The following is a 56,348-nucleotide window of genomic DNA, read 5'->3' as shown; positions in this document are numbered from 1 at the left end:
CAGGGCTTCGGCGTCCGCGAAGTCGTCCTCGTAGTCCTCGCTGGGGATCACCACGGTGAGGTCCGCGCCGCACTCCAGGGCGATGCCGGCGAAGAGTTGGTCCGCGCCCTCCGCGAGGCTGGAGAACACCTCCAACGGTCCCTCGCGGCCGCACAGGACGCCCCGCAGGCCCTGCCTGACGTCGGCGAGCGCCTCGACGGGAATCGACCGGTGCCCGGTCACCCCGATGCGTTTCATACGGAAACCTGCCTCCCCCCGGAAACACGCACGCCCTGGACATCCTCCCAGAAGGCGGGAGGACGTCCAGGGGTACGAAGGGCGCGGGTGGCTCAGTACACGCTGACGCCGTAGGCGTTGAGGGCTTCCACGACCGGCTGGAAGAAGGTGGTCCCGCCGGAGGAACAGTTGCCGCTGCCGCCGGAGGTGAGGCCGACCGCGCGGCTGCCGGAGTAGAGCGGGCCGCCGCTGTCGCCGGGCTCCGCGCAGACGTTGGTCTTGATCATGCCGTAGACGATGTCGCCGTTGCCGTAGTTGACGGTGGCGTTGAGGCCGGTGACCGTGCCGCCGTGGACGCCGGTGGTGGAGCCGCGACGGGTGACGGACATGCCGGTGGTGGCGTCGACGGCGCTGGTGATGTCCTGGCTGCCGACGGTGCCGGGCGGGGTGGGCGAGTTGCTCGCGTACTTGATCAGGCCGTAGTCATTGGTGGGGAAACTGGAACCGACGGTGGTTCCGATGGTGCTGCTGTGGGAGGAGTTGGTCCACCAGGTGCCCGCGCCGTCGGTGCAGTGCCCGGCGGTGAGGATGTAGTAGTTGGACCCGCTCCTGACGTTGAAGCCGAGGGAGCAGCGCCAGCTCGACGCGTAGATGGCGTCGCCGCCGGAGAGCAGCTTGCGCAGTTTGCCGGAGGTGCGCTCGATCCGCAGGGCCGGGGCGTCGGCCCCGGCCTCGCGGCGGATCCTGGCGATGTCGGCGGCCGTGACGGTGGAGTCGGCGGTGACCACGAGGGTCCCGGTGGCGGGGTCGGTGTTCCAGGCGGTGCCGGCGACGTCGGCCCGCAGGACCGAGGCTTCGGCCGAGGCCAGCCGGGCGGCGCTGAAGCCGCTGTCCTTGGTGTCCGCGCTGGCGGCCGTGGGCAGCGCGAGCGCGGCGACGGCAGCCGCGCCGACGGCGGCCGCGAGCAGCCTGGTACGGGTGATCTTGGTCCTCACTTCGTCCTCCCGGTAAGGGATCGGGGCCCGGCGGCTGTGGGGGTGCCGGTGCCTGTGAGGGAGCGGCCGGGGGCACGGCGGACGCTTCAACGTTCGCCGTGCCCCTGACAAGTCCCTGGAGAGACGCTGACGGGAGTGTCCTGGCGTCAGATTGTTGGAACAAGGGCGCGTTTCAGCCTTCGCTCACCCGCCACCACCGCGAACGGCAGGGTGTTGCCGGGCGGCGGGAAGGGGCAGATGAAGTGATCGGCGAAGGCGCAGGGCGGCAGCAGCGCCCGGTTGAAGTCGACGGTGACGGAGCGGTCCGCGGCGGGGGTACCGGGCCGCAGGAAACGGAAACGGTAACTGGTCGTGCCGCTGGTGGCGTCGGCGAAGACGGCCCAGAGGCTGCCGTCCACGCCGTCCACCGCGACCTGGAGGGTGTGCTCCACGCCTCCGTGGACGAAGGACAGCTCACCGCCGAGACCCAGCCCCCGGACCCGCCCGTCGACGTTCTCGACCTGGACGGTCTGGTCCTCGCCGTAGGGGCGGAAGTGGCCCGCGAGCACGAAGTCGGGATCGTAGGGGCCCGCCTCGATACCGCCGAAGGCGCGCCGCGCCCCGGCGGCCGGGTCGAAGACGCGGACCGCCCAATCCCCTTCGCGCAGGATGACCACGAGGCGTACGTCCCCGACCGCGACCCGCGCGCGCGAGGCCGGACCTTCGTCGGCGGCGAGTACGGCGTCCCCCGTGAAGGGCTCGCCGTCGAGGCTGAGGCCGTCCTCGGGTCCGGCCCTCAGGGCCACCCCGCCGTCGGCGACGCGCCAGCGCCCCGGAACGGCCGGAATTCGACCGTCCGGGAAGTCGGCGAGCCAGTGGGTGCCGGTCAGCGAGAGGGGTCCGTAAGGGGCGGACACGGTGGCCAGCCGGCGCTCGTGCCACTGCTTCCAGGCGGTGTCCGGGTCGTCCGCCGCGTGACCGCCCGCTTCGTGATCGCTCATGGCCCTCAGCCCTTCCACACGGGCGGTGGGGGGAACCGCCCGGTACTCCGTCCGGGCGCTCGGGTCACCTGACAGGAGGTCAGCAGCCGTCGCAGGGACAGCAGCAGTCGCACCCGTCACAACCGCCGCAGTCACAACCACCACAGTCGCCGCAGTCGCAGTCGTCGCACCACGCGTCCCGCTTCTTGCGCGACCACGGGCCCTCGTGGTCGGTACAGCACAGTCGGCACGTGCAGAACAGCCCCACGGCGACCGCGCAGCCCGCGAGCAACCCGCGGCGCGGCTTCTGCGGGGGCAGTCCGCCCCCACCGCCCCCACGGCCCCAGCCGGGCCCGCCGGGCCCCCCGGGGCCACCCGGACCCATCGGCGGGGCCGCACCCGGCCCGCCCGGCGGGTACGGGGCGTACGCGCCGCCGCTCCCGTACGGGCCGCCGCTCCCGTACGGGGTTCCGCCCGCGCCCGGGGCCCCGTAACCCTGCGGGGGCGCCCCGAAGCCGCCCTGCCCGGCGGAGTTCATCCCGGCATGGCGGCAACCACCGGTTCCGAAGGCGCGGTCCACGGAGGTGCGCAGCTCGTGCACCAGCAGCCGGTGGGCGAGGCCCGCGTCGGCGAACTCCACCTCGCGCAGGGCGAGCCGGATGCCGTGGAGGGCGTCGTCGCACAGCCGCCGGGCCTCGGCGAGAGGGGTGCCGGTGGCCGTGAGGGGGTTCCAGGCGCCCGCCGCGGCGTCGGCGGCCCGGTCCTCCACGGCGTCCAGCAGGTGCGCCAGCCGCCCGAAGTAGCGGCCCGCCTCGGCGAGCGCGGCGGCGTTGCCGGGCCGTCCGGCGAGGACCGCGGTATGGGCGAAGGCGGCCGCCGTCGCGGTCTCCGTCGGCTCGGTGACCACCAGCACCGGCGTGCCCGGACCGGCCAGGGCCTCGATGCCGCCCTGCCGGTCGACGGCGTCCACGAGCACGGCCGTGTCAAAGCCGAGCGAGGCCCCGGTACGGGCACCGGCCCGGTCCCAGCCCCGGGCGACCTTGCGCGCGGCGGCCGCGATCGGGGCGCGCGCCAACAACCCGTCCCGGTCGGCCACGTGGTCCCGGACCTTCGCGGAGGCCAGTACCAGGGAGACGGCGGCGGCGAGGCGGGCACCCTGCCCGTCGGCCACCGCGGCCGTCCGCATCCCGCGCAGCGGGCACGGCCCGGCGGTGCGCCGCGAGCCGGGGGCGGGCCCCGACTGAGCGTCCGTCAGAACGGAGACCAGCAGCCCGTCATAATTGGTGACGATCCTGGCGAGCTGACCGTGGTCGCCTCGAAGTGCCAGGCACAGCCCGCACAGATGGGCCATCCACTCGGTCTTGAACCGCTCCCCCAGCCGGTGCGTGCAAGGTCTGACGATGCCGAACAAGTGCGCTTCCCCCGTGTCATACGTGTGCCAGGCGGGCATGGTATCGAGCCCACTCGTTCACCCGTACGCCCGCAGGGCTCACCCGGACGGCGCCCGCAGTCGTATTTTCACTCAGTCAGCAGCGGCAGGCGCTCGGAAGCTTGACGGTGCAACGGATGTTCTGCACCAGTACCGTCACGAAACCCGTGCGTGCCGACTATCCACTTGGCGCGTTGTCAGCATCATGGACGACCATAGGGGCAGCGGAAGAGAAGACAACTGACCGCGGTGAAAGGAGGCGTCCATGGGTTCGGTGCGCAAGGCGAGTGCCTGGTTGGGTCTCGTGGAGGACAACGACGACGAGCGGTACTACGACGACGACTACGCGGAGGCCGTGGAGCGGCAGCACGGCGGTTCGGTGTCCGGCCCCGGGGACCAGTGGGTCACCGACCCGCGCGTCAAGGTGGCCTCCGAGTCCGCGGTCGAGCAGGGCCGGCGGATCGCGACCGTGACGCCCGACGGTTTCCGTGACGCGCGGGGGATCGGCGAGCTGTTCCGCGAGGGCGTCCCGGTGATCGTGAACCTGTCGTCCATGGAACCGGCCGACGCGAAGCGCGTGGTCGACTTCGCCGCCGGTCTGACCTTCGGACTCCGCGGCTCGATCGAGCGGGTGGCGACCAGGGTCTTCCTGCTGACCCCGGCCGACACCCAGATCGTCAGCGGCGAGGCGGGCGGCCGTGCCCGCGACTTCTTCAACCAGAGCTGAGCAGGGCCATCACCGGCCCACGGCCTACCGGAAGGCGTCGAGCCCGGTGAGCGCCTTGCCCAGCACCAACTGGTGCATTTCGACGGTTCCCTCGTAGGTGAGGACCGATTCGAGGTTGGTGGCGTGCCGCATGACGGGGTATTCGAGCGAGATCCCGTTGGCACCCAGGATGGTCCGCGCGGTGCGGCAGATGTCGATGGCCTCGCGGACGTTGTTGAGTTTGCCGAAACTGATCTGCTCCGGCCGCAGGGTCCCCGCGTCCATGCGTCGGCCCAGGTGGTGGGCGAGCAGGATGCCCTTGTGGAGTTCCAGTGCCATGTCCGCGAGCTTGGCCTGGGTGAGCTGGAAGCCTCCGATCGGCTTGCCGAACTGCTCCCGCGTCTTCGCGTAGTCGAGCGCGGCCTCGAAACTGGCGCGGGCCGCGCCCATGGCACCCCAGATGATCCCGTACCGCGCGTGGCTGAGGCAGCCCAGCGGTCCCTTGAGCCCGGTGACGCCCGCAAGCACCGCGTCCGCGGGCAGCCGTACGTCGTCCATCACCAGCTCGCTCGTCACCGACGCGCGCAGCGACCACTTGTGCTTGATCTCCGGCGCGGAGAAACCGGCGCTGTCGGTGGGGACGGCGAAGCCGCGGATCCCCTCGTCGGTCTGTGCCCAGACCACGGCGACGGACGCGACGCTGCCGTTGGTGATCCACATCTTGCGGCCGTTCAGCACCCAGTCGGTGCCGTCGCGCTTGGCGTACGTGCGCATCGCGGCCGGGTCCGAGCCGACGTCAGGCTCGGTCAGCCCGAAGCAGCCGATCAGCTCGCCGGCCGCCATGCCGGGGAGCCAGCGCTGCTTCTGCTCCTCGGAGCCGTACTTCCAGATCGCGTACATCGCAAGCGAGCCCTGTACGGACACCAGCGACCGGATGCCGGAGTCGGCGGCCTCCAGCTCCAGGCAGGCCAACCCGTACTGCACGGCACTGGCCCCCGCGCACCCGTAGCCCCGGAGGGACATCCCGAGCGCCCCGATCGCGCCGAGTTCGCGGGCCAGCTCCCGGATCCCGGGCAGCTCCCCGCGCTCGTACCAGTCGGCGATCTCCGGCAGCACCCGGTCCGCGGCCCAGCCGCGCACGGTGTCACGGACGGCGCGGTCCTCGGGGCTCAGCAGATCGTCGAGCCCGAGCGGATCGGTGGGTACGAAGGACACGTGGCCTCCCGGCGGCCTGGAAGAAACCTAGCGCCGCAAGTTTCTCCCCCAACCGCCCTCTTTTCCAGCCCCCACCAGCCGGGGGCGCCGGCGCGGGCCGGGTCAGCCCCGCCGCACCACCGCGTCACGCTCCGCCTGCGCACGACCCGACCGCCCCTGCGCCGGCACCGGCATCCGGCCGGCCTCCGACGCGTCCCCCACCGCGTCCCCGCACTCCATCGCCCTCGGCAGCCTCAACGCCATCACCGCCCCCGCGAACAACAGCCCCGCGCTCACCACCAGTGTCACGTGCAACCCGTGCACGAACGCGTGCCGCGCCGCAGCGTGGAGCGACTCGCCCGCCGGCCCGCCCAGCCGCGCCGCGATCTGGTACGCCTCGCCCAGCGAATGCGCCGCCTTCCCCGAGTCGGTCGCCGACACGCCCGGAACGCGCTCCAGCCCAGGCGCGTAGGCCGCGTTCATCACGCTCCCCAGCAGCGCGATGCCCATGCCCGCCCCGAGCTGGTACGAGGTCTCCCCCATCGAGGCCGCCCCGCCCGCCTTGGTCGCCGGCACCTCGCTCAGCATGGACTCGTACGCCGCGAACAGCGTCGTCTGCAGCCCGAAGCCGAGCAGCACGAATCCGACGGTCAGCAGCACCGGCCGGTCCTGCTGTCCCATCAGCGTCAGCAGCAGCACCGCGCAGGCGGTCAGCACGAAGCCCAGCGAGACCATCGTGCGCGGCCCGACCCGCTGGAGGGTGTACGAGCCGGTGGCGCCCGCGGCCATCGCCGCGAAGGTCAGCGGCAGCAGCCGCAACCCCGTCTGGAGCGGGGTGAGGTGCAGCACCAGTTGGAGGTACTGGACGGCGATCAGCTCCAGCCCGACCAGCGCCAGCATGGCGAGCACGATGCAGCCGACGGACGTCGAGAAGGCGGCGCGGGAGAACATCCGCATGTCGATCAGCGGATGTGTCCGCCGCTTCTGGCGCCGCACGAACAGCACGAGCAGCGCCACGCCGAGCGCCAGCGGCAGCAGCGCCTGCGCGTCGGCGAGCTGCCGCTCCGCGCCGAACCGCTTGACCCCGAGCACCGCCCCCAGCACCCCGCCGGCCGCCATCAGCGCGCCGAGTACGTCCCAGGGTCCGTCGGCGGAACCTTTCGACTCGGGCAGCAGCCGGCGGCCGACGGGAAGGATCAGTGCCATCAGCGGGATGTTGATGAGGAAGACCGAACCCCACCAGAAGTGCTGGACGAGGAACCCGCCGAGCACCGGACCGCTCGCCGCGCCGACCGCGGCGACCGCGGTCCATATCCCGATGGCGAGCGCCCGCTCGCGCCTGTCGGGGAAGACCTGGCGCAGGATCGACAGCGTGGCGGGCATGATCATCGCGCCGCCCACGCCGAGCAGGGCGCGCGCGGCGATCAGGACCTGCGCGTTGTCGGCGAGGGCGGCGATCGCGGAGGCGATGCCGAAGAGTCCGTAGCCGAGCAGGAGTATCCGGCGGCGCCCGACCCGGTCGCCGAGGGTGCCGAAGAGGATCAGCAGCGCCGCGCACACCAGGGGGTAGGCGTCGACGATCCACAGGAGTTCCACCGCGCCGGGGCGCAGGTCCTCGGTGACGGAGGGGACGGCGACGTGCAGGATCGTCGCGTCGAGCGCGACCAGGACGAGGCTCACGCAGAGCACGCCCAGCGCCGGCCAGCGGTTGGTGCCGCCGGAGCCGGCGCTGATCCGTTGCCGGGGAGACGTGGGGGGAACCGGAGAGCGCTCACCGTCGCCGGTCGTGTTCGTCCCCGACATGCATGTACCTCCCAGGTGTTCCCTCGCACTCGGCGGACCAGCGTCTTGCGGAGCCGCGGAGGGTGGTGCGCTTGCGGCGTCCTGCGGGGTCCGGCATCGACTCGCGCGAGTGAAGGGTCAGCGTACGCGAGTTCGTCTGCCCGACACGTGGCCAAGCTCTCATCGCGGTGACGGCCCCCGTGTGGTGTGCGCCACTCCCCTTTCCACCTCACCGCGCGTGCGCCCGCCGCCGGTGGTTCCGGTCCGTGGCCGGGGGTCGGCGGCGTCGATAATCGTGCCCGTGAACCATCTCGTACTGCGGCGGGTCGCGCCCGCGCTGACCGCCTTCGCGGCGATACGCCTGCTCGGGCTGGCCGCGCTCGCCGTGTGGGGGGCGGCGGTCGGAAGCAGCCCGCACACCTTGCTCTCGGCCCGCTGGGATTCCCTCTGGTACGCCCGGATCGCCGCAGAGGGGTACGGGTACGAGGTGGTCCTGCCGAACGGCGGCGTTCACTCGAACCTGGCGTTCTTCCCGCTGCTGCCCTGGCTGGAGCGGCTCGTCGCCGCGCCCACCGGTTTGTCGTACGGCTCCGCGGGCCTGGTGGTGTCGCTGGTGGCGGGGTTCGCGGCGGCCTGGGGGATCTTCGCCGTCGCCGCCCTCCTCTACGGTCGCCGGGCCGGGGTGATCGCCGTGGCGCTGTGGGCGGCGCTGCCCGTGGCCGTCGTGCAGTCCATGGCGTACAGCGAGTCGCTGTTCACCGCGCTGGCCGCCTGGGCCCTGTACGCGGTACTGCGCGGGCGGTGGCTGACGGCCGGGCTGCTCGCGGCGGGGGCGGGGCTGACCCGCCCGGTCGGGGCCGCGGTGGTCGCGGCGGTGTGGGTGACGGCCGTACTGGCCCTGCGGCGCGGCGAGCGGTCGTGGGGGATGGCGGCCGGGGCGCTGCTGGCGCCGATGGGCGCGGCGGCGTACGTCCTGTGGGTCGGCGCGCGCACGGGAACCGGGCTGCTCGGCTACCTGGACGTGCAGGCCGGCTGGGGCAACGGCTTCGACGGCGGCTTGGCCTTCGCCCGGTTCATCGGGGGCCGGCTGGCGTCTTCGGCGTTCGCGGCCGGGCTGGGGCTGATCGCCGGGGTGCTGCTGGTGCTGTGGCTGTACGGGCTGTGCGTGCGGCAGCGACAGCCCGCGGCGCTGTTGGTGTACTGCGGGATCGTGGTGGCGCTGGCCCTGTGCGCGTCCGGGTACTTCGGCTCGAAGCCGCGGCTGCTGCTGCCCGCGTTCCCCCTGCTGCTGCCCGTGGCGGTGGCGCTGGCCAAGTGGCGGACGGGCCGGGCGGCCGGCGTCCTCGGAGCTCTGGTCCTGGTGTCGGCGGTGTACGGGGCCTTCTGGCTGAACGGGTCGGGGCCCCCGTAAGAGCCGCCGGCCGACGGGCGATCACGGAGACGGGGTGATCACGGAATGGATCATTCCGATCCATGTTTGAGCAAAGTGATTGAGCCGCGGCGATAAACGACGAGTAAGTGTGCGGATAATCGCCGCGCGAGAGTTCCAACCGCAGCCTGAATAGCGGTAATTAAGCCCGCGTGAGACCAACTCCACATCACATGGTCATCACAAAGCCCGCGATTCGCCCGGGCCGCCCTTCGACGCGCGGTAACGTCGATTGAGTGCGTACCGACCAAATCCTGACCCGTCTGGAGCGGGTCTTCGCCCGGCTGGACCGGGAACCAGAGCGACCGGCCCATCTGCAAACTCCGCGGATGAGCCGGCATCGCGTCGTGCTCCTCGCGTCGACCCTCGCCTTCTACATCGCGATCGTGGTGGCGGTACTCACCACGTCCTGGCTGGTCCGGCTCGACTGGCAGATCATGTTCTTCCGGCCCTACGAGCAGTGGCCGCAGCTGCACGCCTTCCTCGACTACCTCGTGGTCCTGGGCCAGCGCGGACCCACCGCCGTCATGGTGGCGGCCTGGCTCGGTTGGCGGTCCTGGCGCCAGCACACGCTCCGCCCGCTGATCACGCTCGGCGTGGCACTGCTGCTGTTGAACGTCACCGTGGGCTCCGTGAAGCTCGGCCTCGGGCGGCTCGGTCCGCACTACGCCACCCAGATCGGCTCCGCCGAGCTCTTCGCCGGCGGCGATATATTCCCTTCCGGCCACACCGCCAACGCCGTCGTGACCTGGGGAATCCTGGCCTACCTGGCCTCCACCGTGGTCACCCGCCGGGTGCTGTCGCTGGTGTCGGCGATCGTCTCGCTGAGCGTCGGCGCCACCACCGTGTACCTCGGCACCCACTGGGTCAGCGACGTCCTGCTCGGTTGGACCGCCGGCCTGCTGGTGCTGCTGGGCCTGCCGTGGTTCGAGCCGTTGATCGCCCGGTCCGAGGCGTACGTCTTCGAGGTGCGGGAGCGGCTGCGCAGCCGCCTGGAGGAGGGGCGGGTCGCCGAGCCGGTCGCCGCCGCGCTCGTCCCCCTGGTCTCCGCGGGCGGCAAGTGGCGGCTGCGGCGCGCCGAGGACGTGCCGGCCCCGGCCGGGGCGTCCGCCGGCCACGCCCCCGCGTCGCGGCCCGTCGTTTCGCACGGCGCCGCCCGGCCGCACGTCATACGGTCCGAGCGCACCCCGGTCACCCCGGTCGGCAGCCGCCGTCCGGCGCACACCGAACGGACTGCCGCCCGGAGCACGGCGGCCCGACCGGTCGCGGGCGGCTGAGCCACCCGGTCCCGCGGGACGGTACGCACCGCCACCCCGCGCCACGACTCCGCGACGGCGGGCCGGTTCACCGAACCGGCCCGCCGTTGTCGTTGATATGCCCAGCCCGTCAGCCCGACGCCGGGACGTTCCTCCGTACCGGGTCACGCTTGGGTCACGAATTGTCGACAGTTCCTCGCCGAAGCCGTTCGCCGCGGCATCGCGACCGGGCCCGGAAAAGGAGCGGCGCGGAGGACGATTCCCACGGGTTCGGAAGGCGCCTTCGGCAATTCCTTCCGCCGCCCCCCGAACCGGTCTATTCCGCAGGGGGGAATTGCGCCGCGCGTCGCCGGCTGAGCCCCCCTCAGTTTCCTTACAACTCCTTCACCGATCGGTCGAGAAGGTCCCGTAGACCCCGGATCCGCCCGGTCAGCTCCACCGGCTCGACCACCTCGAACTCACAGCCGAGCATCATGAGGTGAATCACCAGGACATCGAGGTTCACCGCCCCCGTGCGCAGCAGACAGCTCCGCGCGTCGACCGGCTCCAGGGTCCCGTCGCTCGGCCCCACGGTCCGGGCGGCCTCCTCCGCCGACACTTTGAGCCGCACCAGCGCCCGCGCGGCGTACGCGCGCTGGGACACGCCCTGGGAGACGTACACGGCGAGATCCGCGGCCGGGGGCGGACGGGGGGTGAAGCGGGGGCCGTGCGGGGGCCGGGGCTCGATCCGGTCGGCGCGGAAGGTCCGCCAGTCCTCCCGGTCGAGGTCCCAGGCGACGAGGTACCAACGCCGCTCGGTGCAGACCAGCCGGTGCGGTTCGACGGTGCGGCGGGTGGCCGCGCCGTCGTGGTCGCGGTAGTCGAAGCGCAGCCGTTCGCTGTCCCGGCAGGCGGCGGCGAGCACGGTGAGCACGGCGGGGTCGACGGTGGGTCCCTGCGGGCCCCGCAGCATGGGGACCGTGAACTCGTTGAGCGCCGAGACCCTCCGGCGCAGCCGGGACGGCAACACCTGCTCCAGCTTGGCGAGGGCCCGTACGGATGCCTCCCCGATCCCCTCTACGCCGTTCCCGGCGGCGGTACGCAGGCCCACGGCCACCGCGACGGCCTCGTCGTCGTCGAGCAACAGCGGCGGCAGCTCCGCCCCGGCCCCCAACTGGTAGCCCCCGCCCGTGCCGGGGCTGGCGTTGACGGGATACCCCAGCTCCCGCAGCCGGTCCACGTCCCGCCGCACGGTCCTCGGTGTCACCCCGAGCCGCTCGGCCAACGCGGGCCCGGTCCACTCCCGATGGGCCTGCAACAACGACAACAGACGCAACAACCGCGCGGAGGTCTCAAGCATCCCCGAAGTCTGCCGTCAGCCTGGCCGCCACGTGAGCGCCGGGGCCGGCCCCGGAACCCCAGCCCTGTCCCGGCCGCACCATCCAGCCCCGCCGCACACTCCAGCCTGGCCGCACACTCCAGCCTCGCCGGCGTTTGAGGCGCGGGCCCGGTCGGGCCCGGTCGGGGCGTCAGCGCGGGGCCGCCCCCGCCGGTACCGCCCCACTCGCCGAAGGTACCGGCCCCGGCACCGGCACCGGCCCCGGCGAAGCCACCCCCGGCCCAACCGGCGGAGCCACCGGTGGAGCAACCGGCAACACCAGCATCGTCCCCACCGCCACCGCCTCCGGCTTCCCCCCGATCACCCCCCGGTTGGCCTCGTACAGCACCCTCCAACCCCCCGCCACCTTCCGCCGTCGCGCGATCGAGTCCAACGACTCCCCCTCCCGCACCACGTGCATCCGCCCCGCCAACCCGTACCGCTTCGAGCACACCGGCCACGCCTCCCACCCCTGCGTGCCCAGCACTTCCTCCCCCACCCTGATCTGCTGCTCCCGGCGCGCCAGATCGGCCCGCGGCGCGAAGACCAGGCCGCCGTACTCCTCCCAGGTCGGCTGCCGGAACTGCAGCCCCCCGTAGAACCCGTTGCCGGTGTTGACCGCCCAGCGCCCGCTGCTCTCGCAGTCGGCCACGCAGTCCCAGGGCCACTCCCCGCCCGGCCCGCAGTCCCCCGGCCCCTGCCCGATCACCCCGGGCGACCCGGGCTGCGCCGCCCCCGCGGGCCCGGGCGCCGGCGGCGGCGGGGCCGAGGTCGCGCGGGAGGGGAGTACGAACACCAGCGCGGCGGCGGTCACGGCCGCCGACGCGGCCAACCGGGTGCGGAGGTCGGGCATCGGGTCACGCTACGCACGCCCCCGCCCCGGCCCCGCCCCGCCACGCGGCACGCGTCCGCGCCCCACCCGGACGGCCGACCCGCCACCCGCCTCGCGAAACGGCCGGCTTCGACCACCAACTGGACGCAACCGGGCGACAGTTGCCCCAAATCCGAAGCGCTCGCGGGGCCGTTCACCCTCCCGGGTGGCCGGTTCGATTCCGTTCCCTCAAACGGCGTGACCCCGCGCACCGCTCCCGCGTTGTGCCCGGCGAGCCGGGAACCCCCGGCGCCCGCTCGCCTAGTCCGAGGAGCCACCCCGTGCCGCGCATGCTCGACGTCAGTGATGAGGTACGCGCCGAAATCGGTGACGAAGAAGCCGACAGGCTGCTCGTCGGCGACGACGCGCCGGGCAGTTACGACTGCACCTCCTGCCGCACGCCCGGCGACCCCGAGCGCGAACCCACCAGCACCGTGCTGTTCGTCGGCGAGGAGACCGCCGTCCTCGCCTTCGCGCACGCCAACTGCATCCCCTCGCAGGTCGTCTCCGTCTCCGAGGAACAGCTCCAGGGCGCCGTCCGTTCCATCACGGGCGACAGCCCGGCGCCGGCGGCCGCGGCCGCGGCCGGTGAGGCTCCGCAGGCCGTACCCGGCGGCCAGGCCGTCCTCGGCATCACCAGCGGCCTGGTCCTGATCGGCGGCGAACTGCACCCCGCGCTGGTCGTCGAGCCGACCGCGCCGATCGCGCGTCCCGGCTCGACCGGCCCCGGCGACGACTTCCTGCCGCTCCTGATCGAGCAGGGCTTCATCCCCGTCACCGACACCAGCGAGCTGCCCTCCCCGCTGCACGGCTGGTCGGTGCTGCTCGCCGCCGGTCAGCTGCACGCCGTGCTCCAGCCCGGCCCGCAGGGCGGCAGCCCCATCCACTGGTGGCAGGCCCACCAGGCGCTGTCCGTGACCGACGGCTGGAGGGCCGCCGTCAACAAGACGCAGCGCGTCCTGATCTACGCCGCCCCGGTGGGCTCCATCGGTCAGCAGCCCCGCGAGGACCTGCTCCGCGACGCCCTCGACAAGGCCGCGGCCGACGGCCAACTGGTCGCCGCGTCGATGCCCCTGGCCGGTACGCCGGGCGCCTGACGCCCGCGCTCCCCACCCGCCGCAACGGCCGCCCGGCCCCTCTCCCCAGGGGCCGGGCGGCCGTGCGCCGTACCGGCACCCCACCGGCGAGCCGCGTATTCGCCCCGGTCAGCCCGCATCCGCAGGGCTTCGGGTTCGTTGGCTGATACGTGCATTCATACGACCCCTCCCGCGCCCCGTCCTTTTCGAGCAGCGTCCCCCCGATGCGCCCGTCCCGGGACCCGGACGCCGCACCGGCCGCCTCGCACACCCCGATCTACGACCTGCTGTATACGGAGTACCTGCGCGCCTTCCGGGCCCTGCCGGGCGATCGGTCGGGCGAGGAGGACCTGGGCTTCACCGCGTTCTCCTACGGCACCACCTCCACCGGCGCCCCGTATTCCGGCGGCGCGGGCGCCGGTTCGTACGGCAGCGGCTGGACCCGTTCCTCCTGGCAGCCGGCGGACGCCTGGCAGCCCTCGTACGCCCCGGCCCCCCAGCCGCTGCCGCAGCCCTCGTACGCGTACGCCGGGAGCGGCGGCGGCCCGGGCTCCGGCGGCTACGAGGCCAACGGCAGCGGGCGGCAGCACCAGACCGGGATGCACCACATCCCGGCGGCCCTGCCGCCCGCTCCCCGCCGGGGATACTGACCCCGGCGGCACGTCATCGCGTGCGCCTACTTCTTCTTGTACTGCGCGCCGCGCTTCTCGCGCACCCGGACCGAGATGTGGATCGGGGTGCCCTCGAAGCCGAACTCCTCGCGCAGCCGGCGCTCGATGAAGCGTCGGTAGCCGTGCTCCAGGAAGCCGGAGGCGAAGAGGACGAACCGCGGCGGCTTGCTGCCCGCCTGGGTGCCGAACAGGATGCGGGGCTGCTTGCCGCCGCGGATCGGGTGCGGGTGCGCCGCGACGACCTCGCCGAGGAAGGCGTTCAACCGGCCGGTGGGGACGCGCGTCTCCCAGCCCGCGAGGGCGGTCTCGATCGCCGGGACCAGCTTCTCCATGTGGCGGCCGGTGAGCGCCGAGACGTTCACCCGGGGTGCCCAGGAGACCTGCTGCATCTCGGTCTCGATCTCGCGTTCCAGGTAGTAACGGCGCTCCTCGTCGAGCTCGTCCCACTTGTTGTACGCGATCACGATGGCGCGGCCCGCCTCGACGGCCATGGTGATGATGCGCTGGTCCTGGACGCTGATGGTCTCGGTCGAGTCGATCAGGATGACCGCGACCTCCGCCTTCTCGACGGCGGCGGCCGTGCGCAGGGAGGCGTAGTAGTCGGCGCCCTGCTGGAGGTGGACCTTCTTGCGGATGCCGGCGGTGTCGACGAACTTCCAGGTCACGCCGCCGAGCTGGATCAGCTCGTCGACCGGGTCACGGGTGGTGCCGGCCAGCTCGTTGACGACGACGCGGTCCTCCTTCGCGACCTTGTTCAGGAGGGAGGACTTGCCGACGTTGGGGCGGCCGATCAGCGCGATACGGCGCGGCCCGCCGAGGGGGGCGGCGCCGAAGGTCTGGGCGGGCGCCTCGGGCAGCGCGTCGAGGACGGCGTCGAGCATGTCGCCCGTGCCGCGGCCGTGCAGGGAGGAGACCGGGTGCGGCAGGCCGAGGCCGAGGGACCACAGGGAGGCGGCGTCGGATTCGCCGCTCAGGCCGTCGACCTTGTTGGCGCACAGCACGACGGGCTTGCCCGCCCGGCGCAGCAGCTTGACGACGGCCTCGTCGCTGTCGGTGGCGCCGACCTTGGCGTCGACGACGAAGACGACCGCGTCGGCGGTCTCGATGGCGTACTCGGCCTGAGCCGCGACGGCCGCGTCGATGCCCAGGACGTCCTGCTCCCAGCCGCCGGTGTCGACGACCTTGAACCGGCGCCCGGCCCATTCGGCTTCGTAGGTGACGCGGTCGCGGGTGACGCCGGGCTTGTCCTCGACGACCGCCTCGCGGCGGCCGATGATGCGGTTCACCAGGGTCGACTTGCCGACGTTCGGGCGGCCGACGACGGCGAGGACGGGGAGCGGGCCGTGGCCGACCTCCTCGATCGCGCCTTCGACGTCTTCGAGGTCGAAGCCTTCCTCCGCGGCGAGCTCCATGAACTCCGCGTACTCGGCGTCGCCAAGTGCTCCGTGGTCGTGCTGGTCGTTCATGAAGTCCGTTCCTCGTCGTCCGTGGTGATCGGTGGCAACCGCGCAGCGCGGTTCCACTACTAGGTCAAGTCTCGCTCAGCGCCCGGTGAGGCGCTTGGCGTCGGCCAGGTGGGCGGTCAGCCGGTCCTGGATGCGTACGGTGGCCCCGTCCAGCGCGGTGCGCGTGCGGCGGCCGGTGCCGTCCCCGGCGTCGAAGGCGGAGCCGAAGACGACGTCCACCCGGCTCTTGAGGGCGGGGAGTCCCTTCACGAGCCTGCCGCGGCTCTCGGTGCTGCCGAGGACGGCGACGGGCACAATGGGCGCGCCGCCGCGTACCGCGAAGTACGCGAGTCCGGCGCGGAGCGAGGCGAAGTCGCCGTCGCCGCGGGTGCCCTCGGGGAAGATCCCGAGCGCGCCGCCGTTCTCCAGGACGCCGAGGGCGCGGCTGACGGCGGTCCGGTCGGTTCCGCTCCGGTCCACCTTCACCTGCCCGATCCCTTCCAGGAAGGGGCCGAGGGGGCCGACGTACGCTTCCTTCTTGATCAGGAAGTGCAGGGGCCGCGGCGCGGTGCCCATGACCATGGGCCCGTCTATGTTGTGGGAGTGATTCACGGCGAGGATCACGGGGCCCGTGGCCGGCACCCGCCAGGCGCCCAGTACGCGCGGCTTCCACAGCCCGTACATCAGCCCGATGCCGATCCGCCGCCCGATCGCCGCACCCTTGAGGGAGGGCGTATCGCTCACCTGCGTACCGCCCGCTTCTCTTCCACCAGGGTGACCACGCATTCGATGACCTGCGCCAACGTCAGCTCGGTGGTGTCCACCTCGACGGCGTCGGCGGCCTTGGCCAGCGGGGAGGTCTTGCGCCCGGAGTCGGCCGCGTCCCGCTTGATCAGGGCTTCCTTGGTCGCCGCGAGGTCGGCGGATTCCTGGCCGCGCAGCTCGCCGTTGCGGCGGGCGGCGCGGGCCTCCGCGGAGGCGGTGAGAAACACCTTGAGGTCGGCGTCGGGCAGGACGGTGGTCCCGATGTCCCGGCCCTCGACGACGATGCCGTCGGCGTCGCGGGCGGCCTCGGCCGCGATGGCGCGCTGGAGGTCGGTGATCAGGGCGCGCACCTCGGGTACGGCGCTCACCGCGCTGACCTTGGAGGTGACCTCCTGGGTGCGGATCGGGCCGGAGGCGTCGAGGCCGTCGACGGTGATGGTGGGCGCGCCGGGGTCCGTGCCGGAGACTATGGCCGGCTTGCCGGCCGCGAGGGCGATCGCGTGCGGGTCGTCGGTGTCGACGCCGTTGGTGATCATCCACCAGGTGATGGCCCGGTACTGGGCACCGGTGTCCAGGTAGCGCAGCCCGAGCTTGGCGGCCACGGCCTTGGACGTGCTGGACTTGCCCGTGCCGGAGGGACCGTCGATGGCGACGATCACGGCGGCCGGAGCTGCGGTTTCCACGGTGCGGGCACCTTCCTGGTTGCGCGTACGTGTCCGGGCGCGCCAAGAGCGCCCCTCCCCCAGGTTACCGGGCATTTCCAGCGCCCCCACCGCTCGGCCGGGGGCCGCCCTCCGGGGACGGCGCCCCACCGTCCCCGTGCGCCGCGGCCGGCCCGTGCGCTACTGCTGGCGCAGGGCCCAGCCGCGCTCGCGCAACTCGGCCTCCAGGACGGGCACGGCCCTCGGCTCGACCATGAGCTGCACGAGGCCCGCCTGCTGGCCCGTCGCGTGCTCGATCCGTACGTCCTCGATGTTGACCCCGGCCCGGCCGGCGTCGGCGAAGATGCGGGCCAGCTCGCCCGGGCGGTCGCTGATGAACACCCCGACCGTCTCGTACGCCATGGGCGCGGCCCCGTGCTTGCCCGGGACCCGGACCCGGCCGGCGTTGCCTCGCTTGAGGACGTCCTCGATGCCGGCCGCGCCGCCGCGCCGCTTGGCCTCGTCACCGGACTGGAGTCCGCGCAGGGCCTCCACGGTCTCCTCCAGGTCGGCGGCGATCCCTGCCAGTACGTCGGCGACCGGCCCCGGGTTCGCGGAAAGGATCTCCACCCACATCCGGGGGTCGGAGGCCGCGATGCGCGTCACGTCCCGGATGCCCTGTCCGCACAGCCTGACCGCCGTCTCGTCCGCCTCCTCCAGCCGCGCCGCCACCATGCTCGACACCAGCTGCGGGGTGTGGGAGACGAGCGCCACCGCCCGGTCGTGCGCGTCGGCGTCCATCACCACGGGGACGGCCCGGCAGAGGGCCACCAGTTCCAGCGCCAGGTTCAGCACCTCGTGGTCGGTGTCCCGGGTCGGGGTGAGCACCCAGGGCCGGCCCTCGAACAGGTCGGCGGTCGCCGCGAGGGGGCCCGAGCGCTCCTTGCCGGCCATCGGGTGGGTACCGATGTACGCCGACACGTCCGCTCCGAGCGCCGCCAGCTCCCGTCGGGGGCCGCCCTTGACGCTCGCGACGTCGACGTAGGCCCGCGCGAGGCCGCGTCCGATCGCGTCGGCCAGCGCCGCCGCGACGTGCGCGGGGGGCACGGCCACGATCGCCAGGTCGACCGTGCCTTCGAGGGGCTCGTCGGTGCCCGCGCCCAGGGCCGCGGCCGTACGGGCCTGCGCCGGGTCGTGGTCGACGAGGTGGACGGTGATCCCCCGGGCGGTCAGGGCGAGCGCCGCGGAGGTCCCGATCAGTCCGGTTCCGATGACGACGGCGGTTCTCACGGGTGCTCCAGGGTGATCGCGTGACGGCGGGCCTGACTCAGGGTAGCCGGCCCCGGCGGGAGGGGACCCGCCGCCCGCTGCGGTAGAACGGGCGGCATGATCTTCCACATCGTCCCGATGGCCGACTGGACCGCCGCTCCCGACGTGCCGTACGCCCCGCCCTCGCTCGCCTCGGAGGGGTTCGTGCACTGTTCCGCGGACCGGGCGACCGTCCTCGCGATCGTCGATTCCCACTACCGGGAGACGCCCGGGACCCTGTTGGCCGTGGAGCTCGACGAGGGCGCGCTGCTCCCGGAGGTCCGCCGTGAGGGTGAATCCGGGGGCCGTTATCCGCACGTCCACGGTCCGCTGAACCGGGACGCGGTGAGCCTCGTGTGGGAAGTCGTACGCACACCAGGCCGTCCAGCCTCACTGGCCCCTTGGCGGCCGGGAACCTGAGGCACGGCGGACAGCATGGCGCGGCGGGCTTCTCTCGGGGGCCGGGTCACGCCAGGATGCTGCTCGCCCAGCGGCCCACGAAGCGAGGAGAACGTCCCATGAGCGAGCCCACACCCACCGCCCGGCGCACCGTTCTGGCGGCAGGGGCGGTGGCCCTGGCCGGCGGCGCCCTGGCGGCCTGCGGCGGTGACGACAAGCCCAAGGGGCAGTCCGGCAGCGCCCCGGCCCCGCAGACCGCCGCCTCCGCCGCTCCCTCGTCGGGTGGCGCGGGCAAGGCCCTGCTGAAGTCCTCGGCCGTGCCCGTCGGCGGCGGGACGATCCTGAAGGCCGAGAAGCTGGTGGTCACCCAGCCGACGGCGGGTTCCTTCCGCTGCTTCACGGCGGTGTGCACGCACGAGGGTTGCATCGTGGGCACGGTGGCGAACGGCACCATCGACTGCCCCTGCCACGGCAGCAAGTTCCACATCGCCGACGGGGCGGTGGCCCACGGCCCGGCGACCCGTCCGCTCGCGGAGCAGCAGATCACCGTGGCCCCGGACGGCAATATCTCCCTCGCGTAACGGCGGCTCCCCCGCCTACGCTCCGGGGATGCACGAGCCGATCACGCCCGAGGAGACCCACCTCGCACTCGTACCCGACCACACGGTGTACGCGTGCTCCCCCAGACTTCGTCCGGGGGTACCCGAGGCTCCCGGGCGTTCGGCCTGGCGACGGAGGCGAGCGACACCGACCGGCGCGGTGTCTACCTCGCCCCGACGCCGCTGTTCTGGCGGTTCGAGCAGCCGCCCAGACATGTGGAGGGGCCCCGGGACGAGGAGTTCTCCTGGGAGCTGGAACGTTTCTGCGAACTCGCCCTGCGCTCCAACCCGAACGTCCTGGAATGCCTGCACTCCCCGCTGGTGGAGCGGCTCTCCCCGGTGGGCGAGGAGCTGCTGTCCCTGCGCCCCGCCTTCCTCTCCCTCCGGGCCCACACCAGCTTCACCTGCTGCGCACGGGCCGGCTGACGATCGACATGGGCCCGCACCGCGGCCGGCTCCTCGCCGTCAAGCGCGGCGAGCTGACCTGGGACGAGACCGATGACTGGATGTCCCGCCTCACGGAGGAGTGCGAGTCCGCCCTCGCCACCAGCCCGCTTCCGGCCGAGCCGGACACCGCCCGCGTGGCGGACTTCCTGCACCGCGCCCGCCGCGCGTCGGCCGGGTAGCGCCGCTCAGGCGTCCCAGAGCGCGCCGAACTCCAGCAGCTCGTCGCGGTGTTCGATCCGGTCCTGCCAGTCGGCGGCCCAGGCCGACGCGCCGAGGTGGGCGCCCGCGAAGGCGCCGGCGAGGCAGGCGAGGGAGTCGGAGTCGCCCCGGGTGCAGGCGGCGCGGCGCAGGGCGAGGAGGGGTGCCTCGGGGAAGAGGAGGAAACACTGCAGGGCCGTCGCGAGGGCCTCTTCGGCGATCCAGCCGTCGCCCGTCGTGAGGCATGGGTCCGTTTCGGGGGACGGGTCGCGCAGGGCCGCGGCGAGGCGGTCCAGGACGGCGAGGCAGTCGTCCCATCCCCGCGCCATGAAGGACTCCGGGCTGGCGTCCGAGGCCGTGCGCATCCACAGGTCGCCCAGCCAGCGCTCGTGGTAGCGGGTGCGGTTGTCCAGGGCGTAGGAGCGCAACAGGCCGACCAGCCCGGTGGGCTCGGCTCCGCGCGCCAGCAGGTGGACGGCACGCGCCGTCAGGTCGGAGGCGGCCAGCGCCGTCGGGTGGCCGTGCGTGAGGGCCGACTGGAGCTGGGCGGCGCCCGCCCGCTCCTCGTCGGTCCAGCCGGGCACCAGGCCCACGGGGGCGACCCGCATGTTCGCCCCGCAGCCCTTGGAGCCGATCTGGCTCGCGTCGCGCCAGTCCCGCACCGGCTCGTCCAGCAGCCGGCAGGCCCGCAGGCAGGTGTTGCCGGGCGCCCGGTTGTTCTCCGGGGAGTGGTACCAGTCGACGAACTCCTCCCGGACCGGGCGCGTCAGCCGCAGCGGGCCGATCGGGCCGCGGTCCGCCGCCGTCCGGATACCGCGCGCCAGGGCCAGGGTCATCTGGGTGTCGTCCGTGACGAGCGCCGGTCGGGGCAGCCGCATCTCCCGCCACGGGCCGGTCTTCGCGAGGATCGACGGCAGGTCGTGGAACTCCGTCGGGAAGCCCAGGGCATCACCCAGGGCCAGACCGATCAGGGAGCCGGTCGCGGCACGCTTCGTCGCCGGGGCCTTGGCCGGCGTCGCGGTCGTCGTCTGCGTCATCGCTGGGGTCCTTCCGTGGGGCGGAGCAGGGGCGGGTGCAGGTTCGTCGCCGGCCCGGGGCGGTAGAGCGCGGCCGGTTTGCCCCGGCCGCCGGTCAACCGGGCGGCTCCGGGGACGACCTCGACGAAGCCGGGCGTCGTCAGGACCTTGCGGCGGAAGTTGGGGCGGTCCAGGGGGGTGCCCCAGACCGTTTCGTAGACGGCCTGGAGCTCACCGAGGGTGAATTCGGGCGGGCAGAAGGCGGTGGCCAGGCAGGTGTACTCCAGCTTCGCGCCCACCCGGGAGCGGGCGTCCGCGAGGATCGCCGCGTGGTCGAACGCGAGGCCGACCGCCTCCTGCACGGGCACCCAGCGGGCCCCGTCGGCGTCCCCGCCGCCGTCGGCCGCCGGCTCGGGCATGTCGGGGACCAGCGCGGTGAACGCCACCGAGACCACCCGCATACGGGGGTCGCGGTCCGGTTCGCTGTAGGTGCGGAGCTGTTCGAGGTGCAGGGCCGCCACCAGGTCGGGCGGGAGACCGGTTTCCTCGGCGAGTTCCCGGCGGGCGGCCGTCTCCGCCGACTCGCGGGGCAGTATGAAGCCGCCGGGCAGCGCCCAGGCGCCGGCGTACGGTTCCCGGCCGCGCCGGATCAGCAGCACGTGCAGGGCGCCGCCGCGCACGGTGAGGACGGCGAGGTCGACCGTCACGGCGAACGGCTCGAAGGCGTACGGGTCGTAGGGCGCGGTCACCGGTCCTCCGAACCCACGCCGTCGGGGCTCCGTACGTTCTCGGGCAGCGGGTCCGCGAAGTACCAGCCCTCCGCGAGCAGTTCGTCGACCGCCGTCACGGCCGCCGTCAGCCGCGCGTCGCGGTCGCCGCGCATGACGAGGAAACGTCTGCCCGTCCGCTCCAGTTCCTCCCGGAACCGGCCCGTCATCCACGGCCGCAGGTGTTCCCCGTCGCGCAGGCCGTCGTCCTCGAACGGCACGTCCGCGTCGTCCGTGAGCAGGTACAGGTCGCGCCGGGTCAGGGCGGCGATCTTCTCGACCTCCTCGTTGCGCTCGCCCAGGTACCGCTCGTGCCAGATCCCGGTGGCGAAGGAGTCGGTGTCGCAGAACAGCACCGGCGAGCCGAGTCGCGCGGCCCGTTCCTCCTCCGCGTCCTGGCGCCGGGCGATCACGGGGAACTCCCGGGAGGCGAACGTCACGTCCGCCCAGGAGGCGTCCGGGTGCCCGGCCCGCGCCGCCGCGAGCTTCTCCTCGCTGTACCGGCGCCCGTACTCGGCGACCCAGCCGGTCTTCGACCACACCCCGCCGCGGCGCCGGTAGTGGGTCGCCAGGTCCCGGGACAGCGTCGTCGTGCCCGTGGACTCCGCGCCCAGGACGACGACCCGCCGGGTCAGGGCGGCCCGTACGCCCGGCCCGAGGAACTCCCAGCAGCCGGCCGGGTCGGCGCGTACGGCCGTACCCGAGACCGGGAACAGCGTCCGCTCCGGGTCCACGAGGACCTCGTGCGCGCCGAAGCGCCGGGCGAGTTCGCTCCCGTACGCCTCCGAGGTGAAGACGGCGTCCACGCGCCGGGGCACCGCGGCCCGGAAGATCGCCATGTGGGCCTCCCAGACCTCCGGGTCCTGCAGGTCGACGGGGATGTCGTCGACCGCGCCGACCACATGGGCGCCCGGGTGTTCCTCGCGCATCCAGGCGACCCGGTCGGCCGGCGGCACCGACTCCACGGAGGCCGCGCAGACCAGGACGGTCAGCCGCTCGCACTGGTCCTGGGCGGTGCGCACCAGGTGGTGGTGGCCGGCGTGCGGCGGATAGAACTTGCCCAGCACCAGCCCGTGCCCGTACCGCTTCGCGCCGCTCACGCCGTCGCCTCCGCGGCCGTACGGGCGCCACGGCCGGTCGACAGCTCGCGACGCCAGCCCGCCAGCCCGGCCACGCACAGCAGGAGGAAGCCGCCGTAGAGGACGGAGGTCAGGTAGAGCCCCTTGTAGACGTACAGCGGGACGTAGACGAGGTCGGCGGCGATCCACAGCCACCAGGATTCCAGCAGCTTTCGGCACTGTCCGTAGGTGGCCATGAGGGACAGCGCGGTGGTGAGCGCGTCCCAGAACGGCACGGTGGAGTCGGTGACCCGGCCGAGCAACAGCGTCAGGCCGAGCACCCCCACCGCCCCCGCCGCGGCGAGCAGGGCCCATTCGGCGCGCGTGGTGCGGCGCACCGGCAGGGCCCGGACGGTTCCTGGTCCACCCCCGTGGGTCCAGGACCACCAGCCGTACGCGGCGAGGGCGATGAAGACGAACTGCAGGCCGGCGTCGGCGTAGAGGCCGCTGCCGGCGAACAGCACGATGAAGAAGACGTTGTTGGCGATGCCGAGCGGCCAGTTGGCGATGTGCTGCCGGGCCACCAGCCAGACGCACGCGGCACCTGTGGCCGACCCGAGGATCTCGGTCCAGCTCGTGTTCCAGCCCATGACAGCCCCACTCCCTTTATAGTCATGATGACTATAAACATCGGGGCGCCGGTGGGCAAGGGAAGAGCCGCGGCGGAAACCCGCGAACGAGAGAACCCGCGGCGCCCGAAGGCACCGCGGGTTCTCTCGAGGGTGTCGTGTCGCCGGAAGTCGTCCGGGACGGACTGCCGTGCGGGAGGGACGACGGACTACAGGCCGACCTCGCGCATGAGCATGCCGACCTCGGTGTTGGTCAGACGGCGCAGCCAGCCGGACTTCTGGTCGCCCAGCTCGATCGGCCCGAAGGATGTGCGCACGAGCTTGTCGACCGGGAAGCCGGCCTCCGCCAGCATGCGGCGGACGATGTGCTTGCGGCCCTCGTGCAGGGTCACCTCGACCATGTAGTTCTTGCCGACCTGGTCCAGGACGCGGAAGTTGTCGGCGCGGGCGTAGCCGTCCTCCAGCTCGATGCCCTCCTTGAGGCGCTTGCCGATGTCCCGGGGCAGGGAGCCGGTGATCGCGGCGACGTACGTCTTCTGCACGCCGTACTTGGGGTGCGTGAGGCGGTGGGCCAGCTCACCGTGGTTGGTGAGCAGGATGATGCCCTCGGTCTCGGTGTCGAGCCGACCCACGTGGAACAGCCGCGTCTCGCGGTTGGTGACGTAGTCGCCCAGGCACTGCCGGCCGTCCGGGTCCTCCATGGTGGAGACGACGCCGGCGGGCTTGTTCAGCGCGAAGAACAGGTACGACTGCGTGGCGACGGTCAGGCCGTCCACCTTGATCTCGTCCTTCGGCTGGACGCGCTTGCCCTGCTCCGTCACGATCTCGCCGTTGACCTCGACACGCGCCTGCTCGATGAGCTCCTCGCACGCGCGGCGCGAGCCCATGCCGGCGCGGGCGAGCACCTTCTGCAGACGCTCGCCCTCCTCCTCGGCGCCCGGGAAGGTCTTCGGGGTCTTGATCACGGGCTTGTCGGCGTACCGGTCGCGCACGCGCTCCTCGATCCGCGCGTCCAGCTCGCGGGGGCGCGACTGGCCGCTGCGGCTGCCGGGACCGCGGCGCGGGCCGCCGGCCCCGCCGATGCCCGGGGTCTTGGAGGTCTTGGGGCCGCCCTTGGCGCCGCCGCGCGCGGCCGTGCCGCGCGCACCGCCCCGGCCGCCGTCGGAGGCGCCGCGGGCACCGCCGCCGCCCGCCTTCGGGCCGCTGCGGCCCGACCGCTCACCCTCGGGGCCGACGTCGTAGCGCCGCTCCTCGGGGCGGGGGTTGCGCGGACGCTGGGGGGCCTGGTCACGGTCGCGGTCACGGTCGCGGAAGCCGCCCGCGCTCGAACCTGAGCCGGTGCCGCCGCGGTAACCACCGCTCGAGCCGCTACCGCTGCCGCCCGAGCCGCCGCCGCGGTAGCCACCGCTCGAGCCGCTACCGCTACCGCTGCCGCCGCCGCGGTAGCCACCGCCCGCGCCGGAGCTGCCGCCGCGGGAGTTCCCGCGTCCGCCACCACCGCCGCCGCTGTTCCTGTTGCCGCCGCCGTTGCCGTTACCGCTGCTTCGCATCAAAGTTCCGTCGTCTTGTCGTCTTCATCGGTATCCGGTGCATCCGGATCGAACGACGGAACACCCTCTTGCGCCTCGGCTTCGATCGCGTCCGCCTCGGGGAGGAAGGGCGCGAGCTCCGGGAGCTCGTCCAGGCCGCGCAGGCCCATCCGCTCCAGAAAGTAGTTCGTCGTCCTGTACAGGATCGCACCTGTTTCGGGTTCCGTCCCCGCCTCGGCCACCAGACCGCGCTGGAGCAGGGTCCGCATGACCCCGTCGCAGTTGACCCCGCGGACCGCCGAGACCCGCGACCGGCTCACCGGCTGGCGGTACGCGACGATCGCCAGGGTCTCCAGGGCCGCCTGGGTGAGGCGGGCCTGCCGGCCGTCCAGTACGAACGCCTCGACCGCTGGGGCGTACTCGGCGCGGCTGTAGAACCGCCAGCCGCCGGCGACCGGCCGCAGCTCGAATCCGCGCCCCTGGACGGTGTAGTCGTCCGCGAGCTCGCGCAGGGCGTCCGCCACCTCGCGCCGGCCGCGTTCCAGCACCTTGGCGAGGTGCTCCTCGGTCGCGGGCTCGTCCACGACCATGAGGACGGCCTCCAGGGCGCCCTTGAGGGCGAGCCCCGCCACCCCCGCCTCCTGGACCGGCTCGGTCATTCCTGCGCCTCCACGATCTGATCGAACTCGTCCGTCACCGTCGGCATGCCGTCTCCGTCCCCGCCGCTCCAGCGCACCGTGAGCGCCCCGAGGGCCTGCTCCTGGTCGAGGACGACGGCCTTCTCCCGGTAGAGCTCCAGGAGGGCCAGGAAGCGCGCGACGACGGTGAGGGTGTCCGCGACGCCCTCGGTGAGCTCCTGGAAGGTGGCCTCGCCGCGCGCCTTGAGCAGGGCGACGACGAGGCCGGCCTGCTCGCGCACGCTGACGAGCGGGGCGTGGATGTGCTCGACGTACACCTGGGGCTCCGCGCGGGGCCGCATGGCCTGGACGGCGAGCCGGGCGAACCCGTCGGCGCCGATGCTGATGACGACCTCGGGCAGCAGCTCGGCGTGGTGGGGTTCCAGGCCCACGGTACGGGGGTACCGCTTGCCCTCCTGCCGCGACCAGTCCTGGAAGAGCCCGGCGACCTGTTTGTACGCGCGGTACTGGAGCAGCCGCGCGAAGAGCAGGTCCCGGGCTTCGAGCAGGGCGAGGTCCGCCTCGTCCTCGACCTCGGCGGCGGGGAGCAGGCGGGCGGCCTTGAGGTCGAGGAGGGTCGCGGCGACGACGAGGAACTCGCTGGTCTGGTCGAGGTCCCAGTCGGGGCCCATGGCCCGGATGTACGCCATGAACTCGTCGGTGACCTGGGAGAGGGCGACTTCGGTCACATCGAGCTTGTGCCGGGAGATCAGCTGGAGCAGCAGGTCGAACGGCCCCTCGAAGTTCGCCAATCTCAGGGTGAACCGCCGCTCCCCCCCGCCGTCCGTCGCGGCGTGCTCCGGGCGGCCGGCTCCGCCTTCCCTCGCCGCCGGGGCCGCGGGCACCTCGGGGCTCAGCGGCCCGGGGCCCCTGCGGTGCGCGACCGACCCACTCGCCTCGCCGGCGTCCGAGGCCTCCGGGTCGCGCGGCACGGAACCCCCCGCGGCCGGGACCACGACCGGGCCCGCCGGGCGGGAGGGCCCGAGGCGGTGGACATCGTCCGGCGCCTCGACCCCGGTTCCTGTGCGAGCTTCGGCGCCACGAGGCCCGGGCCCCCGGCCGTGCGCGACTGCCGTGCCGGACGGGCCCGAGTCGGGGTTCTCGGGCGGCTCCGTGCCGCCCGTCTCCGGATCATCGGGTCCGCGCCCCTCGGCCTCCGCGCCGTCCCTCCGCAGGCTCTTCGGGGCAGCGCCACCCGGGCCTCGCCCCAGGTGGCGACGGGGCGGGCGGCCGGATTCGGCGGGAGAGGGCATCGGTGTCCAGGTTCGCGGTGGTGCGGTGACGAGCGTGCCAGCAGCCTAGCCACCGCCCCGCCCCCACCCCGGCGACCGGCCGGTCCGTGGCCGGGCGCCTCGGTGCGCGGCCGGGACCACACCCGCGCGGGCAGGCCCCCCGGCCGACCTGAGCGGCGCGGCGTACGAAGCGCGGCTCGCTGCCGGCTACGTCGGCGCGGCAAGCCGCCGACCGGGCGGCCGGCGGTCCGCCCCGGAGGGCGGTACGGATGCCCGACGGGCCGCAGCGCCCGCACGTGAAGGGAGACCGGAGCCGGTCACCCACGCCCCCGGGCCGGGCAGCCGCAGCAAGCGGAGCACCGGCGGAGGGCGCCACCCGGCCGGGTGTGGGGCTCGGGGCCGCCTCGCCGACATCCAGAGCGGCACGCGGCGGCCCGCCACGGTTCAGGGGCCAAGGCCCGCGAAGGTCGGCTCAACGACCGCGGAGGCGGCGGACCAGGATGCTGGCGTCGCCGCGGGACTCCAGATCGGCCAGGACCACCGCCACCGCCTCGCGGACGATGCGCCCGCGGTCGACCGCCAGGCCGTGCTCCCCGCGCAGCACCAGCCGCGCGTGCTCCAGGTCCATCAGCTCCTCGGCGGAGACGTAGACCGTGATCTTCTCGTCGTGCCGCTCGCGCCCGCTGGGGCGCCGGTTCGCGCCCCGACCCTGCCCCTTGCCGGCCCGGGGCGAGGACGCCCCGGAGGCGGTGGCAGAACCTTCCTGCGGCCGCCGCTGCGCGCCCACCGCGGGTTCCCCGGCCTCCCGGCCGCCCCGGCCCTCGCCCGCCGTGTGCTCCGGCGAGGACGAAGACGAAGGTGAGCCCGTCGTCGCCGGCTCCTCCACGCCCCGTCTCGGCGAGGACGACTGGAGCGCCATCCCCCCGGTCGTACGGAACAGTTCGTCGGCTCCGGGCAGACTCACTCGGCGGGACACCGGGCGAGCACCTCCCTGGCCAGCTGGCGGTAGGCGGCGGCGCCGACGGAGTTGGAGGCGTACGTGGTGATCGGCTCACCGGCGACCGTGGTCTCCGGGAAGCGCACCGTGCGACCGATGACCGTGTGGTAGACGTGGTCGTCGAACGCCTCGACGACCCGCGCCAGCACCTCGCGGCTGTGCACCGTACGGGAGTCGTACATCGTGGCGAGGATGCCGTCGAGCTCCAACTCGGGGTTGAGCCGCTCCTGCACCTTCTCGATCGTCTCGGTCAGCAGTGCCACACCGCGCAGCGCGAAGAACTCGCATTCCAGCGGCACGATCACCTTGTGAGCCGCCGTCAGGGCGTTCACGGTCAGCAGGCCGAGCGACGGCTGACAGTCGATCACGATGTAGTCGTAGTCCTGCATCAGCGGCTTGAGCGCCCGCTGGAGCGTGGACTCGCGCGCGACCTCGCTGACCAACTGCACTTCGGCGGCGGACAGGTCGATGTTGCTCGGCAGCAGGTCCATGTTGGGAACGGCCGTCTTGAGCAGCACCTCGTCGGCCGACATGCCCCGCTCCATGAGCAGGTTGTAGACCGTCAGGTCGAGTTCCATCGGGTTGACGCCGAGGCCCACGGACAGCGCGCCCTGCGGGTCGAAGTCGACGAGCAGCACGCGGCGCCCGTATTCGGCGAGCGCGGCGCCCAGGTTGATGGTCGACGTGGTCTTGCCGACGCCGCCCTTCTGGTTGCACATCGCGATGATCGTCGCGGGACCGTGGTCGGTCAGCGGGCCCGGGATCGGGAAGTACGGCAGCGGCCGTCCGGTCGGGCCGATCCGCTCACGGCGCTGGCGGGCAGCGTCGGGGGCGAGAGTGGCCGCGTACTCGGGGTCGGGCTCGTACTCCGCGTCGGGGTCGTAGAAGTGCCCTTCGGGCACCTGGTCGTAGTCGGCGAATCCCACGGGCTGTTCGCCGCTCGGGTCGCCGGCCCTGGAGTTCACGTCTAGGCCGTCCATGCTCTTTCGGGGCGTCGTCATGTGCTGGTGGTTTGCGAAGGTGCGGACTGCGACCGAGCCGACAGCCTCGGTCCCGGCGGAACCTCGGCCCCGCTCTGGCGTTCCTGCTCGACCACCCCCAGGAGCAAATGTCGACTCATTCACAAGTCGTCTTACCTCCTCGGACGTGACCAGGACACTTATCGATAGGTCAGCGTGGCACCATGCCGACGGTTGGCGACTCTATGGCGTGTCACCACTCAGCGGCAACACAATCCGCCGGACCCGCCGCGTTGTGTCGGCAACCGAACACCACTCTGTCAAGGGCGTACGAGCTGTCACTACGAAGTTTCGCGGGTGTGCGAAAGGGCTAAAGGGTTACGTTCGAGGCGAGTTGAACGACGCCCCCGCGCACCGCGCAAACGCGTCCGGCCGGACCTTGCGGGCAAGGTCCGGCCGGAGACGTGAGATTGACGTCAGTCGTTGACGGGTCAGCCGAGCAGCGTGTTCAGCGGCAGGATCTCAAGGCCGTGGGCCTCGGCGACCGGGCCGTAAACGACCTTGCCGTCATGGGTGTTGAGGCCCAGCGCGAGCGCCGGGTCACGACGCAGCGCCTCGACCCAGCCGAGGTTCGCGAGCTGCACGATGTAGGGCAGCGTCGCGTTCGTGAGGGCGTAGGTGGAGGTGTTCGGCACGGCGCCCGGCATGTTGGCGACGCAGTAGAAGACCGAGTTGTGGACCTGGAAGGTCGGCTCGGCGTGGGTGGTCGGACGGGAGTCCTCGAAGCAGCCGCCCTGGTCGATCGCAATGTCGACAAGGACACTTCCGGGCTTCATCTTGGCGACGAGCTCGTTGGTGACCAGCTTGGGGGCCTTCGCACCCGGGATCAGCACCGCGCCGATGACGAGGTCGGCCTCGATGACGGCCTTCTCCAGCTCGTAGGCGTTGGAGACGATCGTCTTGATCTTGGTGCCGAAGATCTTGTCGGCCTCGCGGAGCTTGTTGATGTCCTTGTCGAGCAGGGTCACGTGGAAGCCCATGCCGATGGCGATCTGCGCGGCGTTCCAGCCGGAGACGCCGCCGCCGATGACCACGCACTCGCCGGCGTGGGTGCCGGGGACACCGCCGGGGAGCACACCGCGACCGCCGGCCGAGCGCATCAGGTGGTAGGCGCCGACCTGCGGGGCCAGGCGGCCCGCGACCTCGGACATCGGGGCGAGCAGCGGGAGCGCGCGGTTCGCGAGCTCGACCGTCTCGTACGCGATGGCGGTGGTGCCGGACTCCAGCAGGGCGTCCGTGCACTCGCGGGAGGCCGCCAGGTGCAGGTACGTGAAGAGGGTCTGGTCCTTGCGGAGGCGGTGGTACTCCTCGGCGATCGGCTCCTTGACCTTCAGCAGCAGGTCGGCGGTCTGCCAGACCTCGTCGGCGGTACCGAGGATCTCGGCGCCCGCGGCGACGTACTCGCCGTCCGTGATCGAGGAGCCGACACCGGCGTTCTGCTCGACGAAGACCTGGTGGCCGTTACGGACCAGCTCATGCACGCCGGCGGGCGTGATGGCGACCCGGAACTCGTTGTTCTTGACCTCGCGGGGGATGCCGACCTTCATCGTCGATCACGGTCCTTGACTCAGGGGATATTACCGGGCACTTCCATACATACCCGCCCACAAGAACGCGCAACGGGATGCACCACGAGATGACGTGGTGAAGCCAGTCTAATGAAGGATGAGGCGCTGTCTAGCCTTGCAAACAAATAATCTTAGTCGGAATCACTGCGGATTTCGCAGGCTGCGGGGTCGTCTCCGAGCAATCTGTCAGCCGCGGACCTGTGCAGTCGGGCGGCCGCCGGGTCGCCGAGCCGGTCGAGCGTGTCGGCCAGCCGGACTTGAAGTGCGGCCTGGAGTCGCAGGTCTCCCGCCTTGCGCGCCAGCTCCACCGCCTGACGGCAGGTGTGCAGCGATTCCGCGGGCCTGCCGGCGTACTCCTGAATGCGCGCCATCTCGCTCAACGCCTTTGCCTGGCCCGGGACATCGGCCAGCTTCCGGTACCCCGCCGCGGCCGCCCGCCAACTGCGCAGCGCGTCCCCGTACCGGCCCGCGTAGGTGTGTACGTTGCCCAGCCGGCCGTACAACCTCGCCTCGTCCGCGCGCTCCCCCCGGGCGAGTGCCTGGGACAGGGCCCGGCCGAACCAGTCGCAGGCCCGGTGCCAGTCCGCCAGCTCCTGGTAGGCACCCCCTACGGATTCCATCGCGCGGCCCGTCGCGTAGGGGTCGTTCGCCGCCTTTCCGGCGTCCAGCGCGGCCCGATACCGCTCCAGGGCCTCCCGGGTGCGGCCCGTCTCGGCGTCCAGATCGGCCAGGTTCAGCAGCGCCGCGGCCCGCTCCCGGTGCAGGCCCCGGCGCTCGGCGACACCCAGGACCAGGCGGTGCAGCCCGTACAGCTCGGGCGCGGCGGCGGCGGTGCCGCGGTGCTCGGCCAGGGCCCGTACGAGGGCTGCGACCAGCCGTCGGGCAAGGGTGTCCAGCTCGCCGTCGGCCACCGCGAGGGAGGCCGAGGCGGCCAGGGCGGGCAGCCGGGTGTCCAGCCAGGTGGCCGCCGCACGCCGGTCGGGGAAGCGCAGCGCACGGGGCAGCCCGTCCAGCCGCTCCCGCAGGTGGTCCTCGTCGTCCGCGGCCATCGCCCGGCAGGAGCCCAGCAACCGTACGGTCCGTTCCAGCATCCGGGCCCGGGCCAGCTGCACCTCGGCCGGACGCTCCTTGGTCTCCAGCAGCGCCCGCAGCAGCGGCGCCAGGCAACCCGGCAGCAGGAACAGTCCGTCCTGGGCGTGCCGTACGAGGCCCAGCCCGGCGAAGTCCTCCAGTGTGGACTGGGCGGCGGCGACGGAGCAGCCGGCGAGGGCCGAGGCGGTGTGGGAGTCGATGATCCCGGCGGGCGCGAGCGGAAGCAGCCGCAGGGTGCGCTGGGCGGGCTGCGGCAGGGACTCGTAGACGAGCCGGAAGGCCCGCCCGAGCGGTCCGTCGGTGCCGGGCGGCATGTCGTGGAGCTGCTTGGCCACGTCGGCGACGGATGCCTGCGGATGCGCGGCGAGCCAGCCACCGGCCAGCTTCAGCGCGGCGGGCTGACCGCCGCACTCCTGGGCGAGGGCCTCGGCGGCGAGCGGATCGACCGTGATCCGGGTGTCCCGGATGCCACCGGCGAGCATCTTGACCGCCGAGGGGGTGTCGAGCCCTCCGAGGGTGCAGGGGCGGACATCCGGAATCCCGGTGAGGGGCCCCTGGGCGGTGACGACGACCAGACACTCGGGGGTATCGGGCAGCAGCGCGTCGACCTGGTGCGGATCGGCGGCGTCGTCGACGAGCAGGACGGCCCGCTTGCCCTTGAGCGCGGTGCGCAGGGCGGAGCTGAGGTCGTCCTCGCCGGCGCCGGGCGGGGTGGGCCGCCCCAGCCCTTCCAGCAGGGTCCGCACCGCCCGTTCGGTGGCGACGGTTCCGCCGCCGGGCAGGGTGAGCCGTACTTTCAGCAGCCCGTCGGGGTACTGGTCACGGACCTCCCGTACGAGCTCCTCGGCCAGCGCCGTGCGTCCCGAACCCGGGCGTCCGGCGATGAGGAGCACCCGCGCGCGGGGGGCCTTGGCCTTGCGGCCCGAGAGGGTGTCGAGTCCGGTCCGCGCGATGTCCTCGCGCAGCTCCTTGAGCTCACGCCGCCGCCCGACGAAATCCGTCACGGATCCGCTCCTCTCCCTGCCCTAGGGTTGCCGAGCGTAGTTCACGCAGAGCGACGGTCCGTGTGGAGCGCGGCGGGTAGATCGCCCGATCGGATCAGCCGATCGTCACATCAGCGGCCCATCCGGCCCAGCGGCCGCTTCCTACGCCTCGAACGGGCGGGCCGGCCAAGGCGCGAGGGCCGGACGCAGCGCGTCGGTCCCGCCGTCTCGGGCGAGGGCGGCGGACAGGGCGAGGACCCCGTTCACCAGGCCGGGGTTGCCGAGTTCGCCCGCGAGTACGCGGTCCACCAGCTCCTCCAGCGGGACCCGGGCCAACTCCATGTCGGCCTCCTCCTCGGACACCTCGAAGCGCTCCCCCTCGGCCTGCGCGAGGTCCCGGGCGAGGAAGATCCGGATCGCCTCGTCGGAGCCGCCGGGGCTGGAGAAGAAGTCGACCAGCACCCGCCAGTCCCGGGCCTCGACGTGCGCCTCCTCGTACAGTTCCCGCTGCGCCGCGCGCAGCGGGTTCTCGCCGGGCACGTCCAGCAGTCCCGCGGGCAGTTCCCACAGCTTGTGCCGCACCGGGTGTCGGTACTGCCTGAGGATCAGGACGCGCTGCTCCTCGTCGACCGCCAGGACGCACACGGAGCCGGGGTGGACCTGGTAGTCGCGGCGGACCACCGCCCGGTCCGGCATCCGCACCTGCTCCGAGCGGACCGCCGTCTTCGCGCCCTGGAACGGGGTCCGCGAGGCGACGACCTCCCAGGACTCCGGTGTGTCCGCGATGCCGGTGCCGATGCCGTTGTCGTTGTCCATGGTCATCCCCATGCCCAGTACCTTCCGGAGAAACGCGACAGCCGGGGCACGATCGCGTGCCCCGGCTGCCTACGTTATGCGCTTAAGCGATCACTTCGCCGACTGCTGTCGCTCCACCGCGGCCTTCACCAGGCCCGCGAACAGCGGGTGCGGTCGGGTCGGGCGGGAGCGGAGCTCCGGGTGGGCCTGGGTGGCCACCAGGTAGGGGTGGACCTCGCGCGGGTACTCGACGTACTCGACGAGCTTGTTGTCCGGGGAGGTTCCGGAGAAGACCAGGCCGGCCTTCTTCTCCAGCTCGCCGCGGTAGGCGTTGTTCACCTCGTAGCGGTGGCGGTGGCGCTCGTCCACGTACGCCTGGTCTCCGTAGACCTCGCGCACGATCGAGCCCTCGGCGAGCTTGGCCGGGTACATGCCGAGGCGCATGGTGCCGCCCAGGTCGCCCGCGCCCTCGACGAAGGCCAGCTGCTCCTCCATGGTCGAGATGACCGGGTGCGGGGTGGAGGCGTCGAACTCGGTGGAGTTCGCGTCCTCGATGCCCGCCAGGTTGCGCGCGGCCTCGATGACCACGCACTGCAGGCCCAGGCACAGGCCCAGCAGCGGGATCTTGTTCTCGCGGGCGTAGGTGATCGCGCCGACCTTGCCGTTGACGCCCCGGTCGCCGAAGCCGCCGGGCACGCAGATCGCGTCGACGTCGCCGAGCTGCGCGGCGGCGTCCTCCGGCGTCTTGCAGTCGTCGGAGGTGACCCACTTGATCTGGACGCGGGCCCGGTTGGCGAAGCCGCCGGCGCGCAGCGCCTCGGTCACCGACAGGTAGGCGTCGGGCAGGTCGATGTACTTGCCGACGAGCGCGACCTTGACCTCGTGGTCGGGGTTGTGGACCCGGTCCAGCAGGTCCTCCCACACCGTCCAGTCGACGTCGCGGAAGGGCAGGTCGAGCTTGCGGACGACATAGGCGTCCAGGCCCTCGGTGTGCAGCACCTTCGGGATGTCGTAGATCGACTTGGCGTCGATCGCGGCGACGACCGCGGCCTCGTCGACGTCGCACATCAGCGAGATCTTGCGCTTGATGGAGGTCGGGACCTCGCGGTCGGCGCGCAGCACGATCGCGTCGGGCTGGATGCCGATGTTGCGCAGCGCCGCGACCGAGTGCTGGGTCGGCTTGGTCTTCAGCTCGCCGGACGGGCCGATGTAGGGGAGCAGCGAGATGTGCACGACGAAGACGTTGTCGCGGCCGACCTCGTGGCGGACCTGGCGGACGGTCTCCAGGAACGGCAGCGACTCGATGTCGCCGACGGTGCCGCCGACCTCGGTGATGACGACGTCGACGTCGTCGGTCGCCATCCGCCGGATGCGGTGCTTGATCTCGTTGGTGATGTGCGGGATGACCTGCACGGTGTCACCGAGGTACTCGCCGCGCCGCTCCTTGGCGATGACCGTGGAGTAGACCTGCCCGGTCGTGACGTTGGCCGAGCCGTCGAGGTCGACGTCGAGGAAACGCTCGTAGTGGCCGATGTCCAGGTCGGTCTCGGCGCCGTCGTTGGTGACGAACACCTCGCCGTGCTGGAAGGGGTTCATCGTGCCCGGGTCGACGTTCAGGTACGGGTCGAGCTTCTGCATCGTGACCCGCAGGCCGCGCGCCTTCAGCAGCGCACCCAGGCTGGAGGCCGTCAGGCCCTTGCCGAGGGACGAAGCGACACCCCCGGTGACGAAGATGTGCTTGGTCGTCATGGCTGTGCTGTTTCGAAAAGCAGCGGGCGGCATAGCCAAGAGGGGGCTCCCGTGGTCGCGAGGTGAGGTGCGTCCGGCGCCGTCCCGCGGAGATCCGGAAGGGTCTCAGGGGGCGCCGAAGCTGCGGTTTCGGGGCTCCTGGTTCGCACAGGCAGACCACCGGTCCACGGGGTACCAGCCTATCAGCGCCCGGACCGGTCCGCCTCCGGCGACGCCCGCCGACCCCTCGCCGCCCCCGGTTGGGACCCACCCGGCCGGGGTATCCGCCCTGGTCACCCATTCGGCCGAGTCGTATTGTCCCGGGGCTTAAGGAGATCACTAGTCTGCCGACATATCCTGCTCGAATATCGCTGCACATCGCCGCCGAGCAGTCCGGCATACGGTGTAACCACGCCACGTCCGGCAATCTAGGCTCGACGCGGGGATCCCTACACACAAGAGACCGCGCATCCGCGCATTGCAAGCGCCCTCAGGGGCGGACGTGGCTGTTCGACTGGAGATGCAACGTGTCCGGGCGCATCGAGGATTACGCACTGATCGGCGACATGCAGACCGCGGCTCTGGTCTGCCGGGACGGGGCCGTGGACTGGGCATGCCTGCCACGCTTCGACTCCCATGCTGTCTTCGCGAGCATTCTCGGCACCGAGGAACACGGGTTCTGGCGGGTCGGTCCCGCGGTCCCGTCCGGCACCCCGGCCCCCCGGGCCGACCGCCGGCGCTATCGCGGTGACTCCCTGGTGCTGGAATCGGAGTGGGACACGCCGCGGGGGACCGTCCGCGTCATCGACTTCATGCCGCCCCGCGAGGACCACGCCCCGCAGCTGATCCGCATCGTCGAGGGGGTCAGCGGCCGTGTCCCGATGCGCTCCGCCCTGCGGATGCGCTTCTCCTACGGGCGGATCGTGCCCTGGGTGCACAAGGTGGACGGTCGCACCGTGGCGGTCGCCGGCCCGGACTCGGTCTGGCTGGACACCGACGCGCAGACCTACGGCAAGGACCTCACGACCTACTCCGACTTCACCGTCGGGCCGGGCGACCGGGTGACCTTCGCCATCAGCTGGCAGCCCTCCCACAAGGGCGCCCCCGACAGCCCGGACGCCGAAGCGGCCTTGGAGGCCACCGCCGACTTCTGGCGGGACTGGGTCGAACACTGCACCTACCACGGCCCCTACCGGGAGGCGGTGGTCCGCTCCCTGATCACGCTCAAGGCGCTGACGTACGCCCCCACGGGCGGGATCGTCGCCGCGCCGACCACCTCCCTCCCGGAGGAGATCGGCGGCGTCCGCAACTGGGACTACCGCTACACCTGGCTCCGGGACGCGGCGATCACCCTCTCCTCGCTGTTGCGCACCGGCTACCGCGACGAGGCGTCGGCCTGGCGGGACTGGCTGCTGCGCGCGGTCGCAGGCGACCCGGAGAACCTGCAGATCATGTACGGGATCGCGGGCGAGCGGGAGCTCGGCGAGACCGAGCTGGACTGGCTGCCGGGCTACGAGAACTCCCGCCCGGTGCGCGTCGGCAACGGCGCCGCCCACCAACTGCAGCTCGACGTGTACGGCGAGGTCACCGAGGCCCTGCACCTCGGCCACATGACGGGCCTGGCCCGCAACGACTACGCGTCGGTGCTCCAGTTGAAGCTGATCCGCTACCTGGAGACGCACTGGAACGAGCCGGACGAGGGCATCTGGGAGGTGCGCGGGCCGCGCCGCCACTTCGTGCACTCGAAGGTGATGGCGTGGGTCGCGGTGGACCGCACGGTCAAGCTCATCGAGAGCGGCGACGTGGACGGCCCGTTGGAGCGTTGGCGCGAGTTGCGCGACGAGATCCACGCCGACGTGTGCGAGAAGGGCTATGACAAGGAGCGCAACACCTTCACCCAGTCCTACGGGTCGAAGGAACTGGACGCCTCCCTGCTGCTGATCCCGCAGATGGGCTTCCTGCCGCCCGACGACAAGCGGGTAATCGGCACCATCGAGGCGATCCAGCGCGAGCTGTCCACCTCCGACGGTTTCATCCTGCGCTACCCGACGGCCGGCGAGGACGCCGGGGTCGACGGCCTGGAGGGCGACGAGGGGGCGTTCTTGGCCTGCTCGTTCTGGATGGCCGACGACCTCGCGATGATCGGCCGGGTCGACGAGGCCCGCCGGCTCTTCGAGAAGCTGCTGTCGCTGCGCAACGACCTGGGGCTGCTGGCCGAGGAGTGGGACCCCAAGCTCCAGCGGCAGGTGGGCAACTTCCCCCAGGCGTTCAGCCACGTTCCGCTGATCGACACGGCGCTGCGGCTGACGGCCAGCGGTGCCTACGGGGGCTGACGCCCGTCCCGGCGCGCTCCATCCGTCCGTCCCGGCGCGCTCCGCCGCGCCGGGACGGTGGCCCCCGCCTAGGCTGGAAGGGTTCTTCGCCCTCTTCGCCCTCCAGGGAAGGAGGGGTGGGTCATGGCGCCCTTCTCCAAGGCGGCCGACGCGCTGGCCGCGCTCCGCGAGGATCTTGCCGGGGAGGTCTTCGCCCCCGGAGATCCCGGCTACGACGAGGCCCGCACCGTCTTCAACGCGATGATCGACCGGCGGCCGGCGGTCATCGCCCAGTGCGAGGGCGTCTCCGACGTCGTCACCGCCGTGCGTTTCGCGCGGGACCTGGACCTGCACGTCGCGGTGCGCGGCGGTGGTCACAGCGTCGCCGGGATGTCCGTCAACGACGGCGGTGTGGTCATCGACCTGCGCCGGATGCACGAGGTGACCGTCCACCCGGCGGCGAAGGCCGTACGGGTCGAGGGCGGGGCCACGATGAGCCACCTGGACCGGGCCTGCGGGCCGTACGACCTGGCGACCACCGGCGGCCGGGCCTCCACGACCGGGGTGGGCGGCTTCGTCCTGGGCGGCGGGAGCGGTTGGCTGGACCGGAAGTTCGGGCTGGCCGTGGACAACCTGCTGGGCGCGGAACTGGTCACGGCGGACGGCGGCGTGGTGGAGGCCACCGCCGACGAGAACCCCGAGCTGTTCTGGGCCCTGCACGGCGGCGGCGGGAACTTCGGCGTCGCCACCTCGCTGACCCTGCGCCTGCACGACCTGCCGGCCATGTCCATGGCGTTCCTGCTCTACCTGCCCGAGCACGGGAACGCGGTGCTCCGCGCCTTCCGCGATGTCGTCGAGGCCGGACCCCCCGAGGTGAGCGGGGCGGCGGTCTACCTGACCGGGCCGCCCGCGGAGTTCGTACCGCCGCACCTGGTCGGACAACTGCTGGCGGGCGCGCTGGTGACCTACACCGGCCCCGAGGAGGAGGTCCGCAAGCTCGCCGAGCCGCTGCTCGCGATCCCGCACGAGGTCGAGATGGTGACGGCCATCCCGTACGCCGATCTCCAATGCATGATCGACGATCCGCCCGGCATGCGGAACTACTGGTCGGCGGAGTACCTGACCGGGCTGCCGGACGAGTTCGTGGACGTCTTCTGCGCCGCCGGGGAGTCCATGCCGGTGCCGACGGGCACCCAGCACCTGGTCCTGCCGCAGGGCGGCGCCGTCGCCTCCGGCCCGCGGGACTGGCCGGTGCCGTACCGCGACGCGCCCTGGGCCGTGCACCCCTTCGGCATCTGGGAGGACCCGGCCGACGACGAGCGGTGCCGGCAGTGGGTCAAGGACGTCCGCGCCGACGCCCGGCCGTGGAGCACCGGCGCGGTGTACCTCAACTTCACCGGCGACGAGGGTCCCGAGCGGGTGGCGGCGGGTCTCGGCGCCGAGAACCTGGCCCGACTGGGTGCGGTGAAGCGGGAGTACGACCCGGACAACGTCTTCCGTTTCAACCACAACATCAGGCCGACGTAGGGGCCCGCGCACAGGCGCTAGGACAGCGCGGTGATCACCTCCCGCGCCGCCCGCTCGCCCTCGGTGGCGCCGCCTTCCATGAACCCCTGGAAGTCGTAGCTGCAGTGCTCGCCGCCGATGTGGACGCGGCCCTGCGCCGTGCCCTCGTACTTGGCGTACCGGTGCAGGTAGCTCGTGGGCCAGTACGAGTAGGCGCCCAGCGAGTACGGGTTCTTGTGCCAGGCCGACAGTTGGGCGCGCCCGTTCCACACGGCCTTGGTTCCGGGGAAGAAGGCGTCCACGCCGGTCAGGACCCGGCCCGCGAGGTCGCGCACGTACGGGTCGGTCTCGGTGGCGAACGGCGAGCCGGGGGTGAGCGCCCCGGCGAGGCTGCCCCCGCCGTACTGGAGCAGGATGCCGCCCGTGCCCGGCTGGACCTTGGTGGTGTCCCAGACCTGCTGGACGGGCGAGTCGGTGAAGCAGTCGCCGGCCGAGACTCCGGGCCAGGGGCCGGTGCCGCGCCAGGGCCGGGCGGTGAACTGCATGTTCAGCTTCGTGCAGTAGCCCATGCGGGCGTCGCGCAGCAGGTTCTTCATCAGCGGGTCGAAGCCCGCCCCGGACAGGTCGATCCGCTGGAGGATCGGCAGGGGCACGCACAGGATGGTGTGGTCGGCGACGACCGTGCGGACGGACCCCGAGTCGTTGAAGGTCAGCGTTTGGGTGCCGTCGGCCGCCACCTTCACGGCGAGCAGCTCACGCCCCATCACGAGCGAACCGGCGGGCAGCGCCTGGGCGATGGCGTTGGGGAGCCGGTCGTTGCCCCCGATGATGTGGTAGCGCTCGTTGGACAGGCCCCAGACGTTGAAGTTGCCCGGGTTGGACTGGTACCCCATCAGCAGGACTAGGGCGAGGGCGGACTGCCGGGTGGTGTCGGCGCCGTACTCGACGTTGTAGGCCACGTCGATGAAGCGGCCGAGTTGCGAGGAGTGGCCGCCCGGGACGCGGGACTCGATCCAGTCGTAGAGGGTCATGTCGTCGAGGGCGACGCCGGCGGGGGTCGCGGAGTTCCAGGACACCTCGCCGGCATCCTGGAGGTCGCGGTGCAGCGCCTGGTAGACGGCCTTGAAGTCCTCGTCGGCCTGGGTGCGCGGGTAGTAGGTGCCGCCCAGCCAGAGGATTTCCTCGGCGCCGTTCGGCCCGCCGCCGAGGAAGTCCTCGACGGGGAGGTTGAAGCGTCGACAGAGCTCCAGGATCTTCTTGTGGCTGGTGTCGATCAGCTCGCCGCCGATCTCGGAGGTCTGGCCGTACGCCCAGTGCGTGCGCTGGCTGTACATGCGGCCGCCGACCCGGCTCGGGTTGGCTTCGTAGAGCGTGCAGGCCACGCCCGCGTCCTGGAGGGTCAGGGCCGCGGTGAGGCCTGATATGCCGGCGCCGACGACGGCGACGCGGGCCGGTGAGACGGGCGGCTTCGGGGCGGGGGCGGACTCGGCGGCGTACGCGCCGGCGGAGGAGGCGAGGACGGTTCCGAGACCGAGGGCGGCGGCGCGGCCGAGCAGTTCGCGGCGGCCGAGGCCGCGGACCTCCTCGACCGGGAGGGCGAGGCGGCGGGCGGCCGCGTGCTCTGCGGCGAGCCGGCGGAGCGCGTGCATCTGGGTCGTACGGGCCATGGCGGGGACTCCTTGTCGGTGGGGCACGCTGGGGTGGGCGACGCTTTCGGTCAGCGGACGGTCACCGCGGCGGGGGCGGCCTCTTCGGCGCGTTCGGCGGAGTCCTCCAGCACGACGCGGCCGATGATCTCGTAGCGCTCGGGGGCCTTGATCTTCAGCCACAGGCCCAGGCCCAGGCCGCCGAAGAAGACGACGCCGACGATCCACGGGATCAGGGTGAAGAAGAACGAGTCGGCGGCGAGCCCGGCGGCGGTCTCCATGTTGACCACCAGCAGGACGACCACGGCGGCCATCGCGATCCCGCCGATCAGCGGGGCCGTGAACGTCTTGAACCAGTGCCGGTCCTCGGGGTGGTTCTTGCGGAAGTAGCCGATCACGGCGAAGGAACACAGCGTCTGGACGATGAGGATCGCCATCGTGCCGAGGATCGCGAGCAGCGTGTAGAGGTGGATGTACGGGTCCTGGCCGGTGAGCCAGAACAGCGCGACCAGCGCGGTGGCGATGGCGGTCTGCACGACCGAGGAGATGTAGGGCGAGCCGTGCTTGACGTGCGTACGGCCGAGGGCGGGGTGCAGGAAGCCCTCGCGGCCGATGGCGTACAGGTAGCGGGCGGCACACTGGTGGAACGCCATGCCGCAGGCGAACGAGCCGGTCAGCAGCAGCCACTGGAAGGCGTTGACGGCCCAGCCGCCGATGAAGGTCTCGGTGGGCGCGAAGAACAGGTCGAGCGGGCTCGCGGAGGCGGAGAGTTCCACGGACTTGGCCAGGCCGTTGCCGGCGATGGTCATCCAGGAGACGTAGATGTAGAAGAGGCCGACGCCGACGACGGAGATCAGCGTCGCCTTGGGGATCACGCGCTTCGGGTCGCGGGACTCCTCCCCGTACATCGCGGTGGACTCGAAGCCGACCCAGGACCAGAAGGCGAAGAAGAGGCCCAGGCCGGCGGAGGCTCCGGTGAAGGCGTTCTTCGGGTTGACCGGCTCGACGGGGATGCCGTCGGGGCCGCCTCCCGCGATCAGGACGGCGGTGGCGACGGCGAAGAGCACGGCGATCTCGGCGACCAGCATCACTCCGAGGGCCTTCGCGGTGAGGTTGATGTCGAAGTGCGCGAGGACGGCGGTGACGGCGAGCATCGCGGCGGCGTAGAGGACCCAGGGCAGGTCGACGCCGAGTTGCGCGTGGACGGTCGTCTTGGCGAAGTACGAGAACACCCCGACGATCGACGCCTCGAAGACGATGTAGGCGAGGACCGCGAGCATGCCGGAGGCCATGCCGGCGATCCGGCCGAGGCCGTGCGAGATGTACCCGTAGAACGCGCCGGCGGCCGTGATGCGCTTGGCCATGGCGACGTAGCCGACGGCGAAAACGGTGAGCACGGCGGTCGCGAAGAGGTAGCCGGCGGGGGCTCCGGTGCCGTTGCCGAAGCCGACCGCGATGGGGAGGTTGCCGGTCATCGCGGTGATCGGCGCGGCCGTGGCGACGGCCATGAAGACCACCCCGACGAGGCCGACGGAGTTGGCCTTCAGCCTTTGGACCCGGGGTGCCGCGGCCGCCGTGGGTGGGGTGCCGGTGAGGTCTTTGCTCATGCCGTCCTCGTTCCTGTCGGGTGGGGCGCCACTCTGTCGGCGAGTGACGCACACCACAATCGGCAAGCGGTCCGATAATCTCCTTGCGTGCCATACGAGTTGTCGGGCCGGAAGGGGACAGATCGGGCTTCGAAACCGCCCGGTGATGTGCCCGGAACGCGGTGGGCGGTACCGTCCCGCGATATGGACAATCAGGGCGGCATCACGGTTCAGCGGGCGCTGGAACTGCCGGGACTGCGCAGCGGACTGCCGGAGGTCGTGGCCTGTGCCGACCGCCTGGGCCGCACGGTGCGCTGGGTGCACGCGGGCGAGGTCCCCAACATCGCGTCCCTGCTCAAGGGCGGGGAACTGCTGCTGACCACCGGCCTGGGCCTGGGCACCCGGCCCGCCGAGCAGCGCGCCTTCGTACGGCGCCTCGCGGACCGGGGGATCGCCGCGCTCGTCGTCGAGCTGGGACCGCGGTTCAGCCGGCTACCCGCGACGATCGTCGAGACCGCCCGCGCCGCCGGTCTGCCGCTCGTCCAGCTCCACCGGGAAGTCCCCTTCGTGACGGTGACGGAGGAGGTCCACACCGAGATCGTCAACGGCCACTACGCCCTGCTCCAGCGCGCCGAGGAAGTCCACCGGCGATGTACGGAGGCGCTGCTGGGCGGTGGCGGTATCCCCCAGGTGCTGCGCATCCTGGCCGATTTCACGGCCAACCCCGTCTTCCTGGAGACTCCGGACGGGCAGTTGCTGTACGCCGCCGGTCCGGCGGGCGGCGACGCCGCCGCGGACCCGCTCCAGGTGTGGGAGGGCCTGCGCGGTCAGCGCGAGGCGCAGCCGTCCGCCAACACGGTGGTCGTCGACGTCCCGGGCGGCGGCCCCGGAACGGGCTCGGTGCGGGCGCGGGTCGTCCTGCTGGGCGTCTCCTCCCCGCTGCTGCCCGTCCACCGGATGGCGGCGGAGCGGACGGCGGGCGTGCTGGCGGTGGTCCTGATGCAGGCCCGTCAGGAGGACGAGCTGGCCGCGCGCGGCCGGGGCGACTTCCTGACCGACCTGGCCGAGGGGCGCATCTCGGCGGAGGACGCCCCGGCTCAGGCCCGCGTCCTCGGGTTCAAGCCCGGCGGCGCGGGGCCGCTCCTGCCGGTGGTCATGCGGCTCTCCTCCGACCTGGGCCCGTCGGGGAACTGGGCGGTGCTGGCCCGGGCGGTGCTGGAGGAGCTGTCGGCGGTCGGCGTGCCGGTGCTGCTGGGGGTGCGGCCGGTGGAGGGCCGGGTGCCGCTGCTGGTGTCCCTGCGGGCCGAGTCGGAGCGCACCGCGGTCGCGGACCGGGTGGCGGCCGCGCTGCGGGCGGGCGTGGAACGCGCGGGCCTGGACCGGGCGGGGGCGCCGCCGGCGGTGGTCGTCGGCGTGCCCGGCAGTTGGACCGCGGCCTCGGCCGGCCTGCGCCACGCGGCGGAGACGGCCACGGCCGCCCACGGCCTGCCGGCCCGGCCCTGGTACGACGCGCGCCGCCTGGACATCGACCTGCTGCTGTGGCGGCTGCGGGAACACCCCGACCTGGCGGCGTTCGTGGACCGCGCGATCGGGGCGCTGCGGGTCCACGACGCGGCCTCGCGCCCGCCGCTGCTGCCGACGCTGGAGACGTACCTGGCCCACGCGGGCCGCAAGGCGGAGACGGCGCGCGAACTCCACCTGAACCGTCAGACGCTCTACAACCGCCTGGCGCGCATCTCGGAGCTCCTGGGCACGGACCTGGACGATCCCGAAACCGTCCTCTCCCTCAGCCTGGCCCTCCGCGCCCGCCGCCACGTGGCCACGCCGCCCTCTTCCTGACGCGCCCCCGCCTTCCTGAGGCGCCCCCGGCACCCCTCGGCCCCAGCGGGCCTCCCGGGCTTCGGGCCGCTGCGCCGGACTCCGTCCGGCGGGGGCCGGGCCCGGCCGGGGCGCCGCTGCGCGCCGTCGTCCCGGGGCTGCGCCCCGGGCCCCGCGCCTCAAACGCCGGCGAGGCCGATACGCGCGGCCCGCCCGCCTCGACCGGGGCTAAAGCCGCCGGCGGTCCATCAGCTCGTCGTACACCGACAGGACCTGCGCCACCGTCTCGTCCTCCGACGGCCACGTCGCCGCCTGGGCCCGCCCCGCCTCGGCGAGCCCCGCCCGGCGGCCCGGGTCGGCGAGGAGGGCCGTCACCGCGTCCGCCAGCGCCCCCGCGTCCCCGTACGGCACCAGCACCGCCGCTTCTCCCACCAGTTCCGGGACTCCCCCGACCCGCGTCGCCACCAGTGCCACCCCGGCCCGCAGGGCCTCCTGTGCCAGCAGCGACCGGCCTTCCCAGCGGCTCGGGAGCACCGCGACATCCGCTGCCGCCAGCAGCCGGTCGGCGTCCCGACGCCGCCCCAGCAGCCGCACCGGGAGGGCCTCCGCCCCGATGCGCCGGGACAGTTCCGCCCGTAGCGGCCCCTCCCCCGCGATCACCAGCAACGGTACGGGGTCCAGCGCCCGCCACTCCCGCGCCGCCTCCAGCAGCAACCCGTACCCGCGCCGCGCCACCAGGCTGCCCACCGCGATCAGTAACGGCCGTTCCACCGCGCCCAGTTCCGCCCGGATCTTCTCGGGCTCCACCGGTTCCGGCCCCGCCGCCCCCGGTACGGCCACCGCCGCCAGCCGCGCGTCCCGCGCCCCGCGCGACCGCGCCAGGTCGACCTGGTCGGAGGAGGCGCCCAGCACCACCGACGCCGCCCGCGCCACGTGCCGTTCCAGCAGCCGGCTCACCCGCCCGAGCGGGCCCGCCGGCTCGGGGGCGCCCCCGTGCCAGGTCACCACCAGCGGTACCCGTCGCCCTCGCCGGTCCCCGCGCAGCGCCAGCGCGGCCCGCATCCCGGCCCGCACCCCGTGCGCGTGCACCAGGTCGGCCCCCGCGCAGGCGGCCCGCAGGGCGGCCGCCGCGTCGGGCGTGAACTCGGCCCCGGCGCCCGTGAAGTCGTACGTGCCCTCCGCCTCGACGGGGGCGCACACCGTCACCCGTACGCCCCGGGCGGCGAGCCCCGTCGCGAGGGAGCGCACGTGCGCACAGCTCCCCGCGCCCGCGCCGCCGAGGACCTGGACGGTACGCAGCGGTTCCCGCCCGTACGGCTGCGCGGAGGCGGGTGGCGAAACCGGGGAGCTGCTCACGGGCCGAAGCTCCAGGGTGAGGGAGTCAGAGACGTGGCCCAGAATGCCAGTCCGCACGCGCGTTCCGGGACCATACGGGTGCGGATCCCGCCGGAGATACCGCCGTACGCCCCCCAGCCTCACCCACACGGGCTACACCCGCGACGGGCTAGGCGTCCGCGCGGGCGGCGGCCAGCAGTTCCTCGGCGTGCGCGCGCGCCGTCACCGAGTCCTCCTGGCCGGCCAGCATCCGCGAGAGTTCGCGGATCCGGTCCTCGCCCTCCAGGACGGTGACCCCACTGCGCGTCACCGATCCGTCGACGGTCTTCTCCACCAGCAGCTGCCGGTCGGCGAAGGCCGCCACCTGCGGCAGGTGGGTGACGACGACGACCTGCGCCGAGCGGGCCAGCTTCGCGAGCCGCCGCCCGACCTCCACGGCAGCCTTGCCGCCGACGCCCGCGTCGACCTCGTCGAAGAGGTACGTCGGTACCGGGTCGGATCCGGCGAAGACGACCTCCACCGCCAGCATGACGCGCGACAGCTCACCGCCGGAGGCGCCCTTGGCGATCGGCCTGGGCTGCGCGCCGGGGTGCGGGGCCAGCAGCAGCTCCACCTCGTCCGCGCCCGAGGGCCCGTACGCGACGGACCGCCCGTCGACCTCTACCCCCTCGGGGTCCTCGGTCTGGCGGATGTCGAAGGTGACCCGGGCGTGCGGCATCGCCAGCGAGGCCAGCTCGGCCGTGACGTCGGAGGCGAACCGCGAGGCCGCCTCCACCCGGGCGTCCGTCAGTGCCTGCGCGAGCTGGGAGAGTTCGGTCCGCAGTCCGTCCCGCTCGGCGGTCAGCTCCGCGATCCGCTCGTCGTCGCCGTCCAGTTCCAGTAGCCGCGCGGAGCCCTGCTGGGCCCACTGGAGGACGGAGTCGACGGAGTCCCCGTACTTGCGGGTGAGCTGGGTGAGGGCCGCCCGGCGTTCCTCCACCGCGGCCAGCCGCAGCGGGTCGGCGTCGAGGTCGTCGGCGTACCCGGCGAGTTCCCCGGCCACATCGGCCAGCAGGATGCCCAGCTCACCGATGCGTTCCGCGAGCGCGCCGAGCGCCGGGTCGTGGGCCCGTACGGACTCCAGCGCCCGGTGCGCGCCCGCGACCAGCGTGTTTGCGTCGATGCCCTCGGGGTCCTCGGGGTTGCCGGCGAGGGCGGCATGCGCGGCCTGCGCGGCCGAGGCGAGCGATTCGGCGTGGCCGAGCCGCTCGGCCTCCGCCGCCAGTTCGGCGTCCTCGCCGGGCAGCGGTTCGACGGCCGCGATCTCGTCCAGCCCGAACCGCAGCAGGTCCGCCTCCTGGGCGCGTTCCCGGGCCCGGGTGGTGATCTCCTCCAGCTCGACGGCGACCGCGCGCAGCCGCCGGTAGGCACCGGTGTACTTCTCCAGGGGGACGGCGACGGCGTCCCCGGCGTACCGGTCGAGCGCCTGGCGCTGCCGGGCCGGGCGCAGCAGTCCTTGCTGGTCGGTCTGTCCGTGGACGGCGACGAGGTCGTCGGCGAGTTCGGCGAGCAGGCCGACGGGCACGGAGCGTCCTCCGACGTGGGCGCGCGAGCGGCCCTCGGCGGAGACGGTCCGGCTGATCAGCAGGGCGCCGTCGTCGAGTTCCGCCCCGGCCTCCTCGGCCCGCAGGGCGGCGGGGGCGCCCGGCGGCAGCACGACGCGACCCTCGACCACGGCCGCCTTGGACCCGATCCGCACCAGGGCCGGGTCGGCGCGACCGCCGAGCAGCAGCCCGAGGCTGGTGACGACCATCGTCTTGCCCGCGCCGGTCTCGCCGGTCACCGCGGTGAAACCGGGCGACAGCTCGACCACCGCGTCGTCGATGACCCCGAGCGACCGTATCCGCATCTCCTCAAGCACGGGACGACGATACCGAGGTTTCACCGGTGCCATGTGACGTCACCCTTCGAGAGTTTCCCGAACGGATGTGCTAATAGCGGGCTAATGCGGGGCCCCGCGCCAGCCCGACACGGGCAGGGCGAACTTGGCCACCAGCCGGTCGGTGAAGGACGCGTGGTGCAGCCGGGCGAGCCGCACGGGTACCGTCCCGCGCCGGACCTCCACCCGCGCCCCGGCCGGCAGCTCCAGCGTGCGCCGCCCGTCACACCACAGGACCCCGTGCGGGGTGCCGGTCTGCACCTCCACCGCCAGCACCGAGTCGGGCGAGGTCACCAACGGCTTCGCGAACAGCGCGTGCGCGCTGATCGGCACCATCAGCAGCGCCTCCACCTCCGGCCAGACCACCGGCCCGCCCGCCGAGAAGGCGTACGCCGTCGAGCCCGTCGGCGTCGCGCAGACGATCCCGTCGCAGCCGAAACCGGACACCGGACGCCCGTCGATCTCCAGGACCACCTCCAGCATCCGCTCCGGCGACACCTTCTGGACGGCGGCCTCGTTCAGCGCCCAGTCCCGGTGGACCACGTCGCCGTTGGTCCGCACGAGCACGTCGATGGTCATCCGCTCCTCGACCTCGTACGCGCACGTCACCACCCGGTCCACGACCTTGTCCAGGTCGTCCCGCTCGGCCTCGGCGAGGAATCCCACCCGGCCCAGGTTGACGCCTAGCATCGGCACCCCCGAGCCCCGCGCGAACTCCGCACCGCGCAGCAGGGTCCCGTCGCCGCCCAGCACGATGAGCAGCTCGCACCCCTCCAGGGCCCCGGGCGTCCCTTCGGCCACCAGCTCCACCTCGGGCGGCAACGGCAGGTCCACCGCCTCGTCGGCGAGGACCCGTACCCCCAGCCCCGATTTCAGCAGCCCCTGCACCACCAGCTCGGCGCTGCGGATGGCCGCCGGCCGCCCGGTGTGCGCGACGAGGAAGACGGTCCGCCCCGCCGTCGAACCCGTCCCGCCCGCTCCTGACGTTCCCGCTCCTGCTGTTCCCGCTGCATCGGTCACTGCGGCCCCTCCGCCACTGCACGATCGACATCCCCCGGGTCGAGTGCCGGTGCCCCCGCCCGCAGCCACAGAAAGTACTCGACGTTGCCCGACGGCCCGGGCAGCGGGCTCGCGGTCACCCCGAGCACCCCCAGCCCCAACTTCCACGCCTGCGCCGCCACGTCCCGTACGGCCTCCGCGCGCAGCTCGGGGCTGCGCACCACCCCGCCGCTGCCCAGCCGGTCCTTGCCGACCTCGAACTGCGGCTTGACCATCAGCACCAGGTCCGCGCCGGGCGCGCAGCACCGTACGAGCGCGGGCAGCACCAGGCCGATGGAGATGAAGGACAGGTCGCCGACGACGAGGTCCACCTCGGCGCCGTCGAGCAGTTCGACGGTCAGCTCGCGGACGTTGGTCCGGTCCTTGACGGTGACCCGGTCGTCGCTCTGCAGGGACCAGGCGAGCTGCCCGTAACCGACGTCCACGGCCATCACGTGGGCGACTCCGGCGCGCAGCAGCACGTCGGTGAAACCGCCCGTGGAGGCGCCGGCGTCCAGCGCCCGGCGGCCTTCGACGACCAGGCCCTGCGGCTGGAAGGCCGCGAGGGCGCCGGCCAGCTTGTGGCCGCCCCGGGAGACGTAGTCGGGGTCGCTGTCGTCCTTGAGGACGACGAGGGCCGCGCTGGTCTCGACCTGGGTGGCCGCCTTGGTGGCGGTGGTGCCGCCCACGGTCACCCGGCCCGCGGCGATCAGCTGGGCCGCGTGCTCCCGTGAGCGGGCCATGCTGCGGCGTACCAGTTCGGCGTCCAGGCGGCGGCGTGCCACTCCTGCCACGTTCGGTTCAGCTCCTGTTTTCGTACGGTCCGGGGACGGGCGGTGCGTCCAGCGCGGTCAGCGCGTCGCGCAACCCCCTGTGCACATCCTCGTACACCTCGACGTGTCCGTCCGCCGTGAGATGGTCGACGGCCGCCAGCCGCTCCAGGAGACCGTCGACCCCGGCGTGGCCGGTGGCGGTGCGTTCGACGCCCAGCGGCGCGGGCCCGGCGGGCTCGGCGGGGGCCTCGGGGGTGTCCGCGGCGGCTTCCGGTGCTTCGTCGGTCATGCTCCGACGCTACCGCGAAGCGCCCCGCGACCACGTATGGCTCTGCGGTACGGTCGTGATCACGATGGCTACCACCGAGGAGTGCCGCGAAGCACTCGACCGACTCTCAGACAACCTGGCCCGCGCCGACGGCGACGTGCGCGGCGCGGTCGCGCTCGACCGCTCCCTCAGCTGCCACATCACCGACCTGGACCAGACGTTCAGGGGCCGCCTCGAAGGCGGCCGGATCCGGGTCGACGCGCTCACCCCGGGGCCGCCCGCCGGCAAGGCGGAGATCCGGCTCGCGATGACGGGCGACGACCTGGTCGCGATGGTCGCGGGCGAGCTGAGGTTCGCCCGTGCCTGGGCCTCGGGCCGGGTCCGGCTGGAGGCCGGCTTCCGTGATCTGCTCCGTCTCAAGAGCCTGCTCTGAGCCCCGGGGCCGGATCGGCCCCGGGCCCCGGTTCCCGTCCGGGCCCGGTGCCGCCCCGAACCCCGTTTCAGGCTGACTGTCGCGCGCGCGCCTTCCGGGCGGCCGGGATCACCAGGGGCGTACCGGTCTCCGGATCCTCGATGATCTGGCAGCGCAGCCCGAACACCTCCTGCACCAGCTCGGCCGTGACCACCTCGGCCGGCGGCCCCTCGGCCACGACGACCCCGCCGCGCAGCGCGATCAGGTGCGTGGCGTAGCGGGCGGCGTGGTTGAGGTCGTGCAGCACCGCCACCAGCGTCCGCCCCTGGCTCTCGTGCAGTTCGGCGCACAGGTCGAGGACATCGAGCTGGTGCTGGATGTCCAGATACGTGGTCGGCTCGTCGAGCAGCAGCAGCGGGGTCTGCTGGGCCAGCGCCATCGCGATCCACACGCGCTGGCGCTGCCCGCCCGACAGCTCGTCCACGGCCCGGCCGGCCAGTTCCGCGACCCCGGTCGCGGCCATCGACTCGGCGACGACCCGCTCGTCCTGCCGCGACCACTGCCGCAGCAGCCCCTGATGGGGGTGGCGGCCACGGGAGACGAGGTCGGCGACGGTGATCCCGTCGGGCGCGATCGAGGACTGCGGGAGCAGGCCGAGGGTCCTGGCCACCTGCTTCGCCGGCAGCGAGGCGATGGCCTGGCCGTCCAGCAGGACCTGCCCGGCCGACGGCTTCAGCATCCGGGCCAGGGCACGCAGCAACGTGGACTTGCCGCAGGCGTTGGGTCCGACGATCACCGTGAAGGAATGGTCGGGGATCTCCACCGAGAGGTCCTCGGCGATGACCCTCCGGTCGTAGCCGAGGGTCACGTTCCGCGCGGTCAACCGTTGGTTCACTTGCCCACTCCTTGCGTCGCTCATACACGTCCCGCCTTGCGCTCGGTGACGAGCAGCCAGAGCAGGTAGACACCGCCGACCAGCCCGGTCACCACGCCCACCGGCAACTGGTCCGCCCCGAAGGCCCGTTGCGAGGCCCAGTCCGACACCAGCAACACCACGGCCCCCATCAGGGCGCCGGTGAGCAGGTTCGGCCCCGGCGAGCGGGTCAGGCGCCGGGCCAACTGGGGCGCGGCGAGCGCGACGAAGCTGATGGGGCCGGCCGCGGCGGCGGCGGCCGTGGTCAGTACGATCGCCGCCGCCATCAGCAGCAGCCGGCTCCGTTCCACCCGGACGCCCAAGGCGTGCGCGGCGTCGTCGCCCATCTCCATCATCCGCAGCGCCCTGCCCTGCCCGAGGACGAGCGGGAACACCACCGCGCAGGTCGCCAGCAGCGGCCACACCTGCGACCAGTCCCGGCCGGCCAGCGAGCCGGTCAGCCAGACCATCGCCCGGGTCGCCTCGACGAGTTTCGCCTTGGTCAGCAGGTACTGGATGAGGGCGATGAGCATCGCGGAGGCGCCGATGCCGACGAGCACGAGCCGGTAGCCGTGGATGCCCTGTTTGTACGCCAGGAGGTAGACGGCGGCGCCCGTCAGCAGGCCACCGACCACCGCCCCCGCCGCCACCGCGGCGGAGCCGCCGTGGAAGACGATGATGGCGGTGAGCGCGCCGACCGCCGACCCGTAGCCGAAGCCCAGCAGGTCCGGGGAGCCCAACGGGTTGCGGGACACGGACTGGAAGACAGCGCCGGCCATCCCGAGCGACGCCCCGACGAGCAGCGCGACCAACACCCGTGGCAGCCGCAGGTCGTTGACGATGAAGTCGTCGGCGGGACCGCCCCGGCCCAGCAGCGTCCGCACCACGTCCCAGGGCGCGATCTCGAAGTCGCCGGTGCCGATCAGTACGACCGCCATGACCAGCGCCACGGCCGCCAGCAGAAGCCCGGCCGCCAGGGCGCGCGGCTCCACGCGCAGGGCCGTCCCGCCGGGTCCGCGCAGCACCCGCGACCGGCTCCGCGTGGACTTCCCGGGGTTCGTCGCCGTCGTCCGCGTCACAGTTGGGCCATCCTCTTGCGCCGGACGAGGTGGATGAAGACCGGGCCGCCGACGAGCGCGGTGACGATGCCGACCTGCAGCTCGGCGGGGCGGGTGACGATCCGTCCGATGACGTCGGCGCCCAGCAGCAGTACGGGGGACAGCACGGCGGAGTAGGCGAGCACCCAGCGCATGTCCGGGCCGGTGAACAGCCGTACCAGGTGCGGGATCATCAGCCCGATGAAGACGATCGGCCCGCAGGCGGCGGTCGCCGCCCCGCACAGCAGGGTGATGGCGACCATGGCGCCGATCCGGGTCCGTGTCAGGTTCGCGCCGAGCGCCCGGGCGGTGTCGTCGCCCATCGCCATGGCGTTGAGCGACCGGCCGAGCGACAGCGCCAGCACCGCCCCGACCAGCAGGAACGGGGCGACCTCACGGACGGTGTCCATGGTGGCCGACGCCAGCGAACCGACCGTCCAGAAGCGGAGCTTGTCCAGCGCCTTGCTGTCCATCAGCTGTACGGCGTTGATGTAGCCGACGAGGGCGGCGCTGGCCGCGGTACCGGCGAGCGCGAGGCGCACCGGGGTCGCGCCGCGGCTGCCGCCGAGCACGTACACGACGACCGAGACGACGGCTGCTCCGAGGAAGGCCCACCACACGAACGCGCTGAGCGAGGAGGCGCCGAGGAAGCTGATCGCCGAGACGACGGCGGCGGCGGCGCCCGCGTTGACACCGAGGATGCCGGGCTCCGCGAGCGGGTTGCGGGTCAGCGCCTGCATCACCGCGCCGGACAGCCCGAGGGCGAGGCCCACCAGCACCCCGAGGAGGGTCCGCGGGACCCGCAGGTCGCGCACCACCACGTCGCTCGGGGTTCCCGCGTAGTGGAACAGGCCGTGCCAGACCTGGTCGAGGGGCATCTGCTTGGCGCCGACGGCGATGCTCGCGACCGCGACCAGCGCCAGCGCCGCGAGCGCGGCCGACAGACCGGCCGCGCGGGCGCCATGGCGGGCGCGGGAGGCGGCGACGGGCGCGGCACTCGGTTCGGGGGGACTCTCGACCAACACGCAAGTTAGGTTAGCCTACCCTGCACCAGACGGGTCCCCCGGTCGCGCCTACAGCCCGAGCCGCGCCAGCGCCTTCCCCGCATCCAGCGTCGAAGAGCCCTCCCCGGCCTCCGTCCAGGCCGCCGCACACAGCGCCCGGAGCCCGTCCAGCGGGTCCCCATGCTCCCCGCGCAGGGTGAGTACGCCGTCCAGCGCGACCGCCGTCCAGGCGCCGCAGCGGAACCCGTCCCCGGCCGCCACGACCTCCGGCTGCCCGGTCAGCAACCCGCGCAGGTCCCGGTCCACGTACGTCGGCCGGTGCTTGGGTTCGGCCCGCAGCAACTGCGCCGCGTCCGTCACCCCGGTCAGCACCAACAGCGAGTCCACGTCCCCGTTGAACGCGCCCTCGATGTCGGTGTCCAGCCGGTCCCCCACCACCAGGGGCCGCTCGGCCCCGGTTCGCAGCACCGTCTCCCGGTGCATCGGGGGCAGCGGCTTGCCCGCCACCTTCGGCTCCGCGCCCGTGGCGATCCGCACCACCTCCACGGCCGCCCCGTTGCCCGGCGCGATCCCGCGCGCCCCCGGGATCGTCAGGTCGGTGTTCGACGCGTACCAAGGCACCCCGCGGTTGACCGCGTACGCCGCCTCCGCGAACCGCCCCCACGTCAGGTCCGGGCCGCCGTACCCCTGCACGACCGCCGCCAGGCCCTCCTCGTCGGCGGACTCCACCGGCACCAGCCCGCGCTCCCGCAACGCGACCCGCAGCCCCTCCCCGCCGATCACCAGCACTTTCGACCCCGGCGCCACCTGATCGGCGATCAGCCGGGACACCGCCTGCGCCGAGGTGATCACCTCGCCCGCCTCGGTCGGGATCCCCAGCTCGCACAAGTGCTCCGCGACGGTGTCCGGGGTCCGCAGCGCGTTGTTGGTGACGTAGGCGAGGTGCATGCCCTCCGCGCGGGCGGTGCCCAGCGACTCCACCGCGTGCGCGATGGCCCGGCCGCCCGCGTACACCACCCCGTCCAGGTCCAGCAGGGCCGTGTCGTACGCCTGGTGCAGACTCCGCTCACTGCCCGCGGGACTGGTCCTGCTCTGCCCGGTCATCGTGTCCGCTCCCTCGTCCACTCGATCCTCGATCGAATCCGTCTGCATGTGCCCTGCCCAGGCACTCCCCCGATCATCCCGCACCGTGAGACGCGTCTTACCATGCACCAATGACCACACCTGGTAACGCGGACCGAGGACTGCGCCTGATCCCCTTCCACGGGCTGCGCTATGACCCCGAGCGCGTCGGCAGCCTGGCCGCCGTCACGTCACCGCCCTACGACGTGGTCGTACGACCCGACGGAGTCGACTACCTCGAATCCGCCGACCCGCACAACATCGTCCGCCTGATCCTCCCCCAGGCCGACACCCCCGCCGCCCGCAACGAACAGGCCGCGCGCACCCTGCGCCACTGGCTCGCCGAAGGCGTCCTCAGCGCCGACCCCGAGCCCGCCCTGTACGTCTACGAGCAGCGCAAGCCCGGCGTGCTCCAGCGCGGAGTCATCGGCGCCCTGGCCCTGACCACCGCCGCCGACGGGATCGTGCTCCCCCACGAGGACGTCATGCCGCACGTCGTCACCGACCGCGCCGGCCTGATGCGCGCCACCTCCGCGAACCTCGAACCCCTCCTCCTCACCTACCGCGGCGGCGACCCCGCGACGGGCGCGGCCTCGGTCATCGAACGCACCGCGGAGCGCGAGCCGCTGCTGTCCACGGTCACCGAGGACGGGTTCCGGCACAGCCTGTGGGCCATCACCGACCCCGCCGACCTGGCCGCCGTCACCGCCGACCTCGGCCACCGCCAGGCCCTCATCGCCGACGGGCACCACCGCTGGGCGACGTACCTGCGCCTCCAGCAGGAGCACCCCTCGCCCACCGCCTGGGACTTCGGCCTCGTACTGCTCGTGGACACCGCCCGCTACCCGCTCCAGGTCCGCGCCATCCACCGGATGCTGCGCCGGCTCCCGGCGGCGCGGGCGCTGGCCGCGCTCGACGGATCGTTCCGCGTCCGCCCGATCGATGGCCCGCTCCCGCTCGCCCTGGAAGCCCTCACCGACGCGTCGGAACGCGGCAACGCCTTCCTGCTCACCGGTGACGGCACCTTCCACCTGGTCACCGACCCGGACCCGGCGCTCATCGAACGCACCGTCCGCCACGACCGCCCCGAGGCGTGGCGCCGACTGGACGCGACGGTCCTGCACGCCGCCCTCCTCGACACCCTGTGGCAGATCCCCGACGAGCCGGAGCACATCTCCTACATCCACGACGCCGCCGCCACCGTCGAGATGGCCGAACGCCACGGCGGCACGGCGGTACTGCTGCACCCCGTACGGGAAGATGTGGTCCGGGACCTGGCCCGCCAAGGCGTCACCATGCCCCGCAAGTCCACGTCCTTCGGCCCCAAGCCGGCGACGGGCCTGGTGCTGCGCAGCCTGGACTGACCCCGCGCCACCGGCCGCGGACGTGCGAAAGGGCGGTACCCCGGGAAGGGGTACCGCCCTTTCAGTTCAGCCGTCAGGCCTTGTCGCGGCCCTCGGCGCGCTCCGCGTCGGCGGCGGCGTCGACGGGCTCGTACTCCTCGTCGTCCTCGTCGTAGTACTCGGCCTGGTCGGCGGCGCGCTCGGCAGCCGCCACCTCGGCGTCGTCCACGTCCTCGTCGTCCTGTTCGACGTCGTCGTCCTGTTCGACGTCGTCGTCCGCGAGGTCTTCGAGGTCGCCGTCCTCGTCGTCCGGCACGGCGGCGTCGACGAACTCGACCCCGTCGAGCTCGGCGAGCCGGTCCGAAGCGTCCGTCGCCTGGTCCTTGTCGGCCTCGGCGGTCTTGGCGAACCACTCGCGGGCCTCGTCCTCACGACCGGCCGCCAGCAGGGCGTCGGCGTAGGCGTACCGCAGACGCGCGGTCCACGGCTGCACGGAGTTCGACGCCAGCTCGGGGCTCTGCAGGGTCACGATGGCGGCGTCCAGCTCGCCCATGTCCCGCCGGGCACCGGCAGCCACGAGACGCATCTCGACCTGACCGGCCTTGTCCAGCTTCTGCACCTCGGGCTCACCGGCCATCGCCAGCGCCCGCTCCGGACGGCCGAGGCCGCGCTCGCAGTCGGCCATGACGGGCCACAGCTCGACGGAACCGGTCATGCGCTTGGCGGCACGGAACTCCGCGAGCGCCTCGCTGTACTTCTGCGTGGCGTACGCGGCGAAGCCGGCGGCCTCACGGACGGCGGCGACGCGGGAGGCGAGGCGCAGGGCGATACGGGCGTACGCGTACGCCTGCTCGGGGTCCTCGTCGATCAGCCGGGCCACCATGACCAGGTTGCGCGAGACCTCCTCGGCCAGACCCTTGGGCAGGCTCAGGAGCTCCTGACGCACATCGGCGTCGATCTCGTGACCGGTGATGTCCTCGTCGATCGGAAGCCGCTTGACCGGGTCGCGGTCGCGGTCGGCGCGGAAGTCGCGGTCGCCACCACGGTCGTCGCGGCCACGATAGCCACCGCGGTCGCCACCGCGGTCATCACGGCCACCACGGAACCCACCACGGTCGCCGCCGCGGTCACCGCGTTCGTCGCCGCGCGGGTAACTGGGACGGTCGCCACCACGGTCATCGCGACGCTGGAAACCACCACCGGCGGGACGCCCACCACGGTCGTCGTCACGGCGCGGATAGCTGGGACGGTCACCACCACGGTCATCACGACGCTGGAAACCACCACCCGTCGGACGGTCACCACGGTCATCACGACGCGGGTAACTCGGACGGTCACCACCACGGTCATCACGACGCTGGAAACCACCACCCGTCGGACGGTCACCACGGTCATCACGACGCGGGTAACTCGGACGGTCACCA

The 56,348-nt window shown here is 72.9% G+C and carries 50 protein-coding genes and 1 pseudogene (1 of these 51 cut by a window edge); 13 read left to right on the top strand and 38 right to left on the bottom strand.

Going from position 1 to position 56,348, the window contains the following annotated elements:
* From ABZ934_RS18305 to ABZ934_RS18290, 4 genes are all read right to left on the bottom strand, one after another.
* On the bottom strand, positions 1–237 hold the 5' portion of the coding sequence (locus ABZ934_RS18305) for a hypothetical protein (protein ID WP_361313986.1). 243 nt of this gene lie to the left of the window's left edge; 237 of the gene's 480 nt are visible here — the first part of the coding sequence; the start codon lies at positions 235–237; its stop codon lies beyond the left edge, outside the window.
* A 92-nt stretch (positions 238–329) separates the two neighbouring features.
* A complete protein-coding gene (locus ABZ934_RS18300) occupies positions 330–1,211 on the bottom strand; it encodes a S1 family peptidase (RefSeq protein WP_361313983.1) in 882 nt (293 codons plus the stop codon).
* 146 nt (positions 1,212–1,357) lie between these two features.
* Positions 1,358–2,191, bottom strand: coding sequence for a DUF1684 domain-containing protein (locus ABZ934_RS18295; protein WP_361313980.1), 834 nt, complete (start codon positions 2,189–2,191; stop codon positions 1,358–1,360).
* Between the two features lie 79 nt (positions 2,192–2,270).
* On the bottom strand, positions 2,271–3,581 hold the full coding sequence (locus ABZ934_RS18290) for a DUF5685 family protein (RefSeq protein WP_361314330.1): 1,311 nt from the start codon (positions 3,579–3,581) through the stop codon (positions 2,271–2,273).
* A 283-nt stretch (positions 3,582–3,864) separates the two neighbouring features.
* On the opposite strand from ABZ934_RS18290, the gene sepF reads away from it, so the two are divergent.
* Positions 3,865–4,326, top strand: coding sequence for a cell division protein SepF (gene sepF, locus ABZ934_RS18285; protein WP_136214944.1), 462 nt, complete (start codon positions 3,865–3,867; stop codon positions 4,324–4,326).
* A gap of 24 nt (positions 4,327–4,350) precedes the next feature.
* Here sepF and ABZ934_RS18280 read toward each other — a convergent pair whose 3' ends face one another.
* Complete coding sequence (locus ABZ934_RS18280; RefSeq protein WP_361313978.1) at positions 4,351–5,520, bottom strand: acyl-CoA dehydrogenase family protein; 1,170 nt, start codon at positions 5,518–5,520, stop codon at positions 4,351–4,353.
* A gap of 102 nt (positions 5,521–5,622) precedes the next feature.
* Positions 5,623–7,302 (bottom strand): MFS transporter, encoded by a 1,680-nt coding sequence (locus ABZ934_RS18275; RefSeq protein WP_361313975.1) that lies wholly within the window; start codon positions 7,300–7,302, stop codon positions 5,623–5,625.
* A gap of 280 nt (positions 7,303–7,582) precedes the next feature.
* Between ABZ934_RS18275 and ABZ934_RS18270 the strand changes: the two genes are divergently transcribed.
* Together ABZ934_RS18270 and ABZ934_RS18265 are read left to right on the top strand one after the other, a co-directional pair.
* Positions 7,583–8,692 (top strand): hypothetical protein, encoded by a 1,110-nt coding sequence (locus tag ABZ934_RS18270; protein WP_361313973.1) that lies wholly within the window; start codon positions 7,583–7,585, stop codon positions 8,690–8,692.
* 254 nt (positions 8,693–8,946) lie between these two features.
* Positions 8,947–9,987: a phosphatase PAP2 family protein gene (locus tag ABZ934_RS18265; protein ID WP_361313970.1), complete on the top strand. Its 1,041-nt coding sequence runs from the start codon at positions 8,947–8,949 to the stop codon at positions 9,985–9,987.
* Between the two features lie 352 nt (positions 9,988–10,339).
* Here the strand turns inward: ABZ934_RS18265 and ABZ934_RS18260 are convergent, their stop codons facing one another.
* Positions 10,340–11,305, bottom strand: coding sequence for a YafY family protein (locus tag ABZ934_RS18260; protein WP_361313968.1), 966 nt, complete (start codon positions 11,303–11,305; stop codon positions 10,340–10,342).
* A gap of 169 nt (positions 11,306–11,474) precedes the next feature.
* Positions 11,475–12,176 (bottom strand): transglycosylase family protein, encoded by a 702-nt coding sequence (locus ABZ934_RS18255; protein ID WP_361313966.1) that lies wholly within the window; start codon positions 12,174–12,176, stop codon positions 11,475–11,477.
* A gap of 299 nt (positions 12,177–12,475) precedes the next feature.
* Here ABZ934_RS18255 and ABZ934_RS18250 point away from each other — a divergent pair, with 299 nt between their 5' ends.
* Together ABZ934_RS18250 and ABZ934_RS18245 are read left to right on the top strand one after the other, a co-directional pair.
* A complete protein-coding gene (locus ABZ934_RS18250; RefSeq protein ID WP_361313963.1) occupies positions 12,476–13,291 on the top strand; it encodes a hypothetical protein in 816 nt (271 codons plus the stop codon).
* Between the two features lie 203 nt (positions 13,292–13,494).
* Positions 13,495–13,920 carry a hypothetical protein gene (locus ABZ934_RS18245; RefSeq protein ID WP_361313961.1) on the top strand — a complete coding sequence of 142 codons (426 nt, stop codon included), beginning with the start codon at positions 13,495–13,497 and terminating at the stop codon, positions 13,918–13,920.
* A 26-nt stretch (positions 13,921–13,946) separates the two neighbouring features.
* Here ABZ934_RS18245 and der read toward each other — a convergent pair whose 3' ends face one another.
* The 4 genes from der to ABZ934_RS18225 all read right to left on the bottom strand — a co-directional run bounded on the left by der (position 13,947) and on the right by ABZ934_RS18225 (position 18,082).
* Complete coding sequence (der, locus tag ABZ934_RS18240) at positions 13,947–15,407, bottom strand: ribosome biogenesis GTPase Der (RefSeq protein WP_361313959.1); 1,461 nt, start codon at positions 15,405–15,407, stop codon at positions 13,947–13,949.
* Between the two features lie 75 nt (positions 15,408–15,482).
* Positions 15,483–16,172 (bottom strand): lysophospholipid acyltransferase family protein, encoded by a 690-nt coding sequence (locus ABZ934_RS18235; protein ID WP_361313956.1) that lies wholly within the window; start codon positions 16,170–16,172, stop codon positions 15,483–15,485.
* Entirely contained in the window at positions 16,127–16,834 is a 708-nt protein-coding gene (gene cmk / locus ABZ934_RS18230) for a (d)CMP kinase (RefSeq protein WP_361313953.1), read from the bottom strand. The genes ABZ934_RS18235 and cmk overlap by 46 nt, the downstream gene beginning before the upstream one ends.
* Before the next feature lie 159 nt (positions 16,835–16,993).
* Positions 16,994–18,082, bottom strand: a complete 1,089-nt coding sequence (locus tag ABZ934_RS18225; RefSeq protein WP_361313950.1) for a prephenate dehydrogenase — start codon at positions 18,080–18,082, stop codon at positions 16,994–16,996.
* Positions 18,083–18,178: 96 nt separating this feature from the next.
* Here ABZ934_RS18225 and ABZ934_RS18220 point away from each other — a divergent pair, with 96 nt between their 5' ends.
* From ABZ934_RS18220 to ABZ934_RS18210, 3 genes and pseudogenes are all read left to right on the top strand, one after another.
* Entirely contained in the window at positions 18,179–18,520 is a 342-nt protein-coding gene (locus tag ABZ934_RS18220; RefSeq protein ID WP_361313948.1) for a DUF952 domain-containing protein, read from the top strand.
* A 98-nt stretch (positions 18,521–18,618) separates the two neighbouring features.
* Positions 18,619–19,080, top strand: a complete 462-nt coding sequence (locus ABZ934_RS18215; protein ID WP_361313945.1) for a Rieske (2Fe-2S) protein — start codon at positions 18,619–18,621, stop codon at positions 19,078–19,080.
* A gap of 28 nt (positions 19,081–19,108) precedes the next feature.
* Positions 19,109–19,724, top strand: a pseudogene (locus ABZ934_RS18210) (nucleotidyltransferase domain-containing protein).
* A 6-nt stretch (positions 19,725–19,730) separates the two neighbouring features.
* On the opposite strand, the gene ABZ934_RS18205 reads toward ABZ934_RS18210, so the two are convergent.
* From ABZ934_RS18205 to ABZ934_RS18145, 13 genes are all read right to left on the bottom strand, one after another.
* Positions 19,731–20,780, bottom strand: a complete 1,050-nt coding sequence (locus ABZ934_RS18205) for an ADP-ribosylglycohydrolase family protein (RefSeq protein WP_361313942.1) — start codon at positions 20,778–20,780, stop codon at positions 19,731–19,733.
* A complete protein-coding gene (locus tag ABZ934_RS18200; protein WP_361313939.1) occupies positions 20,777–21,508 on the bottom strand; it encodes an NUDIX domain-containing protein in 732 nt (243 codons plus the stop codon). The genes ABZ934_RS18205 and ABZ934_RS18200 overlap by 4 nt, the downstream gene beginning before the upstream one ends.
* Positions 21,505–22,626, bottom strand: a complete 1,122-nt coding sequence (locus ABZ934_RS18195) for an AAA family ATPase (protein WP_361313937.1) — start codon at positions 22,624–22,626, stop codon at positions 21,505–21,507. Before ABZ934_RS18195 ends, ABZ934_RS18200 begins: the two co-directional genes overlap by 4 nt.
* Positions 22,623–23,234, bottom strand: coding sequence for a nicotinamide riboside transporter PnuC (pnuC, locus tag ABZ934_RS18190; RefSeq protein WP_361313935.1), 612 nt, complete (start codon positions 23,232–23,234; stop codon positions 22,623–22,625). The genes ABZ934_RS18195 and pnuC overlap by 4 nt, the downstream gene beginning before the upstream one ends.
* A 188-nt stretch (positions 23,235–23,422) precedes the next feature.
* Complete coding sequence (locus ABZ934_RS18185) at positions 23,423–24,763, bottom strand: pseudouridine synthase (protein ID WP_361313932.1); 1,341 nt, start codon at positions 24,761–24,763, stop codon at positions 23,423–23,425.
* Entirely contained in the window at positions 24,763–25,401 is a 639-nt protein-coding gene (gene scpB, locus ABZ934_RS18180; RefSeq protein WP_361313929.1) for an SMC-Scp complex subunit ScpB, read from the bottom strand. Before scpB ends, ABZ934_RS18185 begins: the two co-directional genes overlap by 1 nt.
* On the bottom strand, positions 25,398–26,672 hold the full coding sequence (locus ABZ934_RS18175; RefSeq protein WP_361313926.1) for a segregation/condensation protein A: 1,275 nt from the start codon (positions 26,670–26,672) through the stop codon (positions 25,398–25,400). The genes scpB and ABZ934_RS18175 overlap by 4 nt, the downstream gene beginning before the upstream one ends.
* 451 nt (positions 26,673–27,123) lie before the next feature.
* Positions 27,124–27,627: a hypothetical protein gene (locus ABZ934_RS18170; RefSeq protein WP_361313923.1), complete on the bottom strand. Its 504-nt coding sequence runs from the start codon at positions 27,625–27,627 to the stop codon at positions 27,124–27,126.
* Complete coding sequence (locus ABZ934_RS18165) at positions 27,612–28,649, bottom strand: ParA family protein (protein WP_329194072.1); 1,038 nt, start codon at positions 28,647–28,649, stop codon at positions 27,612–27,614. The genes ABZ934_RS18170 and ABZ934_RS18165 overlap by 16 nt, the downstream gene beginning before the upstream one ends.
* A gap of 449 nt (positions 28,650–29,098) precedes the next feature.
* A complete protein-coding gene (gene ald, locus ABZ934_RS18160; RefSeq protein ID WP_361313919.1) occupies positions 29,099–30,214 on the bottom strand; it encodes an alanine dehydrogenase in 1,116 nt (371 codons plus the stop codon).
* A 152-nt stretch (positions 30,215–30,366) separates the two neighbouring features.
* Complete coding sequence (locus ABZ934_RS18155) at positions 30,367–32,331, bottom strand: AAA family ATPase (protein ID WP_361313916.1); 1,965 nt, start codon at positions 32,329–32,331, stop codon at positions 30,367–30,369.
* Between the two features lie 141 nt (positions 32,332–32,472).
* Positions 32,473–33,138 carry an NUDIX hydrolase gene (locus ABZ934_RS18150; protein ID WP_361313913.1) on the bottom strand — a complete coding sequence of 222 codons (666 nt, stop codon included), beginning with the start codon at positions 33,136–33,138 and terminating at the stop codon, positions 32,473–32,475.
* Positions 33,139–33,216: 78 nt separating this feature from the next.
* Positions 33,217–34,887 carry a CTP synthase gene (locus ABZ934_RS18145; RefSeq protein WP_361314327.1) on the bottom strand — a complete coding sequence of 557 codons (1,671 nt, stop codon included), beginning with the start codon at positions 34,885–34,887 and terminating at the stop codon, positions 33,217–33,219.
* A 473-nt stretch (positions 34,888–35,360) separates the two neighbouring features.
* Between ABZ934_RS18145 and ABZ934_RS18140 the strand changes: the two genes are divergently transcribed.
* On the top strand, positions 35,361–37,166 hold the full coding sequence (locus ABZ934_RS18140; RefSeq protein ID WP_361313910.1) for a glycoside hydrolase family 15 protein: 1,806 nt from the start codon (positions 35,361–35,363) through the stop codon (positions 37,164–37,166).
* A gap of 123 nt (positions 37,167–37,289) precedes the next feature.
* On the top strand, positions 37,290–38,672 hold the full coding sequence (locus ABZ934_RS18135; protein WP_361313907.1) for an FAD-binding oxidoreductase: 1,383 nt from the start codon (positions 37,290–37,292) through the stop codon (positions 38,670–38,672).
* Between the two features lie 17 nt (positions 38,673–38,689).
* Here ABZ934_RS18135 and ABZ934_RS18130 read toward each other — a convergent pair whose 3' ends face one another.
* On the bottom strand, positions 38,690–40,318 hold the full coding sequence (locus tag ABZ934_RS18130; protein WP_361313905.1) for an FAD-dependent oxidoreductase: 1,629 nt from the start codon (positions 40,316–40,318) through the stop codon (positions 38,690–38,692).
* Positions 40,319–40,368: 50 nt separating this feature from the next.
* A complete protein-coding gene (locus ABZ934_RS18125) occupies positions 40,369–41,904 on the bottom strand; it encodes an APC family permease (protein ID WP_361313902.1) in 1,536 nt (511 codons plus the stop codon).
* Positions 41,905–42,087: 183 nt separating this feature from the next.
* Between ABZ934_RS18125 and ABZ934_RS18120 the strand changes: the two genes are divergently transcribed.
* Positions 42,088–43,722, top strand: coding sequence for a PucR family transcriptional regulator (locus tag ABZ934_RS18120; protein WP_361313900.1), 1,635 nt, complete (start codon positions 42,088–42,090; stop codon positions 43,720–43,722).
* A 207-nt stretch (positions 43,723–43,929) separates the two neighbouring features.
* On the opposite strand, the gene ABZ934_RS18115 is transcribed toward ABZ934_RS18120, so the two are convergent.
* The 5 genes from ABZ934_RS18115 to ABZ934_RS18095 all read right to left on the bottom strand — a co-directional run bounded on the left by ABZ934_RS18115 (position 43,930) and on the right by ABZ934_RS18095 (position 49,054).
* On the bottom strand, positions 43,930–45,057 hold the full coding sequence (locus ABZ934_RS18115; RefSeq protein ID WP_361313897.1) for a glycosyltransferase family 4 protein: 1,128 nt from the start codon (positions 45,055–45,057) through the stop codon (positions 43,930–43,932).
* Positions 45,058–45,205: 148 nt separating this feature from the next.
* Complete coding sequence (gene recN / locus ABZ934_RS18110; protein WP_361314325.1) at positions 45,206–46,924, bottom strand: DNA repair protein RecN; 1,719 nt, start codon at positions 46,922–46,924, stop codon at positions 45,206–45,208.
* Positions 46,925–47,017: 93 nt separating this feature from the next.
* Complete coding sequence (locus ABZ934_RS18105) at positions 47,018–47,974, bottom strand: NAD kinase (RefSeq protein ID WP_361313894.1); 957 nt, start codon at positions 47,972–47,974, stop codon at positions 47,018–47,020.
* Positions 47,971–48,786, bottom strand: a complete 816-nt coding sequence (locus tag ABZ934_RS18100) for a TlyA family RNA methyltransferase (protein ID WP_361313892.1) — start codon at positions 48,784–48,786, stop codon at positions 47,971–47,973. The genes ABZ934_RS18105 and ABZ934_RS18100 overlap by 4 nt, the downstream gene beginning before the upstream one ends.
* 7 nt (positions 48,787–48,793) lie before the next feature.
* Positions 48,794–49,054 carry a hypothetical protein gene (locus ABZ934_RS18095; protein ID WP_361313889.1) on the bottom strand — a complete coding sequence of 87 codons (261 nt, stop codon included), beginning with the start codon at positions 49,052–49,054 and terminating at the stop codon, positions 48,794–48,796.
* A gap of 64 nt (positions 49,055–49,118) precedes the next feature.
* Between ABZ934_RS18095 and ABZ934_RS18090 the strand changes: the two genes are divergently transcribed.
* Positions 49,119–49,466 carry a sterol-binding protein gene (locus ABZ934_RS18090; protein ID WP_361314322.1) on the top strand — a complete coding sequence of 116 codons (348 nt, stop codon included), beginning with the start codon at positions 49,119–49,121 and terminating at the stop codon, positions 49,464–49,466.
* Positions 49,467–49,533: 67 nt separating this feature from the next.
* On the opposite strand, the gene ABZ934_RS18085 is transcribed toward ABZ934_RS18090, so the two are convergent.
* The 4 genes from ABZ934_RS18085 to ABZ934_RS18070 are packed head-to-tail and all read right to left on the bottom strand — an operon-like array spanning position 49,534 to position 53,563.
* Positions 49,534–50,364 carry an ABC transporter ATP-binding protein gene (locus tag ABZ934_RS18085; RefSeq protein ID WP_361313887.1) on the bottom strand — a complete coding sequence of 277 codons (831 nt, stop codon included), beginning with the start codon at positions 50,362–50,364 and terminating at the stop codon, positions 49,534–49,536.
* Entirely contained in the window at positions 50,361–51,437 is a 1,077-nt protein-coding gene (locus ABZ934_RS18080; protein ID WP_361313884.1) for an iron chelate uptake ABC transporter family permease subunit, read from the bottom strand. The genes ABZ934_RS18085 and ABZ934_RS18080 overlap by 4 nt, the downstream gene beginning before the upstream one ends.
* A complete protein-coding gene (locus tag ABZ934_RS18075; protein ID WP_361313881.1) occupies positions 51,434–52,480 on the bottom strand; it encodes an iron chelate uptake ABC transporter family permease subunit in 1,047 nt (348 codons plus the stop codon). Before ABZ934_RS18075 ends, ABZ934_RS18080 begins: the two co-directional genes overlap by 4 nt.
* 48 nt (positions 52,481–52,528) lie before the next feature.
* Positions 52,529–53,563 carry an HAD-IIA family hydrolase gene (locus tag ABZ934_RS18070; RefSeq protein WP_361313879.1) on the bottom strand — a complete coding sequence of 345 codons (1,035 nt, stop codon included), beginning with the start codon at positions 53,561–53,563 and terminating at the stop codon, positions 52,529–52,531.
* Positions 53,564–53,673: 110 nt separating this feature from the next.
* On the opposite strand from ABZ934_RS18070, the gene ABZ934_RS18065 reads away from it, so the two are divergent.
* Positions 53,674–54,945, top strand: coding sequence for a DUF1015 domain-containing protein (locus tag ABZ934_RS18065; protein WP_361313876.1), 1,272 nt, complete (start codon positions 53,674–53,676; stop codon positions 54,943–54,945).
* Between the two features lie 73 nt (positions 54,946–55,018).
* Here ABZ934_RS18065 and ABZ934_RS18060 read toward each other — a convergent pair whose 3' ends face one another.
* Both ABZ934_RS18060 and ABZ934_RS18055 read right to left on the bottom strand, forming a co-directional pair.
* Positions 55,019–55,870, bottom strand: coding sequence for a hypothetical protein (locus ABZ934_RS18060; protein WP_361313874.1), 852 nt, complete (start codon positions 55,868–55,870; stop codon positions 55,019–55,021).
* The coding region (locus ABZ934_RS18055; protein WP_361313871.1) for a hypothetical protein at positions 55,852–56,348 on the bottom strand (497 nt) is incomplete at its 5' end. The genes ABZ934_RS18055 and ABZ934_RS18060, both read right to left, overlap by 19 nt.

The organism is Streptomyces sp. NPDC046557 (assembly GCF_040645975.1).
Classification (GTDB): Bacteria; Actinomycetota; Actinomycetes; order Streptomycetales; family Streptomycetaceae; genus Streptomyces.
Note: the sequence above shows the minus strand (reverse complement) of the source record. Positions and strands in the feature narration are given on the sequence as shown.

Excerpts from the sequence above, each read along its gene's own strand:
- ABZ934_RS18070 (WP_361313879.1), bottom strand. The coding sequence starts at position 53,563 with ATGACCGGGCAGAGCAGGACCAGTCCCGCGGGCAGTGAGCGGAGTCTG.
- ABZ934_RS18090 (WP_361314322.1), top strand. The coding sequence starts at position 49,119 with ATGGCTACCACCGAGGAGTGCCGCGAAGCACTCGACCGACTCTCAGAC.
- ABZ934_RS18295 (WP_361313980.1), bottom strand. The coding sequence starts at position 2,191 with ATGAGCGATCACGAAGCGGGCGGTCACGCGGCGGACGACCCGGACACC.
- ABZ934_RS18275 (WP_361313975.1), bottom strand. The coding sequence starts at position 7,302 with ATGTCGGGGACGAACACGACCGGCGACGGTGAGCGCTCTCCGGTTCCC.
- sepF (WP_136214944.1), top strand. The coding sequence starts at position 3,865 with ATGGGTTCGGTGCGCAAGGCGAGTGCCTGGTTGGGTCTCGTGGAGGAC.
- recN (WP_361314325.1), bottom strand. The coding sequence starts at position 46,924 with ATGCGGATACGGTCGCTCGGGGTCATCGACGACGCGGTGGTCGAGCTG.
- ABZ934_RS18130 (WP_361313905.1), bottom strand. The coding sequence starts at position 40,318 with ATGGCCCGTACGACCCAGATGCACGCGCTCCGCCGGCTCGCCGCAGAG.
- ABZ934_RS18220 (WP_361313948.1), top strand. The coding sequence starts at position 18,179 with ATGATCTTCCACATCGTCCCGATGGCCGACTGGACCGCCGCTCCCGAC.
- ABZ934_RS18260 (WP_361313968.1), bottom strand. The coding sequence starts at position 11,305 with ATGCTTGAGACCTCCGCGCGGTTGTTGCGTCTGTTGTCGTTGTTGCAG.
- ABZ934_RS18085 (WP_361313887.1), bottom strand. The coding sequence starts at position 50,364 with ATGAGCGACGCAAGGAGTGGGCAAGTGAACCAACGGTTGACCGCGCGG.
- pnuC (WP_361313935.1), bottom strand. The coding sequence starts at position 23,234 with ATGGGCTGGAACACGAGCTGGACCGAGATCCTCGGGTCGGCCACAGGT.
- ABZ934_RS18175 (WP_361313926.1), bottom strand. The coding sequence starts at position 26,672 with ATGCCCTCTCCCGCCGAATCCGGCCGCCCGCCCCGTCGCCACCTGGGG.
- ABZ934_RS18125 (WP_361313902.1), bottom strand. The coding sequence starts at position 41,904 with ATGAGCAAAGACCTCACCGGCACCCCACCCACGGCGGCCGCGGCACCC.
- ABZ934_RS18145 (WP_361314327.1), bottom strand. The coding sequence starts at position 34,887 with ATGCCGCCCGCTGCTTTTCGAAACAGCACAGCCATGACGACCAAGCAC.
- ABZ934_RS18165 (WP_329194072.1), bottom strand. The coding sequence starts at position 28,649 with ATGACGACGCCCCGAAAGAGCATGGACGGCCTAGACGTGAACTCCAGG.
- ABZ934_RS18120 (WP_361313900.1), top strand. The coding sequence starts at position 42,088 with ATGGACAATCAGGGCGGCATCACGGTTCAGCGGGCGCTGGAACTGCCG.
- ABZ934_RS18205 (WP_361313942.1), bottom strand. The coding sequence starts at position 20,780 with ATGACGCAGACGACGACCGCGACGCCGGCCAAGGCCCCGGCGACGAAG.
- ABZ934_RS18185 (WP_361313932.1), bottom strand. The coding sequence starts at position 24,763 with ATGCGAAGCAGCGGTAACGGCAACGGCGGCGGCAACAGGAACAGCGGC.
- ABZ934_RS18150 (WP_361313913.1), bottom strand. The coding sequence starts at position 33,138 with ATGGGGATGACCATGGACAACGACAACGGCATCGGCACCGGCATCGCG.
- ABZ934_RS18235 (WP_361313956.1), bottom strand. The coding sequence starts at position 16,172 with ATGCGTGGTCACCCTGGTGGAAGAGAAGCGGGCGGTACGCAGGTGAGC.
- ABZ934_RS18245 (WP_361313961.1), top strand. The coding sequence starts at position 13,495 with ATGCGCCCGTCCCGGGACCCGGACGCCGCACCGGCCGCCTCGCACACC.
- ABZ934_RS18135 (WP_361313907.1), top strand. The coding sequence starts at position 37,290 with ATGGCGCCCTTCTCCAAGGCGGCCGACGCGCTGGCCGCGCTCCGCGAG.
- ABZ934_RS18215 (WP_361313945.1), top strand. The coding sequence starts at position 18,619 with ATGAGCGAGCCCACACCCACCGCCCGGCGCACCGTTCTGGCGGCAGGG.
- ABZ934_RS18095 (WP_361313889.1), bottom strand. The coding sequence starts at position 49,054 with ATGACCGACGAAGCACCGGAAGCCGCCGCGGACACCCCCGAGGCCCCC.
- ald (WP_361313919.1), bottom strand. The coding sequence starts at position 30,214 with ATGAAGGTCGGCATCCCCCGCGAGGTCAAGAACAACGAGTTCCGGGTC.
- ABZ934_RS18065 (WP_361313876.1), top strand. The coding sequence starts at position 53,674 with ATGACCACACCTGGTAACGCGGACCGAGGACTGCGCCTGATCCCCTTC.
- scpB (WP_361313929.1), bottom strand. The coding sequence starts at position 25,401 with ATGACCGAGCCGGTCCAGGAGGCGGGGGTGGCGGGGCTCGCCCTCAAG.
- ABZ934_RS18255 (WP_361313966.1), bottom strand. The coding sequence starts at position 12,176 with ATGCCCGACCTCCGCACCCGGTTGGCCGCGTCGGCGGCCGTGACCGCC.
- der (WP_361313959.1), bottom strand. The coding sequence starts at position 15,407 with ATGAACGACCAGCACGACCACGGAGCACTTGGCGACGCCGAGTACGCG.